Genomic DNA, 55,736 nt, shown 5'->3' with positions numbered 1-55,736 from the left:
CTGGTTGATCAGCGTCTCGATGCGATTGATCTCGCTGGCCTTCGCGGCCTCGTTGGCCTTGGCGCGCTGCACGTCGTCCCAGCTCGGGTAGTCGGCGGCGAAGGCTGCCGGGGCGCTGGTGGCGACGCCGAGGGCGCCGACCGCGATCGCGCTGAGCGCGCCGACGGTCATCGCGCTGCGGCGCGAGACCTTGGCGGCAGGCCAGAGGGAGCGTCGCTCGGCGGGCGTGGGCGCGCAGCCGCAGTCATCGGATGCTGCGCCTGCAGCCACCTCGAGCTCGTCGTTCACACGGCACCTTCCCCCCGATATACAGAAGTAACAGTAACAACATTCGTCACATCTGCAACAGGTTCGCTGTTGTCCGCCGTCGCGCGCGGGCACGCGCGACACCCTCTATCGTCCTCCCGAAACGCCCGGGATGGAAGCAGACCCGCCCTCGATTTCGTTTTTCGCCCCGGAGTCGCTTATGCTTGAGCGTCGGCAAGGGAACCCCTGAGGATCTCATGCGGCCCCATCGTTTAGCGGCCTAGGACGCCGCCCTTTCACGGCGGTAGCACGGGTTCGAATCCCGTTGGGGTCACTCTTTCCGATACAATTTCACAGTTATGGCCCTGTAGCGCAGTTGGTTAGCGTGCCGCCCTGTCACGGCGGAGGTCGCGGGTTCAAGTCCCGTCAGGGTCGCTCCAAGCGACGGGCCTTCTTTCGAGAAGGCCTTTCGCATCGGACGCGGCAGATCCACGATGTGCCGCGAGGCTCTGTAGCTCAGTTGGTAGAGCGTTCGACTGAAAATCGAAAGGTCACCGGATCGATGCCGGTCGGAGCCACGTAGCGGAGATTACACCGCTGCCGAACCCTCGCAAGGCTTCTACTTGCGGGGGTTCTTTTTTGGCTTCTGACCAGGGAGATCTGGCGGTCCTGACGGAGCGCACTCATCGCTCTGCCAATGGCAATCGTGGAGATCCTCCGTGTATCCCCCAGAGTCTTCAGTCACGCACTCCGCATTAACCCCGCACTTTGGAAATCGCACTTTCGCTCAGTCGGGGCTGCGTCACAGCTCAGCCGACGGCGACCTCGGCGAGCACGCGATCGCCTCATGCTCGCGTCCCCTGCGACCGGATTGGCACGGCGGCATCCTTCGCGCGCCCAAGTCCGACCACGATGCGATAGGCGCGGCCTGAGTACGACTCATCGGATGCGGGTAGGAGTCCGCGGACGCTCTGATGCTCACCGCAGCACTTCAATCGAGAGCGACGAACTGCGAGCTCAGCTGGTATTGCCATGCCGCGACCTTCTAGATGAGCCCCTGCAGCGACGCGCCCATGACTCCCGCTGCCTTACTCGAGCCCCTGAGTGTGTTCATGTACACGTCCTGGGTCATGCTCGGGTTCTCATGGCCGAGATAGTCAGCGATCTCTGTAGCGGATAGTCCGGCCTTGTCGAGGATCGTCGCTACTGTCTTCCGGAAAGCGTGTGTAGACAAGCCCGGGTAGCCCAAGCTTTCGCGCCGGTCTCGAAGCTCCCGCTGCGTGTTTGATGGGTCTCGAGGGCGCATCAGCGGGGTCGGGAAGATCAGGCCGGTATCGTCGCGCAGTCTCTCGTGGCGCTGGCGCAGCAGGCTCATCGTCGCCTCCGGCAGGTGGGTCGTACGCGCGGACTTGTCGGTCTTCGCAAACTCCTGCCGGACGATCTCCTTCCCCTTCACACGCACGTTCTGCGCCACGACGGATGCTGTGCCGGCGGCAAAGTCGATGGCGTCCGCTTCGAGCGCGCATACCTCGGCGACGCGCCATCCGGATGCGAGCATGAACGTGATCAGGTCGACCGTGTCCCATTCGACGAGCTTCTCGTCAGCACGAACGCGCTCGAGGAATGTAGGGAGCTCGTCCAGCGGAATCGCCGCGCTCCCCTTCTTCTTCCTCTGGGTGACGCGCTCGAGCTCACGCACGGGGTTGTGCGATAAGGCGCCGTTCCGCACCGCAAGGCCGAGCATGCCACTCAGGGCCGATCGACAGTTCTTTGCTGCCCCAGGACCAGCTTCCTTTTCAACCGCGTTGAGGAACTTCTGCAGCCGCTCAGGCGTGGCCTCCGCGACCGAGAGATCGCCGATCCGTGGCGTGATGTGCGCGGTCACTGCATAGCCGTACGTCTCCAGCGTGCCTTCCGAACGTCCCAACTCGCGCCGGGACTCTAGAAACCTTTGCCCGAGGGCACGAAGGTGCGTCGCGGGCTTCAGCTCACCTCCACGGGCAGCCTCGATCGTGGTCAGCGCGTGCTTCAGCGCAACCGTGGCCTTCGCCTTGCTCGGAGCGTGCTTCTCGATCTGGCGAGACTTCCCGTCGGCGAAGCGGTAGCGAGCTCGGGCACGCCACTTCCCCGGCTGCACCTCAGCCACATTGATGGTGCCGTAGGTTCCTATCGCCAACCGCGGCCGCGCCAAGTAGTGCCCCATAAAGTGGTGTAGCCCGCGGTGGCCGGCCTCGTCGTGAACGTGGGCGCGGTCACCGTGTGATCCTTCGAGGAAACTCTCACACCCCACTCGAAAGGCATCATCACGATGACCGCTCCTCGTATTCTCGACCCTGCGAGCGTGCTCGCTGAAGCCCTTCTCGACGCGTCGCCCGATCTGATGCGCAACCTGCTGCAGACGATGATCAACGCGCTGCTGTCCGCGGACGCGGACGCCGTGGTCGGCGCGGAATGGGGCAAGCCCTCACCGGACCGCACCGCGCAGCGAAACGGGTACCGGCACCGCGACCTCGACACCCGTGTCGGCACGATCGATGTCGCGATCCCGAAGCTGCGGCAGGGCACGTACTTCCCGGAGTGGCTGCTGGAGCGGCGTAAACGAGCGGAGACGGCGCTGATCACGGTGGTCGCGGACTGCTATCTCGCTGGCGTCTCGACTCGCCGGATGGACAAGCTCGTGAAGACCCTCGGGATCCACTCCCTGTCGAAGTCGCAGGTCTCGCGGATGGCGGCGGATCTCGACGAGCACGTCGATCAGTTCCGGCACCGCCCGCTCGACGACGCCGGGCCGTTCACGTTCGTCGCCGCCGACGCGCTCACGATGAAGGTCCGCGAAGGCGGCCGGGTCATCAATGCGGTCGTGCTGATCGCGACCGGCGTCAACGCCGATGGCCGCCGCGAGGTCCTGGGCCTGCGAGTGGCGACGAGTGAGACGGGAGCGGCCTGGAACTCGTTCTTCGCCGACCTCGTCGCCCGCGGCCTCGGCGGGGTGCGCCTCGTCACCAGCGACGCCCACCAAGGACTCGTCGAAGCAATCGCGGCGAACCTGCCCGGCGCGGTCTGGCAACGATGCAGAACCCATTACGCCGCGAACCTCATGAGCGTGACGCCGAAAACCATGTGGTCAGCAGTGAAAGCGATGCTCCACTCTGTCTACGATCAACCCGACGCCGACGCCGTCAACGCCCAGTTCGACCGACTGCTGGACTACGTCGACGGGAAACTGCCCGAGGCGTTCGAGCACCTCGACACCGCCCGGGCGGACATCCTCGCGTTCACCGGGTTCCCCGAGGGGCTCTGGCAGCAGATCTGGTCCAACAACCCCAACGAGCGCCTCAACCGCGAGATCCGCCGACGCACCGACTCCGTCGGGATCTTCCCCAACCGGGACGCGATCATCCGCCTCGTCGGCGCCATCCTCGCCGAGCAGACCGACGAATGGGCCGAAGGACGCCGTTACCTCGGACTCGACATCCTCGCGAAGTCCCGACTCACCCTCGTCGCCGACACCAGCATCGAGGAGGTGACCCACCCCGTCCTCGAACTCAGCGCCTAACCAACATCACCAGCAGAAGGATCACCGACCGCTACACCACCTCACGGGGCTTGACCCCGCGCCATCAGCACTCCCCTTCGATAGATGCGCGGATCTCATCGACCAGGATGCGCGTCACGCGCCCGCGACCCTGCGGCGTGCTGCCTTCACCTGCCCGCCGCAAGGCCTCGGTCTCAAGCGAGCGACCCCACAGCCGCACTGCGTGTTGCTGAAGCAGCAGTGGCTGCACCCCAAGCTTCTTCGCCGATGATTCTGACAAGGGGGCCACAAACGCGGTCATGAAGACGATCCGCCGCCTCGCGGCGGATGCGATCGCGGACAAGGACCTCTATGCCGATTTGGTGAAGGCTCAGACCGCGGCCGGCGCGAAGGGCGTGCTGTCTCTCGCTGCGAGCATGCCCGGCATTTCGGTGAAGGCCACCGAACTTGATGCCGATCCGTTTGTGCTGAACACACCTTCGGGGTCGCTTGACCTCAAGACCTTTGAGTTGACTCCGCACGATCCTCTGGATCGCATCACGAAGATCACGCGCGGTTCATTCGATCCGCTGGCACCTTGCGCGCGCTGGATGTCCTTCCTCGAGCAGATCTTGCCCGACCCCGAGGTGCGTGCGTATCTCCAGCGCGTCCTCGGAGTGGCCCTGATCGGCAAGCAGCTCGAGCACATCCTCGTGATCGCGACCGGGACGGGTCGAAATGGCAAGGGCGTCACGTACGAGGCGGTCGGCTGGGCGATCGGTGATTACACCCATTACGCCCCCCTCGACCCTGTTCGAGCGCACGAAGGGCAACGCTAACGGGGCATCGCCGGCGCTGTTCGACCTCCGCGGAGCACGGTTTGTCGCCCTTTCGGAGACGGAGAAGATGGCGCGCATCGCGTCGGCCCTCCTCAAGAGCCTGACTGGTGGAGACCCGGTGACCGCCCGCGGCCTGTACAAGAATCCGATCACGTTCCTCGCATCGTGGCTGATCCTTCTCGTCACCAACCACCTCCCTACGCTGCCCGCCGACGACCCCGCCGTGTGGGAACGCGTCCGCGTCATCACCTTCGACGTCTTCATCGAGCCCGAGGATCGCGACCCGCTCCTTGCGTCGAAGCTGCAGGAGGAGGCCGACGGCATCCTTACCTGGGCGGTGGAGGGCTTGCATCAGTACTGGACAGATGGGCTCGCCGAGCCGGAAGCGGTCAAGATTGCGACCAACGACTACGCCTCCGCTCAGGACAGCGTTGCCAGGTTCATCGACACCGTGTGCACGGAAACGCCCTCTAACGGTGGCAACACGACGAGGGAGCTTCACGATGCCTACGTCGACTGGGCGACCGCGGAGCGGATCTTCGCCGAGCACCGGCTCGGACGCACGGAATTCGGCTACGCGCTTGATCGTCTCGGGTTTGCGGCAGCGAAGATGTCCCGCGGCATGGTGCGTAAGGGACTCGGCATCGCCAGCAGCGGTGGAGCCCCGATCAATCTCCCCGCCCCTGGATCCGCGGACTCGAACTGCGGACCGGACGGCGAGCCCCCCGTCGACCCGTGGGAAGGGTACACGGACGCCCCTCCTGCCTCCTCCTACGTCGGCTAACCTTTCGCCGGCCCGCTAGCGCGCCCTGTGCCGCCAACGGGCCGGTGTCCCGTCACCGCGCTAATGCCGCGCCACGTACAGCAGGCACAGGCAGAGGCTACTGGCGCAATTGACGACTGCTTACCGCTTCGGTGCAGTTGTGCAATACAGATCCCATACCTCCTTACGTGGGCGTATTAAGAGACATTCGCTCCCCCGAACTGCACAACTGCACCGTGCAGTCATGCAGTTGATCCGCCAACTTTCCTCACGCGAGCGACACGAGACTTCCGGCCACCAACTTCACAACTGCACGGCCGCATCCAGACCGAGCCCTGTTGAGCAGGGCTGACCCCCGACAACCGTCACGAGGAGCACCTAATGAGAAGAACCCGAAGCCAGATTCGGGCAGCGGAGATCGCTGCTCTGATCGCCGAGCAGCAGGCCTATGACAAGAAGGTCAACGACGCGGTAAAGATTGCTGCATTAGCTCGTTGCGATGCGGTCGAACAGCTGTATGAGCTGCTGGATGTATTGCCGGACAGACCGACGATGCGCACCGGCAAGAACGGTCCCTACGAGGTGGCCTCGGACAAGGATGAGCGCAAGCGCTGCGCGCGTCTTGTTGACACCGTTGCCAACCTGCTTGCAACCGTTGCCGCGGACAGGGAATCGAACGCCAGGGACTACCTAGGCAGCAGTGATCGCGCCTCCGGCCCCCGGCAAGACGATGCTCTGACAACTGTCTAGGCCAAGTTGGCGTGAGCCCCGAGAGCCTCGGCAAGAAGTCACGGTCAGTAGTCGCCTACGCGATCTGCTTGCCAGCTATCTGACGGCGATTTCAGATATGTGGTGATTAGTTCGAATCTCACCGTCACCGCCATCATCGAAAGCCCCGAACCTCATGAAAACACTCGGGTCCGGGGCTTTCGTGATGTTCGCGGGAGCGCGTGCAGTACGCTCCGCCGACCAGCTCAGGTCAGCCGCGGAGGTGTGTGGCGTGAGCGCGGATGGACAGCGCTGCTGATGCGCGGCAACCCGATCGACGTCTGCAGCGGCGCTGTTTGGCCGGCCTCCGTGATGCGGCGATCTAGAAAACGGTACTTGACACGAAACGCAATCCTGAGCCCGACTTCGCGGAACCCTCGAGGCGACGAGGGCGGGGACACCGGATAGCTCCGATACGTGGTACTCGGCCGTAGCGCGCCTGACCGGGAACCGCGCATGACCCGCTCGGTCGAAGCTGACTACTCGTCAACGTCATCAAAGATGCTGCGCGTGCTTTCCGCAGGCTGCCGATCGTTTAGGTCGTCGCGGCGATCATCGTCGTCGTCCTCCCACGGCGCGTACTGCGACATCAGGTTCACATCAGCCGTGACGACTTCTAGCCTCGACTCGTAGTAGTTCAGGCGAGCGAGGATGTCATCGTCGTCGGCGAAGATCTCGCGCAGTTCATCTACCGTGCTCCAGTAGTCCTCCAGGTAACTGTCGGGGTTTGAATCGACATCGTATGAATCAGTGATGCCCTCCAGAACGTCGTCAGGAAACTGCAGCACGCCTTCTACTTCCTCCCGGATCTCGGTGACTTCAGTTTCCGTCAGCCATTCGGTTGTCATCCAGACCGATGATCGAAGGTCCCGTGCCGCGTCAACGAGCTGACTTAGTGCCACCGCCCGAGCACCTTCAGGAAGTGATTGCTCGTTTTGGAGAAGACCGAACAGGCGTCGTGCTGAGGCGCTGTGGACGACGGTTGTGGCCCACTCGGACACGTACTCCAGTCCGTTAGCCACGAACAGCGCTCGCACATCGGGGCTAGCTCGGCGCGCGAGCAACTCCAGAAGGTCAGACTTGACACGCCACGCGCCGTAGCCGCTAACACCGCTGAGGTGGCGCACTGCTGCCTCAACGACGGAAGGCCCTTCGACCTCGCCGACTATGAGGTGGCGTCCCCGCTCCTTGGGCGGGATTGCGTCCGGATGACGTAGATCGACCTGCCCCACGAGATCTGGAAACGGAGTGGCCCTGACGATACTCGCGACTGTCGCTACACCGGACTGGAGGAAGCGGTTCGCCGCCTCACGGATAGTCGGGTGAGCAAAGGTGTATGTCGCGCCCACCGGGAACCTCTCCGACTTGACGAATGTGCCGTCGAGGGACTCGAGCGCAGGCGGTACCGATTCAAGGGTGGATCCGAGATCAACCACGAGGTTGCGCGCGCGAGCTGAGTCCTGGATAGGGAGATGCAGTTCACCTCCGGCTGCGAAAAGGAGGGCAATCGCTGCCTTGTCTCTGGCGTTCAACTGCCCGATGATTTCGTCAAGGTACGCCGTGGGGTTGTCAAAGGACGACGTGACGGCAAGCCGATCGCTCGGATCTAGAAGCTTCGTGAAACGTGCGTTCCCGAGTCGATAAGCGAGGCCTGGTGTGAAGCTCTTCAAGCTGCTGACGTGGGCAAGATGAGGCTTGATACGTGATCGGAAGTTAGTTGATTGACTCCCAAGTTTCATGTGGTTGTAGAGAATCATCTGGCGTTCCGCAGAAGTCAAGTCACTGACGACCACCTCGATTCTCGCGTTGTCCCAGAAGCGAACGTTCGACTCCTTGAGGCGTTGCACCGCTTCCCGATAGATGTAGTCACGAGAAGTGAACACAAACCGATTTCCTTGGGCGCGCGCCGCGAGCAGTGCGGCCATGTTACGGCTCCATGCGTCCAGTAGTGATGGCTCGGCAGAGAGCTCGCCGAAGACATCGTCGACCCAGTACATGCGATTCGGGTTGCCGGGGTTCCACGCCTCAAGAAACTCCGAAGCCGACGTTGCCTTAATCACGTCCATGCCGCCGGCATCGACCGCGCCCAGCGCAAGCATCTGTGCGATCACGCTCTTTCCGACGGTGGGGCCCCCGAGCAGCACCACGGCGCGGTGCCGATCGAGCGCGTCCAGTGCGGCGCGGTACGGCGCTGTCGAAACGAAGGTCGCCGTACTCGATCCGAGCGCGTGCAGTATCGCGCTCGCCTGCTGCCGGCGACGGTCATCCAGAATTTCTGTGAGGTCGCCTAGGCCGTAGACCCTGGGTACCATTCGGCGCAGTTCCGGACTGTTGGATAGTTTGTCCTCGATCCACGTCCGCGCCCAGACGCGGACGTCCTTCACACCGAGCGCCTTGATGGCTTCGACAATTGCGGCGTTCGACTCGCCCGTAACTCGGCAGTTAGTCATCAACACATAGTTGTCGCAGAGGCCGCGGCGATGAAGGTCGGCGATCTTGGGCAACTCACTGGCCACATTGCTCAGGGAGATCGTTTTGTCTGCCGAGGAGTGCTTCGCCTGAATCACGAAAGCTCCCGCTAAAGCCTGCTCAGCGAGTTCGTCGCGCCAGACGCCACGAAACGCACCGTCTCGACCTGCATCGTTGCCGTCCTCGAAGGGCTCGACGGTCTGTCCGAACGTCGACGAGAGAATTGCCATGCAGAGGTCCTGAAATGCTCGCCAACCTAGCCTGGTGAGCTGCCAGCCTTCGTTCACTGTTCCTCCGTATTTCGCAAGCTCCTCGGATGGCGATTGTCGCAGACGTCGCGTCGGTCTCGGCCACAAGAGGCTCCACGCGACGTGTAGTGTGGCGTACTCCGCCGTCTTTGACGACGACGCATTGCTGTCGAGTCAACGCCGCGGATGAGCTCGTCTGGTCGGCCGCGTTGACGGACGTCACTCCCTGGACAACCCCTAACCCGTCATCCGGGAGTAGCCCCTGCGAGTGAGTCTGGCCCAAACGAAGGCGCATTGCTCGGCTTGATGCGGCGGGTTGCACCCGGAGCGTGCAGCGCGCTCAGGTGTCCTGCGGTGTCGGGCGCAGACCCCTATGGGTGCTGGACGACCTCAAGGTTTGACCGGGTGCGCAGGAAAAGCGTTCATCCGCGAGAATGGGAGCTCGAAGCCCAGTCAATGGTCCGGAGCCTGCGCCCTCCCCTGCGTCGGCCGTATCGTCTCTTGGTTGCAGAAGACGGTACAACGATCATCAGCGTCTGTCATTACCAATTGCTCAGAGACTCGCGACTGGGCAGCGACCCCGTCTTCTATGTGCGCGTCCTCGCCACCTCGCGGGCAGCACAGCGGTCCGGTGCGGCCCGCGAGATGCTGCACCGCGTGCTCCGCGAGATTCGAGCCTATAACCGGGAACACGGGACTGACTATGGCGTCGTCGCGCTCGTTCATAAGCGGAATTCGCCGTGCCAGAGGTTCATCAAAGCTGAGGGGTTCGATGTCATCAGCGACGAAGACGGTAGCTACCAGCTCTGGGGCTACATGGGTGAGGTCTCCTGAGGTATCGCAGAACCTGAGGCATCGCAGGACACCAGTAACCCAAGCCGGTACGAGTACCCTGGGGCTATGGCCCGTACTCCGTCAGCCACGTCGCGGTGCTTGAGTTCCGTCGGCTGCTGCTGAACTGGAGCGCGAGAAGAAGCTACCTCCCACGCACGCTCTCAGCGATCTCGACACTCGGCTGGACCCGCTCGCTCACAGCCCCAGCACCCACCTCAGCGGCGATCCCGCTCGTGCTGCGACCGGCAGCCAAAGCCTGGAGGTGCTGGTCGACGATGGTCGAGAACATCGGACAACCCGCATCCGCAAGAGCTTGGCTCAGCGTCATGCCCGAACCACGAGCACGGTAGTAGCCCAACTGCTGGTGAATGACCCGATCAACGACCTCCGGAACGTTCTCCGTGAGGAGCTGGAAGAACGAATCCGCCGTGTGGACCTCGTAGTTCAGCTGGTCAGCGACGGTGAAGAAGCCATGATCATCCGTGATCAGGTAGCTGGCGCCGCATTCTTTCGTGGCCGCATGTACGTGCACGTCGTGCTGATCGTCGCCGAGGAAGACCGTGCCCGCGGGGAAATCGCGGACAATCTCGTCGAGTGTTCCTTCGAGCGTGTCCTTGACGTTGCCCGTGAGATGGCCAGGGCCAGATGGGTTGTTCCTCCTCAGGCGGTACAGCACCTCCGCGATGACATCGTTCGAGCTGGCGAGTGTGAACATGTCGGCACTCGTCTCCAGGCGCAGAAGGAAGAGCCAGTCCCGAAGGGTCTTCGAGTACAGGACGTTGGCATCCACGAAGACGATCGGTACTCGCACGTCACCAGGATACGAGAGCAGTCCGACAATGTCGCTGCTGCGATCTACTCGCCGCCGAAGTCCGCCTCCAGCAGCTCTCGCACTGCGGCTCGGCGCTGGGCCTCGCGCTCGTCGCGGAACCGCGACAGGTCGCTCCACCGGACACGACGATGTGTGCCGCGCATGACGGCGGGCAGCTTGCCGTCCTCGATGAGCTTCACGAGCGTTGGCCGGGATACGCCGAGCACGTCGGCAGCATTCGACGTCGTCAACAGCTCGGGCATCGACGCCAGCACGATTCGTCCGCCTTGCACCATCCGGTGCACGATCGAGTCAAGGACCTCGGCAAGGTCTGTGGGGACCTCGATCTGCTTGCCGGTCTCGGTCGTGATCACGACGCTAGACACCTTCTCGTCACCGGCCTGCTCGACGACACGAGCCGCTTCGGCGCGCAGCCCATCGGTGATCGTCAGGGTCGGGCGCGCAGCTGTTACGGCAGTCATGATCTCTTCCTTCATCGCATCGATGACCGCGTCCCCAGGGCGATCATCCACTTGCTTTCGTTTGTAAGCGTAAGCTTAAGTGGAAGTTCTGTAAAGGCGGCCCAGCGAACACTGCGTTCAAGGGGCACAGGTCCCAGCGTCGGGAAGTCAGCACCGTCAAGGCAACGGTGTCCGGTGCAATTGCCAGTTTAGATAGGCTCAGCACCAACTGTGCCTGGCCCTCTTGGACGGCGGCACGTTCGGAGCGACTGCTGGGGAGATGTGCGTGACGGTCAACGAAGAACCGAAGAGCCAGTCTGTGGTGGCCAGGCTCTGGCCACCACGACGGATGCATTACGTCATTCTCGGCGCCGTCGTTGTCGCGGTGGCCGTGGTGATTGCAGCGTTCGTCCTGATCGACAACCTCACTCGCGTCGCTGTGCCCGATCTGGTCGGTCAGGGCCCCACTGAGGCCATCACAGCGATCAGCGACGCTGGACTCGCCTATGAACCGTTCGAGGCTGCGTCAGACGCGGTCTGTACCACCGATCCTCCGCTATCTGATCACTGTGAGGTGACGGGACAATCGGCCGCTCCTGAGTCACGAATACGTCCGGGAACGACGCTGAAGCTCTCGATCGAGCTCATCGAAGTCGCGATCCCAGACTTCACCGGCCTCACTTACGATGACGCAGCCGCGCTTGCCAAGCAATCGTTCATCCAGGTGAAGCCTGACAGCGACGTCATCAGCAAGATCACCGGCTTCGGCGAGTGGAACGTGCTCGCACAGGAACGCGAGCCTAACGAGGTGGTCGAAGCGGACACTCTCATAGAGCTGTCCCTGGATGCACCACTCGTGGACGTACCTCGCGTGATCGGGATGCCCTTCGGTGAAGCGGTCGAAGCACTCGAAGCAGTGGGAATCACCGCGGGCTACTCTTCGGTCCCGGGCTCGACGAGCGATGCGAGGCTGTTCGTTCGCGCAGCGAGCCCCGCACCGAGTGAGGGAAAGCGGCCCGTCGGATCCACCGTGACCCTGGACTGGGGATACAAGGTGCCCAAGGTGGTGGGGCTCACTGAAGGCGAAGCCGTCCGGACGCTGGAGGAGGCCGGATACTCCGTCGACGGCTACGAATACGGATCGAAACTCGTCTCAAAGCAGAACCCGGCGGCCGGCACCATCGCGGACAACAGCAAGCCGATTGAGCTCGCCCTGGCGCCGCCGACCGTGGTCTATGAGGTTGTCAGCGATGGGTCACGTGCCACGATCACGTGGATCGCGCCGGGGACGTACAACATCAGCCAAGCGGTAGATGCCTCGCTGCCGTGGAAGAAGACGTTCGAAACTGACAGAAGCCCCGAGAACTTCAATGCGCAGATCATGAACGGCTCGAAGGTTACGTGCAACATCTACGTCAACGGAGAGCTGTTGAGGACCAACACATCGACCGGGCAATATTCCATCGTGAGCTGCGGGTAGCGTCCGAGCTTCAGTCGCGCTCACGCGCCGCCATTGCGGTCATCCACGCCGACGGCGATCGGAGCGAACCGAGGCGCCGCTATGATCTGCGCTATGGGGAAACTGCGCTGGGCCGCTCTGGGGACATGGGGTGTCTTGACAGCCGGCATTCTGATCGCTGCGACAGGGTGCTCAGCCACCTACAACTCGCCCACTGCGTACGAGAGCCCGCAGCCGGCTCCTGTGGACACCACCTCCGCAGACGGATGTGACATCCTGGTCGCCGCCCCAGGCGGGCTCGCCTCGGAGGTTGCGGCGAGGAAGAACTGCGTCGAGGTCAACGGCAAGTGGGTTCCCGCGGAATCAGCGCCGCCATCCGGCTCGACGTCGACGACCCGGGACTGGGCGGCTGGAGGAACGACCTGGCCGGATGGTGGGACATCGTGGTCTGAAGCAGCGCGGTATGCCGGCCAGACACTAACAGTATGCGGGCCGCTCGCCGGCAGCGGATACTCCACCGATGACGCGTTCTTGAATCTCGGCCTGGACTACCCAGACAGTGGTCGCTTCCAGATCGTGATCTGGGACGTAGGTCGTCTCGAATCGATTCCACTCGGCGCCACGCTGTGTACGACTGGGCGCATCACTCTCTACGAAGGCGTGGGCCAGATTGAGCTGACTGACCCCGGTGCAGTACTCATCTACGATTAGGACAGCGTCGCGCTACGAACGACAGATAGGTACGAGTACCCTGGGGCTATGGCCCGTACAGCTTCTGCCGCCGCCGCATATATCGGCGCCCGGATCTCCGCCGCCCGCAAGGCCCGGTCGATGACCGCGGACCAGCTCGCCGTCGCGAGCCGGATCGACTCATCAAACATCCGCGGCTACGAGGCAGGGCGCTCCCTGATGAACGTGCACTCGCTGGTGCGCATCGCTGAGGCGCTCGAGGTCGATGCCGGCGAGCTGCTGCAGGGCGTGATCGCGGAGATGTTCGTGCAGGAGCGGTGAGGGATGACGAAGGACACTGGGAATCCTGCACCGCGTGGGCGGGTGTCTTGGCTACGGAGGCGGCCGTGGCTTGTTGGAGTCATCGCTGGTGCGTCTGTCGTTCTCGCATCAGCCGGCGCAGCCCTTGCCGTCCCGGCCATCCGCTCGGCGCTCTTCACCGACTCTAGTCAAGTCCCCGTCGCCGCCCCGAGGGAGACGAACCAAGCACCAGCCCCTCTGGCAGGCGACCTGCTCCCCTCCAACCGAGAGCTCTTGTCGCCCACCCCTGTGACAACGAAACCGTCACCTTCGAACGCTCCACAACCGGAGCGCCCGCAGACGCCACCAACCGAGCAACGAGATGCTCCTGCGCCTGTTTGCCCGGCGGGCGAGATCAGCATCATCTACGCTGAGATGCAACTGGACGCGACCGCGTGGACCGCGGGCGTGATCCGCAACGATTCCGACACTCCAGCACGCGTCATGGGCACACCAGGAGCCTGGGGTGTTGACGCCACCGGTACGAATGTCATACCCGTTGGCGGGTACTTCCAACGCCACACCGATGAACTTTACCCAGGCGATTTCGCTGAGTTCCAGGTGACGTCGGCACCGGTCACAGCAGAGGAACTAGCAGCGGTCGTCGAGTGGCGATACCAAGGGGACGACGAGTACCTCTCTGCGCGCTGGTACACGACACCTGACTGCTCGAACAGAGCACCTATCGTGGTTCACATCATGCCGTGATGGCTCCATCCGCCGATGTGGTTCGGTCCCCCTGGGACTCAGATCGCACTAGCTAGGCGCCACCAGACACGCATCCTCTAGACCAGGATTGTGGAATGAACAGCTTCAGTGTCGCGATCGGTCAGTGGTGGCTGGTGGATTCACCGCTGGATCGAGTGTCGGGCGTCATCGACTGGAAGTTCGTTGATGACCGACTCACCTGGACGCTATTGCTCGATGGGTCGCTGCCGGATCCCAACGAACCCGGCTATAGCGAGGGGCGGACGCTCCATGGCATCACCTCGGCAGGCAAGCTGACGCTCATGCACGCGCACCCGGTCGGTCCGTTCACACACCGTACGGGCTTCGGGGAGCGAGCACTGGAGCACATCAGCCAAACCTGGGAGGGCTTCACCTTGCTCCAAGGGGACCACGTGACTGACGTTGACTTGTTCACTCGCGCCTCCTTCACCACCAGCCACCTATGGGATTGGATCGGCCCTTCACGCCTGAACCAACTCGCAAGCGAGCGCCGACGAGTGTCGCTTGAGGAGCCTGGACCGTGGCTTGAGGCTGACCTCGGAGATGACCGGAAGCTTGCACTAGCAACATATGAGAACCGCATTTTCGGCAGAACGAAGCGCTCGTCAGACACCTACGGGATGTACCAGCTCCACGCACCCAACGGCATGCGCGTTGAGGAGATTCGAGACCTTGCCTTCCGTCTGACGAGTCTCCATGCGATCGTGATGGACACTCCGTCAGATGTCCAGGAGCTGACGTTCGGTGAGACGGCGGAGAAGGACGTCGTCATTGAGATCAACCCGCGCCGACCTGGTAGTGAGGACCAACCGGGTGAGCTACATGATCCCCTGTTCGACACATGGGAGATCGGCTTCCCCCACTTCATCCAGCGATGGCTTGAGCTCACTTCCAAGAGTCGACACCTGATGAGTGCCGCAACACCTCGCAAGAACGGCATGACAGTCGAGAGCATGCTGATCGAGACGTGCAATGGACTGGAGTCGCTCGCGGAAGTCGCTCTCACTGCGCCCGGCTTGCGTCAGGCTGACCAAGAGACTCTGGAGAAGCTCAAGGCGGCAGGACTCAACAGCGCGGAGCGCCGCGACTACAAGAACTACCTCGAACAGCGCAGGTGGACGCTCCAAGACCGGCTGGTCGCCCTGGCCGAGACGCTCGGTGAGGAGTCGGCTGAATGGCTCTTCGGGGCACCATTGTCTAACTGGGCAGGAGCCGTGTCCAGGTTGCGCAACGCACTCACCCATGGAGCGCCGCTTCGCAACGACTTGATGAACGACTTCGAGTTTGTTGGATCGGCAGAGCAGTCGACCACGCTGCTTCTGCGCCTCGCTCTACTGAAGCACGTCGGATACGCCAACCAGCGATCCGATTCTCCCGATGAACTGCTTCGCAGCAACGGCCGGCGTGTCGCCGGGCACCCGAACTCGCGGCTCTTCAACGAGTGCAGATCCCTTGCCCGATACGCCGGACGCTGGCACGAATGGCATGATCGGCTCGAGAGGTGACGGTGGTCTGGCCTTCACCGAGTCGTGCCGGTATCTATTGATGTTCTGGCATCATGACGTCGTCCAGAAGGTGCCCCATCTTCAACCGTTTGGTCGTCAGATAAGACCACGAGTCGGCCGTGGGAGGGATCTGTAGTTCCACTCTCGTCACTCGGATGTCGGCAGACTCAAGCCCTTCGACCTTCCTGGGGTTGTTCGTGAGCAGACGTAGCTTGCGGACGCCGAGATCGCGCAGAACCACGGCTACGCGGGCGTACTCACGGGGGTCGATCCCGACGCCTAGGCGCTGATATGCATCATGAGTGTCCAGACCCTCCCTGTCGCCGAGCGAGAGTCCGCGGATCTTCGTGAGGAGGCCAGCGCCACGCCCATCGCAGATCATGTAGACGACATAGCCTCCTTCCGCGAACACCGCCTCAAGGCTGGTATGGAGCTGCTCGTGACAATCGCAGTCGGTGCTTCGGAAGATTTCCGCGGTGTAGCACGCGCTCTGCACTCGTACGAGAGGGTCGTCGAGTGTCGGATCAGGCCGAGGCACTTCGATGCACAGAACGTTGTCCTCCTCATGCGGCCCGAAACTGTAGACATGTAGTGTCCCGACGCCGTAATGACTCTTGAACTCACACGCGGCGTGCTCGAAGATCTCAGTCATCAACCTTGATTCCCCGCGGGTGAACCGGCAGAGGATAGGTCGGATCTGCTCGGAATCAGTCCCTCCCACTCCTCCTGCAGATCGAGTTCGAGTTGGGCGACTTTGGCGGCAAGCTGCCGATCGCGCTCATCTCCGTCATACGGAGGAGCCTCAAAGCGGTACTTCTTCTCCTCTGCTTGAACGAGCCGTTGGTAGCGCCGGTAGAGAACCCACCGCTCGTGTGGGCGCTCGAGCCCGTTGAGCGCGACGAGCAACGCTGACAGCGCCGCAAGCACACTTGGTGCAACCTTTCCCCACAAGTAGTTGTCACCGGATAGGCCGATCAACACGGGAATCGCCGCCGTGCTGACAGTCATGGCAACCGTCATGGCGCGCGCACGCCGTTTATTCTTGTCTGCCTTCTTGCCAATTGAGACGGCAACCGCAGCGCACTCTTCCTCCGGGGTCTGCGGCTTCGTGGCTAGCCTGGCGGGGCGTAGTGTCTGCTTTCTTGAATGCACATCGATATAGTGGCATCTCTTGGGTCGACTCATGGCCAGCGGCAGGCTCAAGTTCGAGCACTCACGCATCGAGTGCGGACGCTACAGCGGGGTAATGAACGCCGCAGCTACCAGGTAGAGTGCGTTGCTGGTGCGAATCGCCGGAGCATTCGAGGTCGATGCCGACGAGCTACTGGTGGGTGCGACTGGTGAGATGCTCGTGCAGGAGCGCTGAGCGATAGCTGCCTCCGGGTGTGCGCTCAGCTGAAAGAGAACGCTTCGGGTAGTCCCTTCGCGATTGCATCACGAGCGAGTTCGTTGAGTCCAGACAACGTCCCGTTCACCGCATCATACCGGAACAATGCGATCCCTGCCGCGGCGGCAAACTGCAGACCCTGTTCCGTGACGCCGGCACTGGTGAAGAGCAGGCCACCCTTCGAACGGACTGAAGCGACGCCGTGGAGATCGCGGATGTCTCGGAACTCGACGGTCGATCGGCGATTCAGGTTCTTGACCTGAGCAACGAAACGTGCGCTCTCGACGTCTACGCCGCCATCGCCGCTGAAGCGAGTGACCGTCGAGTCGAGCTCATCCAGATGCCGCATCCAGTCGGCTACGAGAAGCTCCGCTCCCTCGTGAGAGACTCCGTACGGTTGAGGAGCGGGCTTGGGATGGGTGCGGAGCGTCGCGTCGGCGTCGGGCTGTTGCTTTTTCGCCGCGAGTGCGGCTGAGTACTCTTCGAGAAGCGACAATGGGTCGGCCCAATCATCCTCGCGCTCGGGCACCAGGCTTCTCGCGGTATCCATTGCGTCGTGCCAGGCTTCAATTTCTGCGTCAGCCTCATCGTAAGGGAGCTCGACTAGTTCACCCAGAACGTCACGAATCTGCAGATGACCTGGTGATGGTAGGGCGAAGCCGGTAAGGATCTCCCTGAGCGCGGGGTCGTCGCACACCTCCAGATACAACACGCCTGGATCCGGTGGAGTTCCTTTACGCTTGCGCTCAGGCAGCCCGTACCACTCGTTGATTTTCTCGTTCCGCCACCAAACAGCGAACTGCGCCTCTACCAGCGCGGTATACGCTAGCGCGTAGAGGTAGGGACCATCATCCTCGATCTGCTCTTCTGAGACCGTCTGCTCGGGAGTGAGTCTGTATCGACGACGTGTGTGCGCCAATGCGACCTTGTTCAGCGCCGCGCTCGCGAGCTCGATGAAGGGTTCACTCGTGTGTCGAGCATAGGTGTGCGGATCCGGAAGCCAGCATCCGAAGTACGCGCCAAAGCCCCGTGCCCATTCGTCATCTTCGGGATCGAGATCAATCACAGGCCCATCATTGCATCCTGTGCTTCGTGGCCTCGCGGACGCCTCCGTTGGGCAGGCAACGCTGGCTGCTGACACAATGACGAGGTGACCGAACTCGAACCTGATGATCTCCGCTGGGCTGAGAGCTTTGGTGCGCGCTGGGGTGTGGAGTATCCCGATCCAATGGCATCGACAGCCGAGATCTCTCACGCCGCCGCCGAGGCTGCGAACACGCCACTCAATCAAGCGGCTGTTGCCCATCAGAAGCGGGTCCTCGGGGTCGATGAGAACGCCCAGCTGACCTCCGAACAGGCGGCGGCCGGTGCGCCGTACCTCATGGCGCTGGCGGAGGTTGTGCTCCGCGAAGTGCAATGGGCGATCTGGTGGCGGCGAGATCAGATTAAGCGCGACGGCAACGATCCCGGGCCCAAGTATCTGACCTACCGCCCTAAGCCGGGCTTCCGCGAGTTTCTGGAAGCGGTGGGACCCACAACTGGAGGGAGGATCAACTTAACACCCGAAGGCGGTCAGCCCCGCAACGCGCACCTTCCCACCGAAACCGAGATCGAGACCGCGGAGCCAGAGAACGCGCAGGTCACGACACCGGCCGCATCGGACGATATTGAGACAACCCGAACTCCGTTCTGGCGTCGCTGGAAGAGGAGAGACGATTAGAAGTCGAACCTAAAACCCATCGCCCGTAACGGGACGGTGAATGCCTCTACCTCCTGCCATGTTCGGCATCGGCTGCTCCTCACGCGGGACTTAGCAGATGTCAGGCGACCTCACTCCATTGGCTTGATCTTGTCCTCGATGAACGCGATCTCTGCTTCGTCGAGCCCGTACTTGGTGTATAGCTGCTGATCGATCTCCGGGACGGATTTAGCCCAGTCGATGTCGGAGGACGTCGTGAAGTCCTGCAGGGGGACGTACTTCCAGACCTTGGCGGGGTTGTGCTGGGTAATCTTCAGGACACCGAGCATGGCGCGAGCAAACTTCGTCTTCACATATTTGAGACACGCCTGAGCGTGAGCCTCGACATCGAATGCCCCGATCGTGATGAACGTCTGCGTGACGGCGGCCTCCGGCTCAACGACAAGGGGGCTGGAAAGCACCTCACCGAGAGCGCCGGAACCATTCGCGGCCGTGACTACCACCTTGAACTTGCTGAAGCTCGCAGGGCCAGTGATGTAGTCCTTGAGGATCCAGCGCGAGAACCGACGGTTCTTGATTAGGCCTAGAACCTGTACGTACTCCTGCCCATCCTGAGGATGGTCCGCGTGATAGAGGAACGAGAACTGCTCGAAGGTGTTCGTGTTCACCAGCGCAGCGTTTCCGTCCGGACGGAGCGCCTGAGCCTCCGGGTGTTGGTCATACAGCGCGTCGGTGTAGCGGAATGAGCGTGAGCTGGTGATAGTCGGGGCTATTGAAGCGTCGTTCGTGGCGTTCACCTTGTGGAGGATCTCGTTGAGCTCCGGGTAGCTCGTGAAAGTGTCGATCGGCTCGTCGTCACGCTCTTCATCCCAGTAGGTAACGGCGATCCCGCCCTTGATGTCGGTGCCCGGGAAGAGGTCGTTGCTGTTCGGCACGTAGTGAGGCACCGACAGATGGGGGTCGGCAAGCATCTTCTCGTTCCACGCTTTCGGCGTGAAGCCGGCGTTGAACAAGAATCGCGCCGGGGTGATGAGCACGACCTTCGAGCCGACCTCGTACGCAGCATCCATGAACCGGTGATATACGGGCGTATCCCTGGTCCCTGACCCCTGCGCCTCCTCCTGGTACGGAGGATTCCCGATGACGACGTCGAACTTCTTGCCCATGATCAGTGCCCTTCCGTCAGCATGTCGTCGATTGCACTCTCGCGCTCCGCGGCCGTCATGGTCGAGAGATCACCCACGACGAAATGCCGGGACGCCTCGATCCACTCCTTGCGCTCTGGGACACCGCCGGAAACGGCTTGGAGGGTGATCTCGTGGAGGATCTTGTTGTGGCTCATCTCGAACACCTGCGAGGTGAGGATGTGCTTGAGCCGTACGTCTTCGTCGGGTATCGCGTCGGCGAGACCGGCGTGAAGCCGGCGGACGATCTCCATGAGGAAGAGACCTGCGGTGGAGAACAGATCGGCGAAGGTCTTCTCCGGATCGCTGAAGATGCCGGGGTTCTCCGTCTCGAGCGTGTCGACCATCAGCTTCACGACCGCCGGCGGAGTGAACACCAGCGATGTCTTCTGCTGGGGAATGTAGGCGAAGATGTCCTCGGTCTGCGCATCGTCGAAGTAGTCAGCAAGCTCAGCCTTCTTGGCGAGGAACTCTTGGATCGACTGATCGAAGACCTCCTCATCGAAGAGCCCAGGGATGGTGACGACCGTGCCGTCGGGCTCGGTGATCGTCTGCCCGTCGCGTAACAGGCGGAACTCCTCCTCGGTGATCCCGGTGACCTCTTCGAAGACGTCGTCGGGGGTGTGATCGTCGAAGTTCGACAGGCGGATCTCGGGCTTGCCGTAGGCCATGAGGAACATCGGGATCGTTCTGGCGAAGCCGCGCAGGTGGCTGCGCACGTCGTCCATGGCGGTGTTCGCGCGCTTCTGCTCCTTCTTGCGCTCCTCGCGCTCGACGACCTCGGGGACGACGGACTCCATGGTCTCCTGGTAGATCGCGACCAGAGACTGCTCGAAGGCCTTCTCCTGCTCGACCTTCTTGGCCTCGAGCTCGTGGAACTGGTCCTCGGTGGCTGCTGTCTTCATCTCGTCATCGAGATGGTGCTGCATGATGGTGCGCTCCGCGAGGGCGCGCTCCACCTTGGCACGCACGATCTGCTCGGTGTTCTTCTCGTCTCGATCGACCTGTTTCGCGGTGAGTTCGTACTCCTCTCGGAGCTCTGCGCGCTTGGGGCGCAGCTGCTCGGTCACCGCGGTGGCGATCTTCTTCGCTGTCACCGCGGCTTTGTCGCCGGGGTTCACGGACGGCACGTCTTCGATGCTCCAGACGGGCTGCCCGAGCTCGGCGACCTTGGGGTTGATGACCATCTCGAAGTCGACCTGCGCGGTGCCGGTCTCGTCCACGACGGGCGGGGGCACAGGAAGGTCGATCGGGGTGCTCTTTTTGACCTTGCCCTGTTCCGCAGTGGGGAGCTTGTCGAGGATCGCCTTCACATGCTCGGAGTAGCGGAAGATGCCGGAGACGTTCTCGAAGAGCAGGTTCGAGAGGAACCCGCGGCGCACGACCTCGCGGGCCTTGAACACCTGTGGGAACGCCAGCACCTGGGACGCGTCGAGTTCGACCATCTGCCCCTCGGCGTCCTCGCCGATCACGGGGAAGAAGTTCAGCAGCGTCCGGATGCTCTCCTGGCGGGCCAGGCGATCGCTGGTGGGCTGCGGGTTGAGGTCGCTGGCGAACTGATCGTAGATCGTGAGCGTGCGCTCAGGGGCGAAGTCGAAGATGTAGGCGTTCTGCTTCTGATAGAGGCGCCCCGAGCGCTCGAACGTACAGGGGTTCTGAGCGCGGAAGGCCGCCTGCATGTACTGGGCCGGAGATGCCATATTCGACAACATGATCACGGCGGTCCACTCGGGCACGGTGACCCCGGTGGTCAGCTGGCCGACCGACAGGGTGATGGTCTTGCCGCCGGCGGCTTCTGCTGTGGCGATCGCCGAACGCACCCTGTCGAGGGAAGCACCCGTCGCTGCAGCGTCGGTGGCCTCCGCGTCGAAGGAGCGACCGTCGCCGGCGGCGAGGATCACCGTGTAGTCCCGGAACACCTCGTGCTTCTTCAGCAGCCGCTCGAGCGCCTTGGCGGACGCGACGCGGTCCAGCAGCCAGAACGAGTGCCGGATCTCGTCCCGCAGCTCCGGGGTGGAGAAGGGGTACTTCTCGTTGGTCGTGAGCCGGTCGAGGAAGGTGATGATCTCCGCCTCGTGGACGAAGAAGCCGTTGGTGTCCTTCGTTGAGAAGAACTCGCCCAGGTCGAAGGCGTAGTCGATGTTCGCGTCGTCTTCGTCGACGGCGACGCCCTCGGCTAGGCGGTCCGAGATCATCCGGGACATCTGGTAGGTGAAGAGGTTCAGCTTCGGCAGACGGGCGTAGGGATTCTCTTCGCCATTGTCGACCCAGCTCTCGCGCGCGTCCTGCTCGTCCTCGTAAGTCCAGTTATAGATCTGCTCGGCGCCGAATTTCCCGGCCGCCAGCGCCTTGAACGGGGTACCAGACAGGTGCAGAGTGTGAACGCGCTTGATGTACTCGAAGGCGAGATCGGTCTTGAAGGTGTCGACACCCTCATGCGCTTCGTCGACGACGAGCAGATCCCACGTCGTATCGGTGATCTCCTTGAGCTTATCGATGGAGCCGCCGAAGTACTTCGAACCCTTGAGGTCCTGCAGCGAGACGAACTCGACGATGCGGGGATCGTCGTCCTGGTGCTCGAGGGAGAACGCGCGCCACTGATCGCGGGTCATCGGTGACCTGCTGGCGAGGGAGGGGGATTCGGAGACGAACTGGTAGGTCGTCTGGTGTCCGATGAAGCGGGTGAAGTCGTCGAACCAGGAGTTCGCGATCGCGGGGCGGTTGGTGACGATGAGCACCTTCTGAAGCTCGAGCGTCCGCATGAGGTGGTAGGTGGTCAGCGTCTTGCCGAAGCGCGGCTTGGCGTTCCAGAGCACGGCGTCGTGGTCGTCGCCGAAGGCGCGCACAGCCAGGTCGACAGCGGCCTGCTGCTCGGGACGCAGCTGGTAGTCGCTCGGATCGTCTGACTTCGACAGCCCGGTGTAGTCCTGGCCGGCGAAGTCGTTGAAGTACTCCAGCGAGCTCTTCGCCGCGCCCTCGAAGCGGTGCCACTCCGTGCGCTTGGGGGTCGTCTCGCGCTCGATGCCGTGCTGCTTGAGGAACGCGTGGAACTCGACGTCAGTGAACGCGCCGCCGGCCTCAGAGGTGAACAGCGCCCTGCGCGACCAGAGCTTGACCTTCTCGACCGACATCTGGGACGCCTGCTGTGCGATGCGCGCATCGGCGGTCTCCTGCTCGGTGTACCCGATCTTCTCCCAGCCGTCGTACTTCGGGACATCCGGCGTCGTCCAGGAGTAGATCAGCGGTGTGACTTCGCTGAATGTCTTGATGGTCGGCTTAGGCAACGCTGCTGATCCCCTCGTGAACCCGATCGATACGGCACGCCTCGTAGTGGTCGTAGACCGTGAAGTCGAAGCCCTCACTGCGCATCGATGCGAGTGTGAAGGGCTCTCGCTGCACCATATCGGGCTTGCCGGGCACGCGGTGCCACCAGGAGAACTGGATATCGTCTCCCTGCCAGTCAAGGCCGGTGAGCGTGTTCCCCCGGATGATGTTCGCGTCGATCAGGAACGCCGCAGCGCGATACAGGTCTGTGTCAGGCGTGCAGGGGATGTCGTGGTCTTCGTGGAAGCCCACGAACGCCTCCAGCATCGAGTCCTTGGCGTCCTGGTGGTTGTCCTCGAGCAGCTCGATCCCGTAGATCGAAGCGAGGGCGAACAGGGTCGTCTCACGCCACTGGTCTGAAGGGTAAGCCCTGGCGATGGCGTTGAGCTTGCGCTGCAGGATCGCGACCAGGAAGTTGCCATCCCCGGCCGCCGGCTCCAGGAAGGTCTTGTCGACGAAGTCGGGGCCGTCTTCGAGCTCGTCTGCGACCAGGTCGAGCATTTGATCGACCATGTAGCGCGGGGTGAACACCTCGCCGTAGGTCTTCACGCGGTGTCGCGACTTCACGATGAGCTCCTCAGCGACCAGCGTCATTGGATACCTCCCATTATGTGGGCCTGACGACAGGCGGAGTGGACGCTGCGGGGCTTCAGCGCACCGGGTCGGACGGGCGATGTGATGGCGAGCTCCATGGCTCAGACCTCCGGCCAGTCGCTGGTCAGATACGCCTCCAGCGCTCTGTGCCGGAACGTGTAGAGCCGGCCGCGGTCGATGATGCCGCGTTCGCGGTCCAAGCGCTGCGACGTGGTACCGGCATCGGTGGCCTTGCTGAGCCCCATCGCCTCGGCGATACGGCTCAGGGTGCGCTCCTGCGGAGGGAGGGCGGCCATGGCTTCGACGAACTGCTTCTCCCGTCCCGGGAGCCGATCGAGGATGCGCTCGATGTGGGCGGTGGCCTCGCGCCTTGCGGTGCGCCATCCGCGACGGACGTCGTCGACCGTGATGGTCTGGGTCGTGTCGGCGTACCAAGCCTGCTCGCCGGCGAGCTGGAACAGGAACGGCTCCCCACGGCACAGGTCGACGATCGCGGTTGCGGCCTTCTGCTCCATGTGGATGCGGACGGTGCCGCCGGCCCCGTCCGAGACCTCCCACCCTTGCAGGACGAACTCCTGGAGGGCAGCGGAGAGGTCGTCATCACTGAGAGGCTCGAGCGTTTCCGTCTTGAACCGGCGGGCGAAGGTGGCGACCTTGCGGGCCTTCGCCATGTCCTCGAAGTCGGGGAGGCCAGTGAGGTAGACCGCGATGGGGAGATTGCGCTTGATCCTGCCGCCGGGGACATCGACGGTGATCTCGTGGATGATCGCGTCTCCCAGGGCGATGAGCAACTGAGAGAGCGCCTCGCCGTCGGTGATGTTCTGCACCTCGTCGATGTGGATGAGAACCATGACGTCCCCCCGCCGGGCAGCGGCGGTGCCGATCTCTACGAGGAGGTCCGTCAGAGCCGAGTGGGGCTCGGGCCCTTCCCGGTCGCGCAGGGTGAGCCCTACGCCCGAGACGGCGACAGCCTGGACCCTGGAGAGCGCATCCGCGATCCGGTGCTCTCTGGATGCCGGAAGACCTGCGGCATCGGCCAGCTTGAGGAGGGCACTGGCGACGAGCTTGAGCGGGTCGGCACCGGAGGGGACTCTCAGCTGGTCGGTCACCCAGTCGCCGGCGGCTGCGGCGTCCTTGGCGATCCGGCGCACGAGCGTGGACTTGCCGAGCCCCGGCTCGCCGAGGATGGTGCGACCCCGCTCGTACAGACCGGCGATGCGTCGTGGTCGCAGGACGTCGCGCCAGTCGCTCAGCTGTGATGTCCGCCCCGCCCACACTGCCGGGATGACATCGGATCCGGGATTGAACGGGTTGTCGAGCGCGTCTCGCATTCTGGTAACTTTACCAAGCAGGTCGGACATTGGTAACTTTACCAGCGTCGTGTTGGCGAGCTCGTCCGCGCCAAGCCGACAGGCTGCGGGGTTCTTGCTTTCTCTCCCGAGTGCTCTGGTCGCAGGTCTGGTTCAACACCCCCAACGAGCGCCTCAACAGGGAGATCCGCCGCCGCACCGACAGCGTCGGGGTCTTCCCGAACCGTGACGTGATCGTCCGCCTCGTCGGCGTCGTCCTCGCCGAGCAGACCGACGAATGGGCAGAAGGACGCCGCCACCTCGGCCTCGACATCCTCGCCAAGCCCCGCCTCACCCTCGAGACCGACACCGATACCGATACCGATGCGGAAGCGGAGGCGATCGACCGGCCTGTCCTCGAACTCAGCGCCTGACCCATCAAAACGAAGGACACCGAGTTACACCACTCCGCGGGGCTTGACCTAGCACGAAGGAGTCCAGTTGCGTGGTGTGCTCCCTCACAGAGAGCACGGTCATGCGCGGGATGGAAGCCATCTCGTCACTCCACCTGCGCGGCGGCTGCACTACAGCGCCGTGTATCAGCGCCGCCGCCGCCGAGCGCGGGCACCGAAGGTGTCCAGAGCCGCGAGGAGCTCGGTCGCCTGCCAAATGCGGTTGCGACGCCCGGAGCTGATCTGCGTGAGCACGCCGGCGTCAACGAGGCGGTCGATAGCATTATGCGCGGCAACATCGCTGATCTCCAGCTCAGCAGTGATGCTCCTGGCGCTAACGACCGGCTGGCGAAGGAGCTACTCCTTCACACGGTGCACGGACGCGTCGCGGCGGGCGGTGGCATCGTGTCCCAGCGCTGAGCGATGGTCTGGATGTCTGGGACCAGTCGTCTGCCGTTGCCCACTGCCGCGAACGCCGCCTCTGCCACTGCTCTGACGATCGATTCGGGGTTGCCCTGGCGGTAGTCCTCGAGCGCATCGAAGGAGTCCGCCAGCTTGTGCAGCAGCCCCGCCGACACGGACACCGCCACGTTCCGTGTCAGCCGGCCGCGGCGCAGCATGCTCTGCAAGAACCCACGTCCTGTTCGTCCGTTGCCGTCGGGGAACGGGTGAATGGTCTCGAACTGCGCGTGCGCAATGGCCGCCTGGACGAGCACCGACACGTCCGTGCGCCGGGAGAATCCTATGAGGTCGGGCATGACAGTGCTCGTCAGTGAAGTGGCTAAGACTGTCGACCAGCTGGTCAACCACGCCGTGCACCCGCAGTGGACGTCACAGGAGGGTTCCATGAAGGCGATCAAGCGTGAGCTGAACGCCCTCTTCAAGAGGTACGGTCTGCCGCGCACCGGCGAGCCGATGGCGTCGGCATGGAAGTACATCCTGAAGCACTACTGAGTGGCGCGGTCGAGGTCGCCGTCACCATCAGCAGCTTCTTCGAGTACTGACAGGTGATGTCACTCCAGTAGATGACGGTTCAGCGCCGTGTGGGCCGCTTCGTGCGGTGAGGTCAGAGTGGTCGAGAGGTGTTCTAGGGCTTTTGGAGCTCGAAGTACTCCGTGTGCATTTCTGAGATCATTTCAAACCGCTTCACCGGATTCATGGTGCTCTTGCGGATCTCCCGTTCGAACCGCTTCCTGTGCTCTTTCAAGGCCGCCAAGTACGCCTTGCGCTGCTTCTTGTTCACAGACTCGCGGCGCCTTTTCTCCTCTGTGCTCTCGCCATCTACTGGTGGCTCGAACGATGGCGCCGGGAAGTCCTCAAACCACACGCGAGATGGTGGCTTGCGTTCCTTCGGCACCGGCGCAGGCTTGGGTTCCTTCGGCACCGGCGCAGGCTTGGGTTCCTTCGATACTGGCGCCGACCCCGGCTCCTTCGACAACGGTGCCGATGGCCGCTGCTGAGCTGAACGCAGGGCCGCCACCTCTTCGCGCAACTTCTCGACCTCTGACTTCTCTGAGGTATCAGCTGCGTCTGCTTGCATGGGCTGGGATGTGGCCAGCGTCGGCCTATAGGAAGATTTCAACGCTCGTTTGTAGTCACCCGGAGACCCGGCGAAGTGGGCGACATTGCCGTCCCGGAAGCGGATGACGAACTGGACGACATCTTTCTTGAACGCTTTCGGCGCCAATCCTCCGACCAGCATTCCCACCGGGCCCGCGACAATTGCTCCGGCCATCATCCCCGCCCCACCGGCTGCATAGTTGTACTCTTTGCCAGCGCCGGCAATGTCGACTGATTCGACGGTCTCTGCGTTCAGCTCCCAGGTCCCGGTCGGAATCCGCGAGATCATCCCAGACACAATCGCATATACGCCAAACGAAGGGAGGGTGCCGCCAAGGTACTTGAGTGCCATGGCCAGAGCATAGCGGTGGCCTCGGTCATGCGCGCAGGGTGACGAGTTTCTGTCCGGGGCTCGGCGAGCTCTGGTGAGTTCATGGTGGTCCTCGTCGGCGTGGACGGCATGGACCTTCAGGTTGCCGTCCCCGGTGTTCAAAATCCTGATGACGTCCTCGAACTGCTGCTCGAAGCGCGTGACGCGCGCGAGAGAGCCTCCGGTGCTGCCAGATCGGCAATCGGCCTGTCAATGTCGCCCGATACGTCGGCGGCGTCATGTAATGGCTTTGTGCTGACGACGTGGGCTGCAGCTGTGGGAGCGACACGTGGCAGGCAAAGAGCATGCTGTTTGAGTCCTATGCACCCGGGCGGTGTCCGTAGGGGTGGGGATCTGTATCGCCATCTGCATGGTGTAGAAGTTCGTGCCATCGAAGCGTGTTTTTTGGGCTACGGCAAGCCCGCCTCGCGATGGCAGGAGAAGCGCCATGCCGCTATGCACTCCGCGAACCATCGGCCCCGTCTCGAGTTGGAGCCGAACGCTTCTCCTTGAGGGCGCCCTGCCGAGCGCCCAAGTTGAAGTCCGCGAAAACGGACCGACCGGACGGGTCCTCCTGAACGACGCGGCCGCGGGCGGCCGCGACCGGTTGTCGCTGCCGGGAGGTGCCATTTTGGCGCCCGGCGCACGGCTGTTCGCAATGCAGACGGATCTTGGCGAGGCCAGCGCCTGGACCAGCGCCAACCTCGCGGTGAGCTTGTACTTGCGTTGCTCGAGAAGGACAAGTTCCGGCTTTCTAACGCGCCACAGCACTCGCGCTCGTCACCGGGCGCACTGGCTTCCTGCGCCACTAGACGCTGATTGCATCATTGATGCCCGCCGAGGTCGCGGTCGTTCGGACACCGACGGTGCGTCATCACTGACTCCCCCGTTACTCCGCATCTATTCCGCATAAACAGCGACACTGTCCAACAAGGCGTGATTGCGAAAAGCAACGCTGATCAGGGCTGAACGAAGATTCTGCAAGTCCGCAGAAACCCTTGATAGACCGAAACTCATAATCGAAAGGTCACCGGATCGATGCCGGTCGGAGCCACAAGGATCATCATTACAGTGATCCCAGAAACCCTCGCGTAGCTTCTACATCGCGGGGGTTTTGCTTTGTCCTCGTGGGTCCCGGTCGTTGAGCGAGCGAAGCGAGACGAAACGCGCTTCGCTCCCTCGGTCGCAGAGCCCGCGAAGCGAGACGAGAACGCACCGCCTCTCCCGGTCGTTGAGCGAGCGAAGCGAGACGAAACGCGCTTCGCTCGCTCGGTCGCAGAGCCCGCGAAGCGAGACGAGAACGCGCTGCTCGTGGAGCGTGTGCCGGTCTTGTGCCGGCATCGAGGTCGCTGACGCTGTCGGAGACGCACTGTAACCTCGAGTTGGCGGCGGGCAGTAGCCCTCGGAGCCGGCAGTCTTCCGGACGGTACGACGAGCTGGCTCACGGTACCGCGCAAGACGAAACCCCGGCGATGTGGCCATTGCCAGTGATCGTTCCGGGGTCTTCCTGAACAAGCCTACGACCAGGGTCCTGAATGTCAACCGAGCCGGCATCCTGACGCCTGAGGACTACGACGCGCTCCTCCCCCTCGTCACCGCCGAGCGCCTCGGTTCGTACGTTCGCGCCACCAAAGGCACGACGACCGACGCGTTCAAACTCTACGAATGGAACATGCGCGCTGCCGCCAGCGTCATGGAGCTGACGTCGATGGTCGAAGTGATCACGCGAAACGCGCTCGACGCACAGCTGCGCGATTGGGCGCAGCGGAAGCGGGCTGGAGCATCCTGGCTCGATACGATTCCCGTCGATGCTCGAGGACTCAAGGACCTCCGACAGGCGCGCGACCGGGCAACACGCAAAGGAAAGCGTGATGAGGTACACGGTCGCGTCGTCGCAGAGCTCTCCCTCGGGTTCTGGCGCTACCTGGTGGAATCCCGCTATCTGACCTCGCTCTGGGTCCCCTCAACCCATGCCGCTTTTCCCTTCGGGCATCCGGATCTCCGCACAAGGCAGAAGGACGTGGCCTTCGGGATGCAGCAGCTCAACTACGTGCGGAACCGAGCCGCCCACCATGAGCCGATCCATCAGCGTGACCTCGGTAGGGATCTTCAGCTCGCCCTCGACCTGGCCGGCTGGATCTCGCCGACGGCCCTGAAGTGGGTCACCGTCACCACATCATTGCGATCGCTCATCGCAGAACGGCCCACCCACCGAGCCGAGTGACGCCCACGATAGGGTTCCTGAGAGGATCCAGCAGCCTGCTGGACAAATCTCCAACGTCCCGTTGGCGAATTCTCCGCAGTAGTCCAGCGATCCACTGGACCATTCGTGCAACGGTCCGTTACACCGAGTGCCCGCAGCTTTTGTATCCAGTTCGGGACACAAATGTTGCATGAGCCACTCCACCATCGCGCTACTCGGCTCGATTGCCGCCGAGCGATGGGGCTTGTTGCCTGTCGACGGCCGGCACTACTTGACAGGCCCCCAGAATCCACAGCCGTTCGAAGTGAAGCCTTCACCGTTGTTCGGGCGAACGGTGAGCCCGTTGTGCGCCGCGGTGATCGACCGCATCGGCCGTGACCCGCTCGATCGTGGACGAGGCGGCAGACGCCGTACGCATCATGAGCCCGCTATGGGTGTTGACGTCGCGCTCGCACGATGACGACGCCGATCGCGATGAGCGCCGCACTCGCCGCGATCACGATCGACGCCCCCAGGATCAGAAGCGCGGCGAGCATGCGACCATCATGACAGCCGCGAGGAGGCCCGCCTACCGAGCGCGCCCAGCGGGTCGAGCGACAGCGGTGTAGCGTCCGACGTCGAACGGCTGCAGCGGTGCGGTCGCGGGTTGATACAGCGGGTGTCGCGGATGCCCGTGCTTCGTCGGCTCACCCAATGACACCCAGTCGCATCCCGATGCTGACGTCATCGTCAGGATGCCGCGGAGCAGGTCCTGCAGGTAGGGCCGCGATGTGATGAGCGTGCCCCACGCCCCGAGCAACGTCAGGGGGCGGCCGGCGACGACGCGGTCGACGTGGCGCTCGTTCGCCGATGTGAGTTCCGGCCGTGGCGTGCGGTCGAGCCCCTTTGGGTCGGTGGCGTCATGCCCATCCGCTCCCGTCCGCTTCGACTATTCCACAGTGCCCTCGGCCGAACCGCGGTCACCGACTTCCGATCTCACAGCCGGCCGATGGCAAAGAGCCCTATTCTGGTCGTGCCCTGTCACTCCATGAGAAAGACCGCATTGAGACACCGCACCAGTTCTCCTGATTCGGAGGGCCGAGCGCCCTCCCCCCTCGAGCACCGAGGGGGTGAACACTGATGTGGGAAGCCGCGCTCACGCTGCTGCTGGGCACGCTGCTGACTCTCATGATCATCGCGGCCTGCGGATTCTTCGTCGCCCAGGAGTTCGCGTACATGTCGGTCGACCGGTCGCGGATGGCCGCGCTGGCCGCCAAGGGTGACGTCCAGGCCGGGCGCGTGCTCGCGATCACCAAGCGCACCTCGTTCATGCTGTCGGGCGCGCAGCTCGGCATCACCGTGACCGGCCTGCTGATCGGGTACGTCGCCGAGCCGCTCATCGGCGCATCGCTCGGCACGCTGCTCGGCGGTATCGGCATCCCTCCCGCCGTATCGATCGCGATCGGCACCGTCGGAGCCCTGCTGCTGGCGACCGTCGTCACCATGATCTTCGGCGAGCTGTACCCGAAGAACTACGCGATCGCGAGCCCCGAGCCCCTCGCTCGCGCGCTGGCGCTCCCCACCCGCATCTACCTGATCGCCTTCGGCTGGCTGATCACCCTGTTCGACATGGCCGCCAACGCCCTGCTGCGCCTGGTGCGCATCGAACCGCTCGAAGACGTCGACGAGAGCGCGACGGCCCGCGACCTGGAAGCCATCGTCGAGGAGTCCAGGATCAGCGGAGACCTGCCCGACGACCTCTCGGTGATCATCGACCGCATCCTCGACTTCCCCGAGCGCGACGTCGAGCACGCGATGGTGCCCCGCTCCCGCGTCGACACCGTCTCGCCCGACACCACGATCGGCGAGGTACGCGCGCTCATGGCCACCGGCCACACGCGATACCCCGTGATCGGCGACGAGGACGAGCCCGTCGGCGTGATCGATCTCATCGACCTGCTGCGCGGCGACCGCGGTGACCGCGGCGACGACGAGACGGTCGCAGCCGTGATGCGCCCCGCCGTCGTCCTGCCCACGTCGATGCAGCTGCCCGTGGCACTGCAGCGCATGCAGCAGTCCCGCAACGAACTGGCCTGCGTCGTCGACGAGTACGGCAACTTCGACGGCATCCTCACCATCGAGGATCTGACCGAAGAGGTCATCGGCGAGCTCTCCGACGAACACGATCTCGACGTCGTCGAGATCGTCGCCACCGACGACGAGGGCTGGATCGTCCCCGGCGACGTGCACCTCGACGAGATCGAGCGCCTCATCGGCCACGAGCTCTCCCGCGAAGACGCCGAGACCATCGCCGGTCTTGTCGTCAGCACCCACGGCGACCTTCCCGCGGAAGGAACCGTCGTGCGCATTCCACTGCCCGAGAAGGCCGGCGAGGCCGTGCAGGGCCTGCACATCGAGCGCTGGCTCGATGTGACGGTGCGCGAGATCGCGCGGCACGTGCCCTCGAGCGTCGAAGTGGTGCTGCACGAGATCGACGGCGATCAGGTCGACGGTGGCGACGCCGACCGATCGGATGCCGACGATGCAGGGGAGGTGACCCGATGAGCTGGTGGATGGTCACCCTCGTCACGATCCTGCTGATCGTCGCCAGCGCGTTCTTCGTGATCGTCGAGTTCGCCCTGCTCGCCGCACGCCGGCACCGCCTCGAGGCCGAGGCCGACCGCAGCGCCTCCGCACGCGCCGCCCTGCGCGGCATGAACGAGCTCACGGTCATGCTGGCGTTCGCGCAGCTGGGCATCACGGTGTGCACGTTCCTGCTGGGTGCGATCACCAAGCCCGCGATCGACTACGCGCTCTCGCCGCTGTTCGAGCAGTGGGGCCTGCCCTACGTCGCCGCCGACATCATCGCGTTCATGCTGGCGCTGATCCTGGTCACGTTCCTGCACCTGGTCATCGGCGAGATGGCTCCGAAGTCGTGGGCGATCGCACACCCCGAGACAGCCGCCAAGGCGACGTCGATCCTGGCCCGCGCGATGACCTGGCCGCTGCGTCCCTTCCTGCTGTGGATCAACCGCATCGCGAACCGTCTCGTCAAGGCGTCAGGTGTCGAGCCGGTCGAGAAGGCCGCCGCAGGCGGTCAGGACGTCGACACCCTCCGCCAGCTGGTCGCCCACTCCGAGGAGGCCGGCACGCTCGCCACCGAGTATTCGGCGCCGATCGCGCACGCGATCTCGCTGGGCACGTTGACGATCGGCGAGATCGTCCGCGAAGGGCGGGCGCTGACCAGCGTCCCGACGACGGCGACCGTCGCCGACGTGCAGGCGGCGGCCGCGGCATCCGGACATCTGCGCATCCTCGTCGGCGACGGACCCGACTGCGCGGTCGCGCACGTGCGCGACACACTGACAGCGGATGCCACGACGCCGGCGCTCACGGTGGCTCGGCCGCCGATGACCGTCGCTCCCGAAGACGGCGCCTTCGAGGCGCTCGAGAGGATGCGACGGGCTCGCGTGCAGCTCGCCGTGGTCGTCCGCGATGAGCTGCTGGTCGGCGTCGTGACGCTGGACGACCTGCTCACCGAGGTGCTGCCCGGGCCGACCGTGGCTTGACCACCAGCCTGTCAAGGCCCTGTGGCGGAACGCGGCGCTCTTGCACGATCGCCTCAGAGAGATCTGATGCGAACGACCACCGAACAGGAGCGACCGATGAGCGATCCGAAGAAGAACACGCACGGAACACCCGGCCCCGACGAAGAGGCCGACACGGCGTCCGGCGGGGCCCCCGAAGATCCTGGGACAGGCAAGGACACCGACGAGATCCTCGAGGATCAGACCACCGACGAGAACGGCAAGCCCCTCGAGAACCCCTCAGGCGGATGAGCGGGTGGATGCGCGCGAGAAGTCCCTACAAGCAGACGAAAGTCAATGGGAGTATGAACACACCGCCCTCGGTTCCCGACGGCACGGCACGCAGAGGAGGCCCAGACATGTCGAATCGCACCGCACGTCCGGCAGCACGCCTGATGATCGCCGGCGCCGTCGCCACGGCACTCGCTGCAGTCGTGCTCACCGGCTGCAGCAGCCCCTCGACCGCTCCCACAGACGCGCCCGCGACAGTGTCCGCGGCTCCGACCACGCTCTCGCCCGACCCGTCCACCTCTCCCACTCCGGATGCCACGTTCGGATTCATCACGGGCATAGACGCTCTCGTCACGGCGGGCGAACTGGCGGTCAGCACCGTTCCCGGCAGCACACTCGTCAGCATCGACCTCGACGACGACGGGGCCTGGGACGTGCAGGTGGTCACCTCAGACGGCGCCGAGCACGATCTCGACATCTCCGCGGACGGCACCACCGTCATCAGCGGCCCCCGGCAAGACACGGACGACGCCGACGACCGGGCCGAGCACCAGGCACGCATCGCCGCAGCCGAGATCGACTTCGCCGAAGCCGCCGAGCTGATGATCGAAGCCGTACCTGGAGGCACCGTCCGCGACCTCAGCCTCGACACCGACAACAGCACGACCGTCTGGGAGGGCGACGTGATCGACGGCTCCCAGGTCAAGCACGAGGTGCGGCTCGACGCCGCCGACGGCACGGTGCTGCGCAACGAGGTCGACGACTGACAGCGGTGTCGGGGTGACGTCAGCGAGCGTGGCTCGCCGCGGCCTCCCGGTCGAGCGCCGACACCTGTGGCGCATCCATCCGGATCGGCAGATCTCGCATGACCACGACGTGGTCGAACACGGCGGAACCCGCGGGCAGCGACTCGAAGAACGACGAGTGCACGCTGTGGATCCGAGCCGGTTCGACAGACCACGTGTCGGCGGCGAGCGCGACGGCTTCGAGCGCGATGCCGTCCGTCCCCCTCGACCATCCGATGCGCCCGGAGCGATAGAACTCCGACGCCGCCTCAAGCGTGGAGAACAACCCGCTCTGCCAGTCGCCGCCCACCTCGACGTCCGCCGCGAGACGCTCATCCTCGGCATCCATCGTCATCGCGTACCGATCCCCGCTCTCGACGGCAGTGAATCGCGCCCGCCGATGCACACCGGGAAACAGCCTCCCGCCGAACAGCACCGCGTGCCAGGCCGTGCTGTGCCGCTCGAGGATGTACACGCCGGTGTGCGTCGCGCCATTAGCATCCCACTCGACGGCCATGCGGTGCGCGGCGTTCTCCGACCGCAGTCCGAGCGTCGCGGGCATCCACCTCGGTCTGATCGCCTCGAGACCGAGCACGCAGAACCCGCCCAGCGCCTGACCGGCCACCAGCTGCGGACGCAGCGGGGCCGGCACGATCGTGCGGGCCACCTCAGGATCGATCCGGTAGCTGACCAGCAGGCGGCGACGCAGGTGCGCACGGACCCCGCGCACAACGGTCATGGCTGCACCGCCACGTCGCCGGTAGCCGGCCCTCGCCGGCGACGCACCTCACGCAACACGATCTGCTCGGGACAGACTGTCGAGAGAAAGTCACCGACCGACAGCGCGAGGCGCTCTTCGGCGAGGGAATAGAGGATGCGATTCGCATCGCGACGCTCGGTGATCAATCCGGCACCCCGCAGAAGACCCAGGTGTCGCGAGATCGTCGGGCCGCTCACTGAGAACCGCGCCGCGATCTCTCCCGCAGCCTGCTCGCCGTCCTTCAGATCCTGCAGGATCTGCCGCCTCGTCGGATGCGCGAGGGCCTCGAAGACGCTGTTCGTCTCATCAGTCATGCCAGCAATATAGCATTAAAGCTAAATTGCTATACGCGAGACGAAACAGATGCTCAGCCGCCCCAGACCTCCGGGAACTGCGACGAGACGCCGGTCTTCTGCCCCTGGGCGTCATACGTGTAGAAGCCCTCGCCATCGGCGATGCCTGTCTTGCCGTTGTCGATGCCGCGCTTCAGCACCTCGATGAACGGGCTCGGCTGCGGCTTGTTCGCCTGGATGTTGTACGCGACGTTGAATCCGACGACGTCGTAGATCTCGAACGGACCCTGCGGAGAGCCGGTCGCCTTGCGCCAGATGCCGTCGATGTCATCGACGGAGCCGATGCCGCCCACGTAGAGCCGCGCCCCGGCTTCGAGGAACGGGATGAGCAGGCCGTTGAGCAGATAGCCAGGCGACTCCTTGCGCACGCGGTAGGGCACCAGGCCGATCTGCGTGGCGAACTCGACGAGCGCATCTAGCACCGCGGGATCCGTTCCGGGATGCCCCATCACCTCGCCGGTGTTCGCGCGCCACACCATGTTCGCGAAGTGCAGCGTGCCGAGCTGTTCCGGACGTCCGGTCGCGTCGGCGAAGGTGCTGGGCATGAGCGACGACGTGTTGGTCGCGAAGATGGCTCCCGCCGGCGCCGCCTCGCCGACCTGCGCCCACACCTTCTTTTTCAGCTCAAGGTTCTCGGGCACCGCCTCGACCACGACATCCGCGTCACCGACCGCCTCCGCCAGCACCGTCGTGGTGGTGATGCGCGCGATGGCGGCATCGAACTTCTCATCCGTGAAGTCGGGCAGGTCGTTTCGGTAATGCCCTCGCATCCACTCCCACCGATCGGACAGTTTGGCGAGGATCTCTTCCGAGATGTCGTACGCCGTCACGTCCTTGCCGTGATACGCGGCCTGCATGATGATCTGCGAGCCGAGCACTCCGGTGCCGAGCACCGCCACCTTCTGCATGTTCTGCACAGCAACTCCTTCTTCAGTTCATTCACCTGAATAAACCGCGCGGCCGCGCGGGATATTCCACACTGCACACCCTGCCGAGGTGGTCACCGTTGCGCAAGAGAGGTGCGTCCGCACCATGCGACACTGACTGTCATGCCTCAGCATCCGACCGATCCCCGCCAGGCGCGACGTCTCCCTGAAACGCTGGACGAGTTCCAGCGCGCCGAGGGGCACCCGCAGTTCCGGGTGGATGTCGAGCGCATCCGCTTCTCCCCCTACTACTCGCGACTCTCCGCCGTGACGCAGGTGATCTCGCAGACCGGCGCCGGGCTCGCGGTGCACAACCGGCTCACGCACTCCATCAAAGTCGCCGCCGTCGCCCGCGCCATCGCCACGCACCTGTCGACCCGCGACGACGAGCGCGGACGCATCGTCGCCGAGCTCGGGGGCGCCCACCCCGTGGTCGTGCAGGCCGCCGCCGCGGCGCACGACCTCGGGCATCCGCCCTTCGGCCATCTCGGCGAACAGACCCTCGACCGCCTCGCCCGCACCCGCTTCGGGCTCACCGAGGGTTTCGAGGGCAACGCGCAGACCTACCGCATCCTCACCCGCCTCGACGAGCACGACAAACCCGGCGTCGGGCTCAACCTCACCGCCGCCGTGCGCGCAGCCGTGCTGAAGTACCCGTGGCGGCGCGGCCACGGCGGCGCCCGCCGCGGCGGCGCCAGCAAGTTCAACTACTACGCGGTCGACGAGCCGGACGCCCTCCGCGCCCTCGAGGCGTACCCACTGATCGAACCGGGCCAGCAGACCGTCGAATGCTCGATCATGGACATCTCCGACGACATCGCCTACTCCCTGCACGACCTCGACGACTTCTACCGCGCCGGGCTCCTCAACCCCGCGACCCTCTCGGCCGAGTTCCGGTCGTGGCACCGTGATCTGTCGAGCCTGCGGGCAGCCGACACCCACGCGCTCGAAGCCGACACCCGCACGCCCGGGCACTCGCTCGAGTTGCTCTGGCGGCGGCTGCAGAGCAAGGACGGCTGGATCGCCGACGCCGATGCGTTCAGCGAGGCGGTCGCCAAGGTCGGATCCGAGGTGATCGACGGGCTCGTCGCCGAGCCGTTCGACGGTTCGCTTGCGAGCGAACGCGCCCTCGCACGGTTCACCACAGCCTGGATCGCCCGTCTGCAGTCGTCGGTCGAGGTGCACCGGCACCCCGACATCCGGTCGGGGCATGTCAGCCTCGACCAACAGGCCTGGCACGAGGTCGCCGTGCTGAAGTTCCTGCACGAGCGGTTCATCCTCGAGCGGCCAGACCTCACCGTCTACCAGCGCGGACAGGCCAACGTGCTCGTGCGGCTCGTCGACGGGTTCACCGCCTGGCTCGACGATCCGGGCGACGCGCGCCGCGCGCCGCGCCGCCTGATCGACCTCGTCGACCTGGCCACCGACGACTATCGCCGGCTGCGGCACGAGGCGCCCGACCTGGTGGTCGACCGCAGCGGCGCCGAGCTCGACCGCCTCGCGCGCGGCCGCGGCATCATCGACTACATCGCCTCGCTCACCGACGCGCAGGCCTCATCTCTCGACGCCCTGCTGGCCGGCCAGACCGAGCGCCTCTGGGACGCCGGGCAGGGCCTGTGACCTGTAGGTCGGATGGATCGCGCTCGTCCTCCTGTGAGAAACCACTTCCCGTGTGAGAAACCACCTCAGGGATGGTTTCTCACACGGAAGATGGTTTCTCACGGGACGGGACGGGACGGGGCGGGACGAGGACGGGTCAGACCACGTCGTCGCCGGGCTCCCGCGTGGAGCGGCGGGTCTCGTAGGTGCCGTCAGGGGCCGTGTCGGTCCGTGTGACGACGTCGGTGCGGCGACGACGCGCCAGCATCACGATGCCGATGAGGAAGACGACGACACCCGCGCCCATCAGGATGTACCCGATCAGGTCGAGATCCGCCCATGCGACCTCGACGTTGATGGCGAAGGTGAGGATGGCGCCGATCACGAACAGGACGATTCCGGTTCCGATGCTCATGGCAGGACTCCTTTCGTCGCGCGGCCGGTGACCGCGGCGTCTGATTCATACTGGCTGAATCCCGTCACGCCACACAGGGGGTTGACAGCGGCGCCAGTCGTCCTGCACCCGGGCAACACGCACACCAGCCCCAGCACCCCGCTCAGAGCTCGCCGGGGCGCATCGCCTCGGCATCGATGGCGCGCAGCACGCGCATGGCCGCCGTGTCGGTGGCCGGCTCGGCGATGGCATCCGACTTTCCGCGCCGGCGCGGCGCGTACACGACCAGCGCATGGAACAGGAACCGGGCGAAGAACGCGACCACCAGCGAAATCGCCGTGGCGAGCACACTCGAGATATGCCACCCCTCGACCATCCATGCCATCACCGGAATACGCAGCGCAGCCTCGATGCTGTTGAACGACACCGAAGCCGTGAACCGCACCCACAGGCGTGACGCATCGCGACGCTCGACACGGAAGACGAACAGCTCCTGCAGCACGAAGTTGCCGATGATCGTGACCGCGGCGCCGATGATCGCGGCGAGCACGTAGTCCGTGCCGGCGCTCACCAGCACCCACATGATGCCGATGTTCACGATCGCGCCGATGCCGCCGATCAGCGCGAACAGGCCCATCTTGCCGAAGCGCAGACGCGCCAGATGCGCGAGGAACGTCGCCCCCTGCCGCAGACTCGCCTTCGAGTGGCCGTGCTGGCGGGTGCCGAACGCCATCGGCACCTCGGCGATGCGCAGATCATGCCGCTCCCCCGCGCGCACCAGGATCTCGAGCAGGATCTTGAACCCCTGCGGCCGCAGCACGTCGATGTCGATCCGGGCGCGGTTCACCAGGAAGAACCCGGTCATCGGGTCGCTGCTGCGCCACAGCCGACGCAGGAACATCGCCTTGGTGATCGCCGTCGCCGCCTTCGACACCCCAAGCCGCATCGTGGTGCCGAGGCCCGCCGAGTCGCCACCGCCGATGTACCGCGAGGCCGCGACGACGTCCGCGTCGCCGCGCGCGTAGCGCGAGAGCATGGCGGTGACGAGCTCGGGCGGATGCTGCAGATCGCCGTCCATGACGATGCAGACGTCGTGCGCGGCCTCGCGCAGGCCGAGCACGACCGCGCCGCTGAGGCCGCCGGTGTTGTGCTCGCGGTGGATGACGCGGACGGGAAGAGAGGCGGATGCTGCGACGCGCGCGACCTCGTCGGCCGTGCCGTCTGTGCTGTCGTCGATGAAGAGGATCTCGGCGCGGAACCCGGCGAGCGCGGCCGCGGTACGGCGGACCAGCTGCTCGACGTTGTCGCGCTCGTTGAAGGTGGGCACGATCACCGTGACGGCTTCAGCCATCCGTGTCCTCCCCTGTTGCGCGGGCACCCAGCACTCCATCGTGCCACGACCCCCTGTGTAAGGTTGCACGAGCCAGGAAACGGTCGAAGACGATGATGAGGACTCCATGACCCTGCTCAGACAACCCGCGAACTGGTGGCGGGAGAACCGCATCCCGCTGCTTGCGAGCATCACCACCCTGCTCATCCTGCTGTTCACCGTCGGTGGCGCGGTCAGCATCGCGAACGCGGCGACCAAGCCCGCCGACGCCTCATCGGGCGTTGAGGGAGAGACCTTCACGATCGCCACCGACACGACCTGGGCACCGTTCGAGTTCCAACGCGACGGCGAGCTGCGCGGCATCGACATCGACCTGATCAACGCGGTCGCCGAAGACCAGGGCTTCGAGGTGAAGATCGACGTGCTCGGCTTCGACGGCGCACTCGCCGCTGTCACCGCGGGGCAGGCCGACGCCGTGATGGCCGGAATGTCGATCACCGAGGAGCGGCAGAAGACCTTCGACTTCTCGAACCCGTACTTCGACTCGGGCATCCAGATGGCGGTCGCCGCCGACGACGACAGCATCCAGGGGTATGAAGACCTCGCCGGCAAGACCGTCTCGGCGAAGACCGGCACCGAGGGCTTCGCCTTCGCCGAGAACCTCGGCAAGGAGCACGGCTTCAGCGTCACCGGCTTCCAGGACGCCGCCGACGCGTACAACGACGTCACCGCCGGCAACTCGGCCGCCACCTTCGACGACTACCCGATCCTGGCCTACGGCATCGCGACCGGCAACGTCGATCTGAAGACGGTCACCGAGCAGGAGAAGGCGTCCAGCTACGGCATGGCCGTGAAGAAGGGCGAGAACGAGGCGCTGCGCGAGGCGTTCAACGAGGGGCTGAAGAACCTCATCGAGGACGGCACCTACCAGGCGATCCTCGACGACTACCTCGGTGAGGATGCCCCCGACGCGGCCGGCATCGGCGACGGCCTGGCCGCACTCGGCAACGAGACGATCGACATCGGCGAGCCGGGCGAACTGCCCACGCACCCCGGCTTCGCGATCGACACCCCGAAGACCAACGGCGAGTTCGTCATCGCGACGGACACCACGTTCGCTCCGTTCATCTATCAGGTCGACGGCGTGAACATCGGCATCGACATGGACCTGCTGCGGGCGATCGCCGCGAACCAGGGCTTCACCGTCGACGTCAAGCCGCTCGGCTTCGATGCCGCCCTCGCGGCCGTCACCGCCGGCCAGGCCGACGGTGTGATCGCCGGGATGAGCATCACCGACGAGCGGAAGCAGACCTTCGACTTCTCGGACCCGTACTACCAGTCGGGCGTGCAGATGGCGGTCGCGACCGACAGCGACATCACCTCGTACGAGGACCTCGAGGGCAAGACGGTCGCCGTCAAGACCGGCACGGTCGGCTACGACTTCGCCGAGCAGCTCGGTGAGGAGATCGGCTTCTCGGTCAACGCCTTCCAGGACTCGGCCGACATGTACAACGACGTGGCCACCGGCAATTCGGCCGCCACGTTCGAAGACGCCCCGGTGCTGCAGTTCGGCATCGCCTCGGGCAACGTGCCGCTGAAGATCGTCACCGACCCCGAGCCCGGGGCCGACTACGGCTTCGCCGTGCTGAAGGGTCAGAACGCCGAGCTGCTGCAGATGTTCAACGACGGCCTGCAGAACGCCAAGGACAGCGGCGTGTACCAGATGATCATCGACCGCTACCTGGCGATCGAGGACGCCCCCGACGAGGACAACTCCTTCTGGAGCCTGCTGCAGTCGTCCTTCTCGCCGCTGATGCAGGGCCTGCTGCTGACACTGCTGGCGACCGCGCTGTCGATCGTGTTCGCCATGGTGCTGGGCATTCTGTTCGGCATCCTGAAGCTCTCCAGCAACCCGTTCCTGCGGTTCCTGGCGGGCGCCTACGTCAACATCTTCCGCGGTACGCCGGTGCTGGTGCAGGCGTTCTTCTTCTACTTCGGCGTGCCGGCCGTCACCGGCCAGCCGCTGGATGCGCTCACCGCCGGTGTGATCACCCTGTCGCTCAACGCCGGTGCGTACATCACCGAGATCGTGCGCGGTGGCGTGCAGGCGGTCGACCCCGGCCAGATGGAGGCCTCGCGCTCGCTGGGTCTCGGCTGGGCCCCGTCGATGCGCCGCGTGGTGATGCCGCAGGCGTTCAAGATCATGACGCCCAACCTCATCAACCAGTTCATCATCACGCTGAAGGACACGTCGCTCCTGTCGGTGCTCGGCTTCGCCGAGCTGACCTACCAGGGCCGCATCGTGATCGCCTCGACGTTCCGCTCGTTCGAGATCTGGCTCGTCGTCGGCGCGATGTACTTCGTCGTGATCTGGCTGCTGACGGTGCTCTCGAACTGGTTCGACAAGAAGTTCAACAAGTAGGGAAATGAGCATGACGAACAGCGAACAGACCTACACGCGTCCCGTCGCCACAGCGCCGGGCGATCCGATCGAGGTGCGCGGGCTGCACAAGTCGTTCGGAAAGAACGAGGTGCTCACCGGCATCGACCTGACCGTCACCAACGGCGAGGTCGTCGCGGTGATCGGTCCATCGGGCTCGGGCAAGTCAACGCTGCTGCGCTGCCTGAACCGGCTCGAGGAGGTCACCCGCGGCGAGGTGCTCATCCTCGGCGAGAACATCGCGACCGCGAAGGGCAAGAACCTCGACCGCGTGCGTCAGCGGGTGGGCATGGTGTTCCAGCACTTCAACCTGTTCCCGCACATGACCGCGCTCGAGAACATCGCTCTCGCGCCGCTCGAGCTGAGGATGCTCAGCAAGGCGGATGCCCGCAAGCGCGCGCTCGAGCTGCTGACCCGCGTCGGACTGGCCGACAAGGCCGACGCCCGGCCGGCCTCGCTGTCGGGCGGTCAGAAGCAGCGCGTGGCGATCGCCAGGGCCCTGGCGATGAGCCCCGAGATCATGCTCTTCGACGAGGCCACCAGTGCACTCGACCCCGAGATGGTGGGCGAGGTGCTGCAGGTGATCCGCGATCTCGCGGCCTCGGGCATGACGATGGTGCTGGTGACGCACGAGATGGGCTTCGCCCGCGAGGTGGCCGATCGGGTGGTGTTCATGGCCGACGGCAAGGTCGTCGAGACGGCGATGCCGGCCGAGATCTTCGACGCCCCGAAGGAGGCCCGAACGCAGGACTTCCTGTCGAAGGTGCTCTGACGCCGGGCACTGAGCCCGTGCCCTGGAACCGGCCGTAGGCTGGAGGCATGACCACCCCAGCATCCGACACCATCACCATGTTCGGCGCCGACTGGTGCGGCGACTGCCGCCGCACCAAGAAGCAGCTCGACGAGCTCGGCATCGAGTACACCTACGTCGACCTCGTCGCCGACCCCGCCGCGGCGGACGTCGCGAAGGAGATCTCGGGTCGGATGAACATCCCGGTGGTCGTGTACCCCGACGCCAGTCACCACGTCGAGCCGTCGAACACCGACGTCGAGGCGAAGCTGCGCGAGCTCTCGCTCATCTGAGCCACCCTGCGGCCGATACGCTGGGCACGATGGTGAAGGAGACGACGATGACTTCCACAGCCGCGCCCGCGAAAGCATCCCCCGAGCTCGACGCCGACGAGCGCGCCGCCCTCGACGCGCACATCGATGAGCTGCGCACCGGATCCCGCACCTGGGCGAGCCTCACGCTCTCGCAGCGCGCGACGCTGCTGAGAGCACTGCGCACCTCGGTGGCCGCCGCCACCGAGGACTGGGCGAACACCGCCGCAGACTCCAAGGGGCTGACGCGCGACCATGCGCTGCGCGGCGAGGAGTGGCTGAGCGGACCGTACTCGGTGCTGGGCGCGCTCGACGCCTACACGGACACGCTCGAGAAGCTCGCCGCCGGTCGCGGTGCCCTCGACGGCATCTCCATCGGGCGCGCCCCCGGCGGCCGCACGCGCGTGGAATCGTTCCCGGTGACCGGCATGGACAAGCTGCTGCTGTCGGGTTACTCCGGTGAGGTCTGGCTGCAGCCGGGCATCACCCCGAACACCGCTCGGCAGAGCGCGGGACTCGCCCAGCTGACCCCCGACGTCCCGGGTGGCGTCGGCCTGGTGCTGGGCGCAGGCAACGTCACCTCGATCCCCGTGCTCGACACGCTCTACGAGCTGCTCGCCCACAACCGGGTCGTGCTGCTGAAGGTCAATCCCACGCAAGACCCGCTGGTTCCGGTGTACGAGCGGGCGCTGGCTCCGCTGATCGCGCCCGGATTCCTGCGGATCGTGCGCGGCGGCGCAGCGGTCGGCGCCTACCTGACCGGTCATCCCGACCTCGACCACGTGCACATCACGGGTGCGGCGACGACGTTCGATGCGATCGTGTGGGGTCCTGCGTCGGGGCCGCAGGCCGCCGCGACCAAGCGCCGTCGTCGCGAGAACCGCCCCCTGCTGAAGAAGCCGATCACCGCAGAGCTCGGCGGCGTCTCGCCGATCATCGTCGTCCCCGGTGCGTGGACCGACGCCGACCTCACCTTTCACGCCGAGCACATCGCGACGATGCGCCTGCAGAACTGCGGGCACAACTGCATCGCCGGTCAGGTGGTGATCGTGTCGCGAGACTGGGCGCAGGCCGATCAGTTCCGCGCGGCGCTGCGCCGGGCGTACGCCTCGGCACCCGAGCGCCCCCTCTGGTACCCCGGCGCGCCGCAGCGCCTGCAGCAGGCCGCCGAGGATTACCCGGATGCTCTGGTGCTCGCCGACCGGCTGCTCGTCGAGGTCGACGAGGGGTCGGATGCCCATGCCGTGCAGTCCACCGAGTACTTCGCCCCCGTGCTGGGCGTGGTCGAACTCGACGGCACCGGGCAGACGTTCCTCGATGCCGCCGTCGCGCACGCCAACGACGAGCTGGCCGGCACCCTGGGCGCGAACGTGCTGATCGATCCGGTGACCGAGAAGGCGATGAGCACGGGCTTCGATCGTGTGATCGCGGAACTGCGCTACGGATCGGTCGCGATCAACGCCTGGACCGCCGTGGGGTTCATCGTGCCGACCATGACCTGGGGCGCCTTCCCCGGCAACACGATCGACGATGTGGGCAGCGGCATCGGCGTGGTGCACAACGCCCTGCTGCTCGATGGCGTGGAGCGCTCCGTGGTGCGCGGCCCGTTCCGCCCGTTCCCGCGGTCGCTGCCCATCGTGAACGGCGGCGGCGTGCGCAGCATCCTCCCCAAGCCCCCGTGGTTCGTCTCGGCCCGCACCGGCGCGCGGGTCAGCGAGGGCCTCACGCGGTTCCGCGCGCACGGCGGTCTGCTCCGCCTCGCGCGCACCCTGCTGGCGGCGCTGCGCGCCTGACCTGGCGGGCAACCGCGACATCTTCCTGCATCTGCGCCATCGATCGATGGCGCAGATGCAGGAAAGTGTGGCGGATGCTGTGGCGCCGACGACCTAGAGCTGGTCGCCGGGGATGGCGAAGGTGTCGCAGACGCCGAGACCGTTCTGGTAGCCGTTGGCGAACCAGTACTTGCGCTGCTCACTGCTGCCGTGCGTGAAGCTCTCGGGGCTGACGAAGCCGCCGGACTGCTGCTGGATGTGGTCGTCGCCCACCACGTAGGCGGCGTTGACAGCATCCCGCAGCTGCGCCTCGGTGGGCGGCTCGAGGTACGGCACCCCGTTGTCATCCTCCAGCTCGGTGACATCGCCCAGCCAGGCGCCCGCGTAGCAGTCTGCCTGCAGCTCGATGCGCACGCCGTTGCTGTCGGGTCCGGTGCCGTTGTTCGGATGATCGCGCATCACGCCGGTGATGTTCTGGATGTGATGGCCCCACTCGTGTCCGACGATGTACAGCTGTGCGAGCTCGCCGGCCGAGGCGCCGAACTGCTGGCGCATGATGTCGAAGAAGTCCGGGTCGATGTAGACGCCCTGCTCGGGCGGGCAGTAGAACGGCCCCACGGCGTTCGACGCAGTGCCGCACTGCGTGGGCGTCTGCCCGTCGACCACCGTCATCGTCGGGGCGACGTAGCCGTCGACGTGCTGCTCCCAGTAGTCGTTCAGCACGACCTCCGCACCGGCCATGCGGCAGTCGTCGTTCGTATTGGCGTCCTCGCCGGTCTTGCATTCGATGAGTGCACCCTCGGTGCTCGCGCCGCCACCCGACGGCGCCGTGCCGCCACCGACGAGACCCGACAGATCGACGCCCAGCACGGGCCCGAGGAGCAGCGCGAGGATGCCGATCACGCCGACACCCACGCCACCGCCGATGGCCGCGCCCCGTCCCCGGCGCCGGGTCGTGTTGCCGGAGATGTCGGCATCGGGATTGAAGGTCATGCAGAAAAGGTACCGCTGATGCGACCGAAGCACCGCAATAGGCTGGATGACATGGCGACGACGATCACGATCACGGGGGCCGGCGGACAGATCGGCTACGCACTGCTGTTCCGCATCGCGGCGGGCGACATGCTCGGACCCGACGAGAAGGTGCGACTGCGTCTGCTCGAGATACCGCAGGGCATGGGCGCCGCCGAGGGTGCGGCGCTCGAGCTGCAGGACGGCGCCTTCGAGCTGCTGGAGCACGTCGAGGTCACCGACGATCCCGCCGTCGGATTCGACGGCGCGAACGTCGCGCTGCTGGTGGGCGCCCGTCCGCGCGGGCCGGGCATGGAGCGGGGCGATCTGCTGGCCGCCAACGCCGGCATCTTCGGGCCGCAGGGCGCCGCGATCGGCGCGCATGCGGCATCCGACATCCGCGTCACCGTCGTCGGCAACCCCGCCAACACCAACGCACTCATCGCGGCATCGGCCGCGGAGGACGTTCCGGCCGAGCGGTTCACCGCGCTGACGCGCCTCGACGAGAACCGCGCCCGTGCACAGCTGGCCCAGACGCTCGAGGTGCCGGTGGGCAGCATCCGCCGCGTGCCGATCTGGGGCAACCACTCGGCGACGCAGTTCCCCGATATCTCGCACGCCACGGTCGACGGGCATCCGGTGATCGAGGCACTGCGCGAGCGCGTGGGCGATGTGCAGGGATGGCTCGAGCAGACGTTCATCCCCCGGGTGGCGAAGCGCGGGGCCGAGATCATCCAGGTGCGCGGTTCATCGTCGGTGGCCTCCGCCGCGAATGCGACGATCGAGCACACCCGCGACTGGGTGCGCGGCACCGACGACTGGACCAGCGCGGGTGTCGTCTCGCACGGCGAGTACGGCGTGCCCGAAGGGCTGGTCACGTCGTTCCCGGTGCGCGCGGTCGACGGCACCTGGCAGATCGTCGAGGGTCTGGAACTCGACGAGTGGGCACGGGCGCGCGTGGATGCGTCGGTGGCCGAGCTCGTCGACGAACGCGAGGCGGTGCGCGCTCTCGGCGTGCTCTGACCGTTCGCGCCCCACGGCCCACTCAGGGGCCCAGTACGCGCCCGGCATCGGGCAGAATGGATGCTGGAGGTGCGGCGATGACCGACGCGATGAACCCGACGGATGCCGGGATGGACGTGGCTCTGACGAGCCCGCTGCACCTGCCGCATGCCGCAGCGGATTGCCCGAAGTGCCTGGCGAACGCCGACCACGACTGGTGGTCGGCCCGTCCAGACGGTGCCCGTCTGGTCGGCCTGGTCGTGGCGAGAGAGGGGATGCCGTCGGTCACGCAGCAGCGTGCCGACCTCACCCGCTTCGGGGTGCCGATCGAGGGCTTCCGTCACCCGTCTCCCGAGATCCTCGAGAGCTGGGGCGATCGCCTCGCCCGCCTGATCGAGACGCTGCAGCGCGGTGATGTGCTGGTCGTCGCCAACGTGCACGCGCTGGGACGCGACCGCGATGAGGAATCACGCACCGTCGCCGAGCTGCGTCGCCACGGCATCATGGTGAAGGTGCTCGGGCACCAGGCTCGTCACCTCGCCGACGCCGAGGCCTGAGCGCCCGAGCCTGAGCGCCCAGCCTGGAGCGCCGGGCCTTGAGCGCCCGCGATCCGCACCGTCAGTCGTCGGTGTCGGGCTGGTTGCGCAGCGACTCGTCGTCGAGCAGCGGAAGGTCGGCGCGGGTGACGACCTGCGAGGTCACCGCGTACTCGACCAGGCGCGCGCGACGGTTCGTGGCCAGCTTTCCCGGTCCGCCCCGGAGCCCCTGCACCCCCATGCGATCGAGCTTGTCGCAGACGTTGTCGAGCTTGCGGTTGAACTTGCTGAGCGTCCAGCCCAGGCGTGCCGCGGCGGCACTCGACGAGGGCAGCTCGTTGACGCTCACCCCCTCCCTGCGCAGCATCGGCTCGGCGAGCGCGACCATCAGCTGCTTCTGCAGCGGGGTGAACCGCGCGGGCATCACCGTCGTCTCGCCGCTCATCGACGCCCCCACCTGGTGGGACACCTCATAGGGCGCCGCTTCAGTGTGCAGGTTGAGCTCGTAGGTGCTGGGACCGGCGGTGAACACGATCACGTTGCGCTCGAACACCAGCGGCATGCTCGCCTGCGGCGAGAGCCACGACTGCACGGCGCCTCCTGCGCTCGACACCGTCGCAGCCAGCCGCACCCCGACGTTGGCCAGCCACCACAGCCCGTCGCGGTGGTCGAGCTGCAGGAAGTGCCGGTGCAGGTACGGATTGTCATCGATCGACAGGTCGCCCTCGCGGCCGATCACGAACGGCTCCCCGGCATCGACGTCGTGCCACTCGCCGGCGAACTCCAGGCGCAGCGGCGCGATCCCAGTCGACGTCGCTGCCGTTCCGACGGTGGTTCCAGCATTCGGTTCTGTCACGTGCAGACCCCCCTTGCCACCCATCCTGCCATGACCTGCAGGCGCGCCCGCGGAACCTCCCACACGCCCCCGTCTAATCGCCGTATGGCGCGACGGGGAACTCCGCCGGGGTCGGCGGCGGCTGCACCGGCGTGCCGTCCGCCTCGCGGTAGACCGGGCTGGTGTCTTCGGGGAAGTAGAACCGCGGCTGCCAGTCCGGCCCCTCGACCGCGGGGAACCGCTGCCAGGCGGTGTCGTAGACCAGCCCCCCGAAGACCATGTCGGAGAGGTCGGCGGCGCTGCCGGGGAAGCACCCGGGCGTGGCTGTGACCTCGATCTGCCCCCGTGCGGGGCGGATGGTCACCACACCACGACCGACCGATCCGCCGGTGCCGATCACGTTCACCTCTTGCGCATCGCCCTCACCGTAGGTCGCGGTGCCGGCATCCGCATCGACCGCCTCGAAGGCCGCCGTCGCCGAGGCGACGACCGCGTCGACGTCGATGTCGTCCTGCGCGAGCAGCCGCACCCACGAGAACGTGTATCCGCTCGCACCCGCCTCGGTGTCGCACTCGATCGGCGACGCCCCGTACGTGTCGACGACCCAGTCGCCGGTGTGCACGGCCATGATCACCGAGTGCATCGCGGTGGCGTACTCGACGAAGTTGCGCTCGCCGTCGCGATAGAGTGCGTCTCCGGTCGGAGTCGCATCCGCCACGCTGCATCCGGTCATGGCCACCACCGTTCCGACGGCCATCGCCGCCATCAGTCCCCGTCGTATCGACTCGCGCATCCTGTCCATCCTCACTCAGAAGTCGATGAACGAGTACTCATCGCTGATCCACCAGTTGGTCGGGTCCCAGAACCCCTCGGTGCTGCCCTCGCCCTGGCGTTCGGTGCCGGGCTCGCCTGTGCGGATGATCTCGCCGACGTTGTAGAACGACTCCGAGCCGGGCTCCAGGTACGCACCGGGGCCGAAGGCGTCGTGGCCGGTGGCCGCGGGAAGCTCCCCGCCGTCACGATCGACGCCGCCGTCACTGTCGAACACCGTCACGCCGGTCATGGTCTCGGGCGAGACCGAGTGGTTCGGCGCGGTCGCCCGACCGATTCTGGCCACCGCGTCGTCTTCGGAGAGCGTCGCGTACATCTGCGGCGGCTGGCCGTTGGTGAGGTTCTCGCGCACGGTCTCGTCACCGGGGAACCCCGCCGAGCCGACCGCGATGAACGAGGTCACGCCGTGTCCGTCGGGCTGCGAGCCGATCGCCAGCGCCGCCGTGGTGCTGCCGTACGAGTGGGCGATCACGTTGATCTCGGCGTTCGGCGCAAGCGCGCGCAAGCCCTCCAGGTACGACGACAGGGCCGCGGCACCGTCTTTCGCGCGGCCCATGCCGGGCTCCTCCAGCAGGTTGGGCGAGTCGTATCCGAACCAGGCGACGGTCGCCGAGTCCGGGCCCACGGATCTGTTGAGCGCCTTGGCGGCCTCGCCCCAGGCGGCGAGGTCGCGCACGTTGCTGTTCATGCCCGGCACCAGGGAGTTGATCTCGGATGCTGTCGCCAGGTCTCCGTACGCGATGGCCGCCGTGACCTGCTCCGAGCCGGTCGGATCGAAGCTGATGAGGCTGGGGCGGGGATCGCCCTCGGCGTTGAGAGCGCGCTTGATCGCCTCGAGGTCGTCGCGATGCTCGCCGGGCGGCTCGGTGGCGAGCAGCGCGTCGAGATGTGCCCGGTTGGCCCGCGCACGGTCGTCGTATGGGATGCCGTCGAGATTGCCGAGCAGCTCGGGGTGCGCGTCGAGCAGCTCGTCGTGCAGCTCGGGATGCTGCCGCCAGAGCCGCTGCACCTCGTCGGGGCTGTCCGCGGCCAGCATCCGCTCGAGCAGCTGCCGGTGCTCGGCCGACAGTGTCGCGCCGGAGCCGCCTGCCAGGGCGGCGAGCGCCTCATCGTAGGCGAGCTCCCATCCGGACCGGTGCCGTTCGTATTCGCCCCAGAGCGTCGACAGGTTCTGCTGCGCGGTCGTGCTCAGTGCCTCCGCCTCGTCCGCGAGGCCGAGGATGAGGTCGTCGAAGACGGTATCGCCCACGAGCGAGTTCAGCGCGCTCTCGGCCGCGACGGCCCAGCGGCGGGCCTCAGCGGCCTCGGCGCTGGCCTGCATCCAGGTGACGTGCGCCGTCTCGATCTGCTCGACCAGGTCGTTCGCGGGCTTCGCGTATCGGTCGTGGGCGTCGGCGTAGTCCTGCATCACCCGGGCGAGCAGTGCCGCCGCATCGGAATCGGGCGTGATCGCGCTGAGCAGATCGCCCGCGCGGCTCCGCGCGGCGGTGACCGAGTCCCCGACACCCGGCAGGCTCTGCACCGCGGTGGCCGAGGTGTGCAGGTCGTCGAGCTGGTCCTGCACCTGCGTGAGCCGGCCCGCCCACCACGACATCGTTCCGCTGTCGCCCGCGATCCGCTCGAGCGCGTAGCCGTGAGTGGGCGATCGCAGGGTCATGGGTTCCGCCCGGTCAACTCGACGTCGAGGTCGGCGTACCGGTCGGCGATGCGCTGCGTGGACGCGGCGAGCTCTGAAGCCGCTTCGGCGCGTGCTCGCACGGCCGTGCACAGCTCGGTGAGGTGGCGGTGCATCTCGAGGCGCAGCAGCGGTCTGGATGCCGGGTTGTCGATGCCGGTGTCGTCGCCGGTCAGATCAGCGGCGCCGAGGATCAGATCGCCGACGGCGGTGCTCACGGTTCCGGATGCGCTGTTCAGCTCCGCGTAGAAGATCTCGACATCGCCCACGTCACCCTCACCTCGTGCGCCGGCGCCTCCGGCTCACCGTCAGACTAGAAGCCGGGTGGGGATCGGTCGATGGGCACCAGTGCCCATCCACGCGTCACTCCGATGGCGTCGGCTGCTCGCCGGGGATGAAGTAGCGCGCGGGGGACAGTCCCGTGCGCACGACCGCATCGCCGGCCGCGTCGAGGAACTGTCCGAGCGTTGCCACGCTGAGCGCACCGGAGGGGTCGGCGATGATCACGTTGTCGACCACGGGCAGCAGTGAGGCGGTGCCCTTCGGCCACGCCGCGAACGTGGTGGTGACGCCGGTCTCGAGCACCTGGATCTTCGGATCGAGGTACCGCACGTCGGGACGCTGCAGTGCCGCACCCTGCGCTTCGTACGCGCGCACGGTGAACAGGCGCAGCACGCGCTGGATGCGCATCTCGAGTGACGGGTAGCGCGTCAGCCAGTCGAGCCGCGCCCACTGGCCGTCGACGAGCGCGACCGGGTGGGCGCTCACCAGCGGCCCCTCCGCCTCGAAGAGCTCCTCGGCCAGGTCGAGCACGCGGCCGACGGCCGCCTCGTCGTCGGCGCCGACGACCGCCACGCGCTGCCGAGCGAGTGCGAACAGCACCGGTCCGCCGGGCAGCGTCACTGCGGCGAGTCGGGTGGGGTCGGTGAGGACGGATGCTGCCAGCGCCTCGTCCTCGATGAGGATCACGCCCTCGTTCGCGGTGGGGATCGCGCCGGCGGATGCCACGGCTGCGGCGACCGCCTCGACGAACGGCTGCGCCGACGTCTCGGCCTCCCCCTGCGTGACCGAAGAGCCGTCACCGACGTGGTTCAGCCCGACGAACAGCTCTCCGCCGACGTACTCGACCCGGGGGTGGGCTTCACCCGGCGCTGTGATCGACAGCACGCCCAGTTCACTGGCCGCGTAGATCCGCGCCACTGCATCCATCCCTGCATCTCCCAACGCGGTCGTCACGACCGACGACCCTCCTCGTCCTGCCCTGCAACACTACCCGGGCGCACCAGTGCAGCCGGAGGACGTGTACGGCGCTCAGTCGCCCGGTACGTCGATCTCGATGCTCACGAAGCGCGAGTCGGGAACGTTCTTGACCTCGAAGGTCGCGCCGTCGAGCGAACCGGGCTCGAGGTCGAACCGCTGTTCGATCTCGGCGATGCTGAGCCCGCTCAGGTCGCCGGCCTCGCCGGCCGGCGCGAGGAACCGCATGTCGCCCGTGCTCGTGCGACCGTACGCATCGGGATCGTCCTGGCCGATGGCATCCTCGTAGAGCTCCTCGCGCACCTGCTGCGGGATCTTCTTGGGAGAGTCCTTGATCTCGTCGACGACGTCGCCCGGCACATCGCGGATGCTCTGCCCCACCGAACGGCCGAAGTCGCGCGCCGGGTCGTAATCAGGGTCGCGGTGACGGGGACTCTTGCCGGACAGCTGGTACTCGCGGCCGCGGGTGACGTCCTTGAGCACGTCGTACTCCTTGGCGTGCGAGGTGGGCTTCTCCTTGCGGTGCTTCGGCTCGTAGTCGCGGTTGCGGCGATCGACACCGCGGATCGTGTCGGCGTCCGCACGATGCTTCCCACCGCGCTTGCGGAACGCACCGGAGAACCCGCGCTTGAACTCGTGGCCGGCTCCCTCGACGGCGTCCATCAGGTCGCGCATCACTTTCTTCATCGACATCGTTCAGTCCCCCGAGATCTGCAGGTTGGCGAGGTCGGCGAGCAGCCGGTCGGTGAGCTCCTCGACGTCATCGGCGTGCGCGTCCATGTCGGCGGCGGCCTGGTCGAGCGCCTCGAGGTCGGCGAAGAACTCGTCGACGTCGCCGATGTTGTTCTCGACGACGGGGGCGTCGAGCAGCGCCATCACGAGACCCGGCACCTGGTCGACGAGCGGCTCGATCGCCAGGGGCAGCAGCTCGTTGATGACCTGTTCGAGGGTCGCCTCCATCATCATCGAGAAGAGCTTCTTGCGCGCGAGGATCAGCAGCGCCGCCCCGCCGGCGCCGAACGGGCCGGCCGCGAGCAGCGGGATCAGCTGCGCGAGCGTGAGCGTGACCTCGGCGATCACCTTGATCTTGAGGGCGAGCACGATCCCGGCAGCCGCGTCGATGCCCACCGCGGCGGGCCCGAGCAGGTCGAGCAGCTGCTGCACGTTCTCGGAGCGGTTGCGGTTCCAGCCGTTCACGTGTGCGGCGCCGGTCTGGCCGCGCATCGCCGTGGCAATCTGGCCGTTGATGCGCCGATCGGCGGCCTGCACGAGAGTCTCCATGTCGCCCTGGTACCCGCGCACGAGGGCGGCGGCCTTGCGCACCTCATCCTCATCGATGTCAGGCCATTCCAGGCCCATCTTGTCCATCACCCAGATGAGCTCGTTCGGCAGCATCATTCCCACGGCGACCACCTCCGGCACACGACGCTACCGCCGTGGCCGCGGCACGCGCGATGGGGAGTACAACCCATTGCCGCGTCCGAGTGCCCTCAGCTCGGCCTCACTGCACCGCCCACTGCACCGCGCCGAAGGTGAGCGGGGCGAGGGCGCCGTTGCGCGGCGTGATGCCGGTCACATCGCGATCGGTGACCGTGACGCGCCCGTTCGCCGCGATCGGCAGGGCGACCGCGGCGCGCACGATCGTCGCCTCGATCTGCGCGCGCACTTCACGCGCCTCGTAGATGTCGGTGGTGTGGGCGAGCTTCTCGATCAGCGCATCGCGGTCGGCATCCTGCTGACCGGTGATGGATGCCGGCGCACCACTGCCCCACTGCGCGGCGATCTGCACCGGGCTCTCGGGGATCGGCACGCGGGCGATCACCGCGTCCCAGCGGCTCTTCTCGAGCGCACCGGCGTAGTCGTCGCTGCCGCAGTCGGTGATGCGCCAGCCGGCCTCCTTCGCAACCTCCCGCGCGGCGGCGAAGGCGCCGGTGGCGAACTCGCTGCGACGGTCGTAGAGCACGCACACGCGCGTGCCATCGGCCAGCCCCGCGTTCTCGCGCTCCAGCGCCGCGTCATCGGGAGCGGTGCCCAGGGTCTGCGAGAAGCCGGAGTCCTCGCTGACGATGTCATAAGCGCGGGTGCCGGGGGCCGCGACCATCGACACGGTGTCGGGGTAGGCGGATGCCCATTCGCCGGCGCCGCCGGCCGACAGCGCGTTCGCGGGCAGCGCGCGGATGAACGCCGCACGGGCATCGTGCTGCGAGAACAGCCCGGAGGGCTCCAGCAGCAGCGCCCACATCGTGCCGTCGTGCGTCGGGGTGACCGTGAAGTCCTTGCGCTCGAGCTCGCCGATCCGCGCATGGTTCGCGATGCTCGGCACCACCTGCGCGACGTCGAGCCGGTCTCCCAGCGCGGCGACGGGGTCATCGCCCGCAGGCACGAGCTCGATGCGAGCCACGTTCGGAGTCACCAGTCCGCGGTACTCCGGGTTGGGCGTCAGCGCGACCGTCTGCCCCGACTCGCCGCCGTCCAGTTCGGCGATCTGGAACGGACCACTCGACAGCAGCAGATCAGCCGAGAGCTCACCGTCCTCGGGCAGGGTGAACGCCTCGTTCCACGCCTGGGCGATCTCATCGAGTGCGGCGCGGTCGTCGTCACGGATCGCCGCGATCACCGCCTGCTTGGCCTGCATGGGATCGTCGAGCCCGAACGCGTGCTTGCCCAGGATGTGCGCGGGCACGGGCGCTGCGACGGCCTGCTGCCAGTCGATGACGGGCTGCGGGAAGGTCACCTCGATGGAGCGGGCGAATTCGTCCAGCACCGGCACGGGGGCATCCGACTTCTCGACGGCGGGTGCCTCGGCGGCGGCCCCGTTCTCGTCTGCGCCGGAGTCTTCGCCGACGGCGGGGAAATACCCCGACGCGCCCGCCCAGCCCAGCAGCAGGTCCGCAGCGTCGAGGGGGATGCCGTCCGACCACGCCGGCTCGGCGAGGTCGAACCGCGCCGTGAAGGGGTCGTCGCTCACGATCGAGACGGTTCCGAACCCCTCATCGGGTACGAACTCGCCGTCGACCACATCGCCGAAGTCCCCCCGGACCATCTGCGCGATGTCGAGGTTCCCCGTCGTCGGCGCGGCCGCGGCGTTCACCGAGCTGAGGTCGCCCGACCAGCCCACTGTGATCACCGACCCGGGGACGACCGATTCCGGCATCGCGGGCGCGCACGCCGCCAACCCGGCCGCGAGCACCAGGAGGAAGGGTGCCGCAGCGCGCCGCGCGGCTTTCACGCCGCCATCACAGGTAGTCGGAGCTGTCGTCGTCTTCGGCCATCGCGCGGTAGGGCTCGCTTTCTTCGCTCTCCAGCCAGGCGCGCGCGTGCTCCAGCAGCAGCGCCGGCGAGTCCTCGGCCTCCTGGGCGGTCGCGAACGGGCCGATCGAGTCCTCGGTCGGGCGCTGGTCCGCGCGCACCACCGACTGCGTCGACAGGGTGTACCAGTAACTCTGCGTTCCACTCATCAGCTGCATGCTCCACTCATAATGCGATTGTATTCGCGGGCCTTCTGCGTCTCATCCAGAAACGACAGAGGTCGCGGTGCCGACAGTGACACCGCGACCTCAGGGGCGCGACGGCTCAGGCGCCGCCGGCCAGGGAT

The 55,736-nt window shown here is 65.7% G+C and carries 54 protein-coding genes, 3 tRNA genes and 2 pseudogenes (1 of these 59 running past the window's edge); 28 read left to right on the top strand and 31 right to left on the bottom strand.

What is annotated here, in order from left to right:
• Positions 1 to 288, bottom strand: the beginning of a protein-coding gene (locus WDU99_RS13920; RefSeq protein WP_337333055.1) for a M23 family metallopeptidase. It extends 1,083 nt beyond the left edge of the window; 288 of the gene's 1,371 nt are visible here — the first part of the coding sequence; its start codon is at positions 286 to 288; its stop codon lies off the left edge, out of view.
• A 219-nt stretch (positions 289 to 507) separates the two neighbouring features.
• Here WDU99_RS13920 and WDU99_RS13915 point away from each other — a divergent pair.
• From WDU99_RS13915 to WDU99_RS13905, 3 genes are all read left to right on the top strand, one after another.
• Positions 508 to 580: transfer RNA gene (locus tag WDU99_RS13915), tRNA-Glu, on the top strand.
• A 27-nt stretch (positions 581 to 607) separates the two neighbouring features.
• A tRNA-Asp gene (locus WDU99_RS13910) sits at positions 608 to 681 on the top strand.
• A 70-nt stretch (positions 682 to 751) separates the two neighbouring features.
• Positions 752 to 824 (top strand) — tRNA-Phe (locus WDU99_RS13905).
• Between the two features lie 467 nt (positions 825 to 1,291).
• On the opposite strand, the gene WDU99_RS13900 is transcribed toward WDU99_RS13905, so the two are convergent.
• Positions 1,292 to 2,392: a site-specific integrase gene (locus tag WDU99_RS13900; protein WP_337333054.1), complete on the bottom strand. Its 1,101-nt coding sequence runs from the start codon at positions 2,390 to 2,392 to the stop codon at positions 1,292 to 1,294.
• 162 nt (positions 2,393 to 2,554) lie between these two features.
• On the opposite strand from WDU99_RS13900, the gene WDU99_RS13895 reads away from it, so the two are divergent.
• Entirely contained in the window at positions 2,555 to 3,802 is a 1,248-nt protein-coding gene (locus WDU99_RS13895) for an IS256 family transposase (RefSeq protein WP_337333053.1), read from the top strand.
• Positions 3,803 to 3,866: 64 nt separating this feature from the next.
• Here the strand turns inward: WDU99_RS13895 and WDU99_RS13890 are convergent, their stop codons facing one another.
• Positions 3,867 to 4,082, bottom strand: a complete 216-nt coding sequence (locus tag WDU99_RS13890) for a hypothetical protein (protein WP_337333052.1) — start codon at positions 4,080 to 4,082, stop codon at positions 3,867 to 3,869.
• Here WDU99_RS13890 and WDU99_RS13885 point away from each other — a divergent pair.
• The 3 genes from WDU99_RS13885 (at position 4,081) to WDU99_RS13875 (ending at position 6,112) form a co-directional block, all read left to right on the top strand.
• Positions 4,081 to 4,599: a hypothetical protein gene (locus tag WDU99_RS13885; protein ID WP_337333051.1), complete on the top strand. Its 519-nt coding sequence runs from the start codon at positions 4,081 to 4,083 to the stop codon at positions 4,597 to 4,599. The two genes, WDU99_RS13890 and WDU99_RS13885, sit on opposite strands and share 2 nt — an antisense overlap.
• Positions 4,499 to 5,383: a DNA primase family protein gene (locus WDU99_RS13880; RefSeq protein ID WP_337333050.1), complete on the top strand. Its 885-nt coding sequence runs from the start codon at positions 4,499 to 4,501 to the stop codon at positions 5,381 to 5,383. Before WDU99_RS13885 ends, WDU99_RS13880 begins: the two co-directional genes overlap by 101 nt.
• A gap of 360 nt (positions 5,384 to 5,743) precedes the next feature.
• Positions 5,744 to 6,112, top strand: a complete 369-nt coding sequence (locus WDU99_RS13875) for a hypothetical protein (RefSeq protein WP_337333049.1) — start codon at positions 5,744 to 5,746, stop codon at positions 6,110 to 6,112.
• 497 nt (positions 6,113 to 6,609) lie between these two features.
• Here WDU99_RS13875 and WDU99_RS13870 read toward each other — a convergent pair whose 3' ends face one another.
• Positions 6,610 to 8,829 (bottom strand): nSTAND3 domain-containing NTPase, encoded by a 2,220-nt coding sequence (locus WDU99_RS13870; RefSeq protein WP_337333048.1) that lies wholly within the window; start codon positions 8,827 to 8,829, stop codon positions 6,610 to 6,612.
• 324 nt (positions 8,830 to 9,153) lie between these two features.
• Here WDU99_RS13870 and WDU99_RS13865 point away from each other — a divergent pair, with 324 nt between their 5' ends.
• The gene (locus tag WDU99_RS13865; protein ID WP_337333100.1) at positions 9,154 to 9,681 is read left to right on the top strand and encodes a GNAT family N-acetyltransferase; all 528 of its coding nucleotides are present in this window, start codon (positions 9,154 to 9,156) and stop codon (positions 9,679 to 9,681) included.
• A 142-nt stretch (positions 9,682 to 9,823) separates the two neighbouring features.
• Here WDU99_RS13865 and WDU99_RS13860 read toward each other — a convergent pair whose 3' ends face one another.
• The gene (locus WDU99_RS13860; RefSeq protein ID WP_337333047.1) at positions 9,824 to 10,492 is read right to left on the bottom strand and encodes a PIN domain-containing protein; all 669 of its coding nucleotides are present in this window, start codon (positions 10,490 to 10,492) and stop codon (positions 9,824 to 9,826) included.
• Positions 10,493 to 10,536: 44 nt separating this feature from the next.
• Positions 10,537 to 10,974, bottom strand: a complete 438-nt coding sequence (locus WDU99_RS13855) for a helix-turn-helix domain-containing protein (RefSeq protein WP_337333046.1) — start codon at positions 10,972 to 10,974, stop codon at positions 10,537 to 10,539.
• A gap of 265 nt (positions 10,975 to 11,239) precedes the next feature.
• Here WDU99_RS13855 and WDU99_RS13850 point away from each other — a divergent pair, with 265 nt between their 5' ends.
• From WDU99_RS13850 to WDU99_RS13830, 5 genes are all read left to right on the top strand, one after another.
• A complete protein-coding gene (locus WDU99_RS13850) occupies positions 11,240 to 12,433 on the top strand; it encodes an MmpS family transport accessory protein (protein WP_337333045.1) in 1,194 nt (397 codons plus the stop codon).
• A 222-nt stretch (positions 12,434 to 12,655) separates the two neighbouring features.
• Positions 12,656 to 13,123, top strand: a complete 468-nt coding sequence (locus WDU99_RS13845; protein WP_337333044.1) for a hypothetical protein — start codon at positions 12,656 to 12,658, stop codon at positions 13,121 to 13,123.
• A 48-nt stretch (positions 13,124 to 13,171) separates the two neighbouring features.
• On the top strand, positions 13,172 to 13,423 hold the full coding sequence (locus tag WDU99_RS13840; RefSeq protein ID WP_337333043.1) for a helix-turn-helix domain-containing protein: 252 nt from the start codon (positions 13,172 to 13,174) through the stop codon (positions 13,421 to 13,423).
• A gap of 393 nt (positions 13,424 to 13,816) precedes the next feature.
• A complete protein-coding gene (locus tag WDU99_RS13835; RefSeq protein ID WP_337333042.1) occupies positions 13,817 to 14,149 on the top strand; it encodes a hypothetical protein in 333 nt (110 codons plus the stop codon).
• 95 nt (positions 14,150 to 14,244) lie between these two features.
• Complete coding sequence (locus tag WDU99_RS13830) at positions 14,245 to 15,675, top strand: ApeA N-terminal domain 1-containing protein (protein WP_337333041.1); 1,431 nt, start codon at positions 14,245 to 14,247, stop codon at positions 15,673 to 15,675.
• Between the two features lie 34 nt (positions 15,676 to 15,709).
• Here the strand turns inward: WDU99_RS13830 and ribA are convergent, their stop codons facing one another.
• From ribA to WDU99_RS13815, 3 genes are all read right to left on the bottom strand, one after another.
• On the bottom strand, positions 15,710 to 16,327 hold the full coding sequence (gene ribA, locus WDU99_RS13825) for a GTP cyclohydrolase II RibA (RefSeq protein ID WP_337333040.1): 618 nt from the start codon (positions 16,325 to 16,327) through the stop codon (positions 15,710 to 15,712).
• Positions 16,327 to 16,878 (bottom strand): DUF4231 domain-containing protein, encoded by a 552-nt coding sequence (locus WDU99_RS13820; protein WP_337333039.1) that lies wholly within the window; start codon positions 16,876 to 16,878, stop codon positions 16,327 to 16,329. The genes ribA and WDU99_RS13820 overlap by 1 nt, the downstream gene beginning before the upstream one ends.
• Before the next feature lie 188 nt (positions 16,879 to 17,066).
• Complete coding sequence (locus WDU99_RS13815) at positions 17,067 to 18,128, bottom strand: restriction endonuclease (protein WP_337333038.1); 1,062 nt, start codon at positions 18,126 to 18,128, stop codon at positions 17,067 to 17,069.
• Positions 18,129 to 18,212: 84 nt separating this feature from the next.
• Here WDU99_RS13815 and WDU99_RS13810 point away from each other — a divergent pair, with 84 nt between their 5' ends.
• Positions 18,213 to 18,782, top strand: coding sequence for a hypothetical protein (locus WDU99_RS13810; protein ID WP_337333037.1), 570 nt, complete (start codon positions 18,213 to 18,215; stop codon positions 18,780 to 18,782).
• A gap of 110 nt (positions 18,783 to 18,892) precedes the next feature.
• Here WDU99_RS13810 and WDU99_RS13805 read toward each other — a convergent pair whose 3' ends face one another.
• The 4 genes from WDU99_RS13805 to WDU99_RS13790 form a co-directional block, all read right to left on the bottom strand.
• Complete coding sequence (locus tag WDU99_RS13805) at positions 18,893 to 19,927, bottom strand: Eco57I restriction-modification methylase domain-containing protein (RefSeq protein ID WP_337333036.1); 1,035 nt, start codon at positions 19,925 to 19,927, stop codon at positions 18,893 to 18,895.
• A 2-nt stretch (positions 19,928 to 19,929) separates the two neighbouring features.
• A complete protein-coding gene (locus WDU99_RS13800) occupies positions 19,930 to 23,229 on the bottom strand; it encodes a DEAD/DEAH box helicase (RefSeq protein ID WP_337333035.1) in 3,300 nt (1,099 codons plus the stop codon).
• Positions 23,222 to 23,863, bottom strand: a complete 642-nt coding sequence (locus WDU99_RS13795) for a DNA methyltransferase family protein (protein WP_337333034.1) — start codon at positions 23,861 to 23,863, stop codon at positions 23,222 to 23,224. Before WDU99_RS13795 ends, WDU99_RS13800 begins: the two co-directional genes overlap by 8 nt.
• Before the next feature lie 101 nt (positions 23,864 to 23,964).
• Positions 23,965 to 25,194: an AAA family ATPase gene (locus WDU99_RS13790; protein ID WP_337333033.1), complete on the bottom strand. Its 1,230-nt coding sequence runs from the start codon at positions 25,192 to 25,194 to the stop codon at positions 23,965 to 23,967.
• A gap of 146 nt (positions 25,195 to 25,340) precedes the next feature.
• On the opposite strand from WDU99_RS13790, the pseudogene WDU99_RS13785 reads away from it, so the two are divergent.
• A pseudogene (locus WDU99_RS13785) lies at positions 25,341 to 25,586 on the top strand (transposase); the annotation flags it as partial.
• A gap of 383 nt (positions 25,587 to 25,969) precedes the next feature.
• Here the strand turns inward: WDU99_RS13785 and WDU99_RS13780 are convergent.
• Positions 25,970 to 26,362, bottom strand: coding sequence for a Fic family protein (locus WDU99_RS13780; RefSeq protein WP_337333032.1), 393 nt, complete (start codon positions 26,360 to 26,362; stop codon positions 25,970 to 25,972).
• Here WDU99_RS13780 and WDU99_RS13775 point away from each other — a divergent pair.
• Complete coding sequence (locus WDU99_RS13775; protein WP_337333031.1) at positions 26,361 to 26,558, top strand: hypothetical protein; 198 nt, start codon at positions 26,361 to 26,363, stop codon at positions 26,556 to 26,558. The two genes, WDU99_RS13780 and WDU99_RS13775, sit on opposite strands and share 2 nt — an antisense overlap.
• A 133-nt stretch (positions 26,559 to 26,691) precedes the next feature.
• Here WDU99_RS13775 and WDU99_RS13770 read toward each other — a convergent pair whose 3' ends face one another.
• The gene (locus WDU99_RS13770; protein WP_337333030.1) at positions 26,692 to 27,516 is read right to left on the bottom strand and encodes a hypothetical protein; all 825 of its coding nucleotides are present in this window, start codon (positions 27,514 to 27,516) and stop codon (positions 26,692 to 26,694) included.
• A 1,492-nt stretch (positions 27,517 to 29,008) separates the two neighbouring features.
• Between WDU99_RS13770 and WDU99_RS13765 the strand changes: the two genes are divergently transcribed.
• Complete coding sequence (locus tag WDU99_RS13765; RefSeq protein WP_337333029.1) at positions 29,009 to 29,758, top strand: hypothetical protein; 750 nt, start codon at positions 29,009 to 29,011, stop codon at positions 29,756 to 29,758.
• A 547-nt stretch (positions 29,759 to 30,305) separates the two neighbouring features.
• Here WDU99_RS13765 and WDU99_RS17285 read toward each other — a convergent pair.
• Positions 30,306 to 30,623, bottom strand: a pseudogene (locus tag WDU99_RS17285) (DUF1643 domain-containing protein); the annotation flags it as partial.
• A gap of 233 nt (positions 30,624 to 30,856) precedes the next feature.
• On the opposite strand from WDU99_RS17285, the gene WDU99_RS13760 reads away from it, so the two are divergent.
• The 4 genes from WDU99_RS13760 (at position 30,857) to WDU99_RS13745 (ending at position 34,301) form a co-directional block, all read left to right on the top strand.
• Complete coding sequence (locus tag WDU99_RS13760; protein WP_337333028.1) at positions 30,857 to 32,281, top strand: hemolysin family protein; 1,425 nt, start codon at positions 30,857 to 30,859, stop codon at positions 32,279 to 32,281.
• The gene (locus WDU99_RS13755) at positions 32,278 to 33,285 is read left to right on the top strand and encodes a CNNM domain-containing protein (protein ID WP_337333027.1); all 1,008 of its coding nucleotides are present in this window, start codon (positions 32,278 to 32,280) and stop codon (positions 33,283 to 33,285) included. The genes WDU99_RS13760 and WDU99_RS13755 overlap by 4 nt, the downstream gene beginning before the upstream one ends.
• A gap of 96 nt (positions 33,286 to 33,381) precedes the next feature.
• A complete protein-coding gene (locus WDU99_RS13750) occupies positions 33,382 to 33,555 on the top strand; it encodes a hypothetical protein (RefSeq protein WP_337333026.1) in 174 nt (57 codons plus the stop codon).
• 107 nt (positions 33,556 to 33,662) lie between these two features.
• Positions 33,663 to 34,301 carry a PepSY domain-containing protein gene (locus tag WDU99_RS13745; protein WP_337333025.1) on the top strand — a complete coding sequence of 213 codons (639 nt, stop codon included), beginning with the start codon at positions 33,663 to 33,665 and terminating at the stop codon, positions 34,299 to 34,301.
• Positions 34,302 to 34,320: 19 nt separating this feature from the next.
• Here WDU99_RS13745 and WDU99_RS13740 read toward each other — a convergent pair whose 3' ends face one another.
• Genes WDU99_RS13740 through WDU99_RS13730 form a run of 3 tightly spaced genes read right to left on the bottom strand, consistent with a single transcriptional unit; the run spans position 34,321 to position 36,340 of the window.
• Positions 34,321 to 35,058, bottom strand: coding sequence for a DUF2071 domain-containing protein (locus WDU99_RS13740; RefSeq protein WP_337333024.1), 738 nt, complete (start codon positions 35,056 to 35,058; stop codon positions 34,321 to 34,323).
• Complete coding sequence (locus WDU99_RS13735; RefSeq protein WP_337333023.1) at positions 35,055 to 35,393, bottom strand: metalloregulator ArsR/SmtB family transcription factor; 339 nt, start codon at positions 35,391 to 35,393, stop codon at positions 35,055 to 35,057. The genes WDU99_RS13740 and WDU99_RS13735 overlap by 4 nt, the downstream gene beginning before the upstream one ends.
• 53 nt (positions 35,394 to 35,446) lie before the next feature.
• A complete protein-coding gene (locus WDU99_RS13730; protein ID WP_337333099.1) occupies positions 35,447 to 36,340 on the bottom strand; it encodes a 3-hydroxyacyl-CoA dehydrogenase in 894 nt (297 codons plus the stop codon).
• 141 nt (positions 36,341 to 36,481) lie between these two features.
• Between WDU99_RS13730 and WDU99_RS13725 the strand changes: the two genes are divergently transcribed.
• Positions 36,482 to 37,978 carry a deoxyguanosinetriphosphate triphosphohydrolase family protein gene (locus WDU99_RS13725; protein WP_337333022.1) on the top strand — a complete coding sequence of 499 codons (1,497 nt, stop codon included), beginning with the start codon at positions 36,482 to 36,484 and terminating at the stop codon, positions 37,976 to 37,978.
• Positions 37,979 to 38,114: 136 nt separating this feature from the next.
• Here WDU99_RS13725 and WDU99_RS13720 read toward each other — a convergent pair whose 3' ends face one another.
• Positions 38,115 to 38,372 (bottom strand): DUF6458 family protein, encoded by a 258-nt coding sequence (locus tag WDU99_RS13720; protein ID WP_337333021.1) that lies wholly within the window; start codon positions 38,370 to 38,372, stop codon positions 38,115 to 38,117.
• Positions 38,373 to 38,514: 142 nt separating this feature from the next.
• On the bottom strand, positions 38,515 to 39,702 hold the full coding sequence (locus WDU99_RS13715; protein ID WP_337333020.1) for a glycosyltransferase family 2 protein: 1,188 nt from the start codon (positions 39,700 to 39,702) through the stop codon (positions 38,515 to 38,517).
• A 106-nt stretch (positions 39,703 to 39,808) separates the two neighbouring features.
• On the opposite strand from WDU99_RS13715, the gene WDU99_RS13710 reads away from it, so the two are divergent.
• Genes WDU99_RS13710 through WDU99_RS13695 form a run of 4 tightly spaced genes read left to right on the top strand, consistent with a single transcriptional unit; the run spans position 39,809 to position 45,015 of the window.
• Positions 39,809 to 42,103, top strand: a complete 2,295-nt coding sequence (locus WDU99_RS13710; RefSeq protein WP_337333019.1) for an ABC transporter substrate-binding protein/permease — start codon at positions 39,809 to 39,811, stop codon at positions 42,101 to 42,103.
• Positions 42,104 to 42,113: 10 nt separating this feature from the next.
• Positions 42,114 to 42,893: an amino acid ABC transporter ATP-binding protein gene (locus WDU99_RS13705; protein WP_337333018.1), complete on the top strand. Its 780-nt coding sequence runs from the start codon at positions 42,114 to 42,116 to the stop codon at positions 42,891 to 42,893.
• Between the two features lie 47 nt (positions 42,894 to 42,940).
• Positions 42,941 to 43,204, top strand: a complete 264-nt coding sequence (locus WDU99_RS13700; RefSeq protein WP_337333017.1) for a glutaredoxin domain-containing protein — start codon at positions 42,941 to 42,943, stop codon at positions 43,202 to 43,204.
• Between the two features lie 47 nt (positions 43,205 to 43,251).
• Complete coding sequence (locus WDU99_RS13695; RefSeq protein WP_337333016.1) at positions 43,252 to 45,015, top strand: aldehyde dehydrogenase family protein; 1,764 nt, start codon at positions 43,252 to 43,254, stop codon at positions 45,013 to 45,015.
• A 93-nt stretch (positions 45,016 to 45,108) separates the two neighbouring features.
• On the opposite strand, the gene ypfJ is transcribed toward WDU99_RS13695, so the two are convergent.
• Entirely contained in the window at positions 45,109 to 45,987 is an 879-nt protein-coding gene (ypfJ, locus tag WDU99_RS13690) for a KPN_02809 family neutral zinc metallopeptidase (RefSeq protein WP_337333015.1), read from the bottom strand.
• A gap of 51 nt (positions 45,988 to 46,038) precedes the next feature.
• Between ypfJ and WDU99_RS13685 the strand changes: the two genes are divergently transcribed.
• Entirely contained in the window at positions 46,039 to 47,028 is a 990-nt protein-coding gene (locus tag WDU99_RS13685; protein WP_337333014.1) for a malate dehydrogenase, read from the top strand.
• A gap of 77 nt (positions 47,029 to 47,105) precedes the next feature.
• A complete protein-coding gene (locus tag WDU99_RS13680) occupies positions 47,106 to 47,564 on the top strand; it encodes a recombinase family protein (protein WP_337333013.1) in 459 nt (152 codons plus the stop codon).
• 61 nt (positions 47,565 to 47,625) lie between these two features.
• Here WDU99_RS13680 and WDU99_RS13675 read toward each other — a convergent pair whose 3' ends face one another.
• From WDU99_RS13675 to WDU99_RS13635, 9 genes are all read right to left on the bottom strand, one after another.
• On the bottom strand, positions 47,626 to 48,345 hold the full coding sequence (locus WDU99_RS13675; RefSeq protein ID WP_337333098.1) for an FHA domain-containing protein: 720 nt from the start codon (positions 48,343 to 48,345) through the stop codon (positions 47,626 to 47,628).
• Between the two features lie 127 nt (positions 48,346 to 48,472).
• Entirely contained in the window at positions 48,473 to 49,171 is a 699-nt protein-coding gene (locus WDU99_RS13670) for a hypothetical protein (protein ID WP_337333012.1), read from the bottom strand.
• A gap of 15 nt (positions 49,172 to 49,186) precedes the next feature.
• Entirely contained in the window at positions 49,187 to 50,866 is a 1,680-nt protein-coding gene (locus tag WDU99_RS13665; protein WP_337333011.1) for an alpha/beta hydrolase, read from the bottom strand.
• A complete protein-coding gene (locus tag WDU99_RS13660; RefSeq protein ID WP_337333010.1) occupies positions 50,863 to 51,153 on the bottom strand; it encodes a hypothetical protein in 291 nt (96 codons plus the stop codon). Before WDU99_RS13660 ends, WDU99_RS13665 begins: the two co-directional genes overlap by 4 nt.
• 94 nt (positions 51,154 to 51,247) lie before the next feature.
• Positions 51,248 to 52,093, bottom strand: a complete 846-nt coding sequence (locus tag WDU99_RS13655) for a hypothetical protein (protein ID WP_337333009.1) — start codon at positions 52,091 to 52,093, stop codon at positions 51,248 to 51,250.
• A gap of 102 nt (positions 52,094 to 52,195) precedes the next feature.
• The gene (locus tag WDU99_RS13650) at positions 52,196 to 52,834 is read right to left on the bottom strand and encodes a hypothetical protein (RefSeq protein ID WP_337333008.1); all 639 of its coding nucleotides are present in this window, start codon (positions 52,832 to 52,834) and stop codon (positions 52,196 to 52,198) included.
• Positions 52,835 to 52,837: 3 nt separating this feature from the next.
• Entirely contained in the window at positions 52,838 to 53,539 is a 702-nt protein-coding gene (locus WDU99_RS13645) for a WXG100-like domain-containing protein (protein WP_337333097.1), read from the bottom strand.
• A 103-nt stretch (positions 53,540 to 53,642) separates the two neighbouring features.
• Entirely contained in the window at positions 53,643 to 55,370 is a 1,728-nt protein-coding gene (locus WDU99_RS13640; RefSeq protein WP_337333007.1) for an ABC transporter substrate-binding protein, read from the bottom strand.
• A 7-nt stretch (positions 55,371 to 55,377) separates the two neighbouring features.
• Positions 55,378 to 55,599, bottom strand: coding sequence for a hypothetical protein (locus WDU99_RS13635; RefSeq protein WP_337333006.1), 222 nt, complete (start codon positions 55,597 to 55,599; stop codon positions 55,378 to 55,380).
• Positions 55,600 to 55,736 lie beyond the last annotated feature (137 nt).

The organism is Microbacterium bandirmense (assembly GCF_037204185.1).
GTDB lineage: Bacteria > Actinomycetota > Actinomycetes > Actinomycetales > Microbacteriaceae > Microbacterium > Microbacterium bandirmense.
This window is presented reverse-complemented; position numbering and strand designations above follow the sequence as displayed.

Excerpts from the sequence above, each read along its gene's own strand:
- WDU99_RS13895 (WP_337333053.1), top strand. The coding sequence starts at position 2,555 with ATGACCGCTCCTCGTATTCTCGACCCTGCGAGCGTGCTCGCTGAAGCC.
- WDU99_RS13885 (WP_337333051.1), top strand. The coding sequence starts at position 4,081 with ATGAAGACGATCCGCCGCCTCGCGGCGGATGCGATCGCGGACAAGGAC.
- WDU99_RS13890 (WP_337333052.1), bottom strand. The coding sequence starts at position 4,082 with ATGACCGCGTTTGTGGCCCCCTTGTCAGAATCATCGGCGAAGAAGCTT.
- WDU99_RS13880 (WP_337333050.1), top strand. The coding sequence starts at position 4,499 with ATGGCAAGGGCGTCACGTACGAGGCGGTCGGCTGGGCGATCGGTGATT.
- WDU99_RS13875 (WP_337333049.1), top strand. The coding sequence starts at position 5,744 with ATGAGAAGAACCCGAAGCCAGATTCGGGCAGCGGAGATCGCTGCTCTG.
- WDU99_RS13870 (WP_337333048.1), bottom strand. The coding sequence starts at position 8,829 with ATGGCAATTCTCTCGTCGACGTTCGGACAGACCGTCGAGCCCTTCGAG.
- WDU99_RS13865 (WP_337333100.1), top strand. The coding sequence starts at position 9,154 with ATGCGGCGGGTTGCACCCGGAGCGTGCAGCGCGCTCAGGTGTCCTGCG.
- WDU99_RS13855 (WP_337333046.1), bottom strand. The coding sequence starts at position 10,974 with ATGACTGCCGTAACAGCTGCGCGCCCGACCCTGACGATCACCGATGGG.
- WDU99_RS13840 (WP_337333043.1), top strand. The coding sequence starts at position 13,172 with ATGGCCCGTACAGCTTCTGCCGCCGCCGCATATATCGGCGCCCGGATC.
- WDU99_RS13835 (WP_337333042.1), top strand. The coding sequence starts at position 13,817 with ATGCAACTGGACGCGACCGCGTGGACCGCGGGCGTGATCCGCAACGAT.
- WDU99_RS13830 (WP_337333041.1), top strand. The coding sequence starts at position 14,245 with ATGAACAGCTTCAGTGTCGCGATCGGTCAGTGGTGGCTGGTGGATTCA.
- ribA (WP_337333040.1), bottom strand. The coding sequence starts at position 16,327 with ATGACTGAGATCTTCGAGCACGCCGCGTGTGAGTTCAAGAGTCATTAC.
- WDU99_RS13805 (WP_337333036.1), bottom strand. The coding sequence starts at position 19,927 with ATGGGCAAGAAGTTCGACGTCGTCATCGGGAATCCTCCGTACCAGGAG.
- WDU99_RS13795 (WP_337333034.1), bottom strand. The coding sequence starts at position 23,863 with ATGACGCTGGTCGCTGAGGAGCTCATCGTGAAGTCGCGACACCGCGTG.
- WDU99_RS13790 (WP_337333033.1), bottom strand. The coding sequence starts at position 25,194 with ATGCGAGACGCGCTCGACAACCCGTTCAATCCCGGATCCGATGTCATC.
- WDU99_RS13775 (WP_337333031.1), top strand. The coding sequence starts at position 26,361 with ATGACAGTGCTCGTCAGTGAAGTGGCTAAGACTGTCGACCAGCTGGTC.
- WDU99_RS13780 (WP_337333032.1), bottom strand. The coding sequence starts at position 26,362 with ATGCCCGACCTCATAGGATTCTCCCGGCGCACGGACGTGTCGGTGCTC.
- WDU99_RS13770 (WP_337333030.1), bottom strand. The coding sequence starts at position 27,516 with ATGGCACTCAAGTACCTTGGCGGCACCCTCCCTTCGTTTGGCGTATAT.
- WDU99_RS13760 (WP_337333028.1), top strand. The coding sequence starts at position 30,857 with ATGTGGGAAGCCGCGCTCACGCTGCTGCTGGGCACGCTGCTGACTCTC.
- WDU99_RS13755 (WP_337333027.1), top strand. The coding sequence starts at position 32,278 with ATGAGCTGGTGGATGGTCACCCTCGTCACGATCCTGCTGATCGTCGCC.
- WDU99_RS13750 (WP_337333026.1), top strand. The coding sequence starts at position 33,382 with ATGAGCGATCCGAAGAAGAACACGCACGGAACACCCGGCCCCGACGAA.
- WDU99_RS13745 (WP_337333025.1), top strand. The coding sequence starts at position 33,663 with ATGTCGAATCGCACCGCACGTCCGGCAGCACGCCTGATGATCGCCGGC.
- WDU99_RS13740 (WP_337333024.1), bottom strand. The coding sequence starts at position 35,058 with ATGACCGTTGTGCGCGGGGTCCGTGCGCACCTGCGTCGCCGCCTGCTG.
- WDU99_RS13735 (WP_337333023.1), bottom strand. The coding sequence starts at position 35,393 with ATGACTGATGAGACGAACAGCGTCTTCGAGGCCCTCGCGCATCCGACG.
- WDU99_RS13730 (WP_337333099.1), bottom strand. The coding sequence starts at position 36,340 with ATGCAGAAGGTGGCGGTGCTCGGCACCGGAGTGCTCGGCTCGCAGATC.
- WDU99_RS13725 (WP_337333022.1), top strand. The coding sequence starts at position 36,482 with ATGCCTCAGCATCCGACCGATCCCCGCCAGGCGCGACGTCTCCCTGAA.
- WDU99_RS13720 (WP_337333021.1), bottom strand. The coding sequence starts at position 38,372 with ATGAGCATCGGAACCGGAATCGTCCTGTTCGTGATCGGCGCCATCCTC.
- WDU99_RS13715 (WP_337333020.1), bottom strand. The coding sequence starts at position 39,702 with ATGGCTGAAGCCGTCACGGTGATCGTGCCCACCTTCAACGAGCGCGAC.
- WDU99_RS13710 (WP_337333019.1), top strand. The coding sequence starts at position 39,809 with ATGACCCTGCTCAGACAACCCGCGAACTGGTGGCGGGAGAACCGCATC.
- WDU99_RS13705 (WP_337333018.1), top strand. The coding sequence starts at position 42,114 with ATGACGAACAGCGAACAGACCTACACGCGTCCCGTCGCCACAGCGCCG.
- WDU99_RS13700 (WP_337333017.1), top strand. The coding sequence starts at position 42,941 with ATGACCACCCCAGCATCCGACACCATCACCATGTTCGGCGCCGACTGG.
- WDU99_RS13695 (WP_337333016.1), top strand. The coding sequence starts at position 43,252 with ATGACTTCCACAGCCGCGCCCGCGAAAGCATCCCCCGAGCTCGACGCC.
- ypfJ (WP_337333015.1), bottom strand. The coding sequence starts at position 45,987 with ATGACCTTCAATCCCGATGCCGACATCTCCGGCAACACGACCCGGCGC.
- WDU99_RS13685 (WP_337333014.1), top strand. The coding sequence starts at position 46,039 with ATGGCGACGACGATCACGATCACGGGGGCCGGCGGACAGATCGGCTAC.
- WDU99_RS13680 (WP_337333013.1), top strand. The coding sequence starts at position 47,106 with ATGACCGACGCGATGAACCCGACGGATGCCGGGATGGACGTGGCTCTG.
- WDU99_RS13670 (WP_337333012.1), bottom strand. The coding sequence starts at position 49,171 with ATGCGCGAGTCGATACGACGGGGACTGATGGCGGCGATGGCCGTCGGA.
- WDU99_RS13665 (WP_337333011.1), bottom strand. The coding sequence starts at position 50,866 with ATGACCCTGCGATCGCCCACTCACGGCTACGCGCTCGAGCGGATCGCG.
- WDU99_RS13655 (WP_337333009.1), bottom strand. The coding sequence starts at position 52,093 with ATGGATGCAGTGGCGCGGATCTACGCGGCCAGTGAACTGGGCGTGCTG.
- WDU99_RS13650 (WP_337333008.1), bottom strand. The coding sequence starts at position 52,834 with ATGTCGATGAAGAAAGTGATGCGCGACCTGATGGACGCCGTCGAGGGA.
- WDU99_RS13645 (WP_337333097.1), bottom strand. The coding sequence starts at position 53,539 with ATGATGCTGCCGAACGAGCTCATCTGGGTGATGGACAAGATGGGCCTG.
- WDU99_RS13635 (WP_337333006.1), bottom strand. The coding sequence starts at position 55,599 with ATGAGTGGAACGCAGAGTTACTGGTACACCCTGTCGACGCAGTCGGTG.